At 46.3% G+C, this 57100-nt stretch carries 55 protein-coding genes (1 of these 55 running past the window's edge); 18 read left to right on the top strand and 37 right to left on the bottom strand.

The features are described 5' to 3' along the window. Together AB3R30_RS14155 and AB3R30_RS14160 are read right to left on the bottom strand one after the other, a co-directional pair. Positions 1-859 (bottom strand): hypothetical protein (locus AB3R30_RS14155; RefSeq protein WP_458649842.1); only part of this gene is annotated, 859 nt, incomplete at its 3' end. Positions 860-1010: 151 nt separating this feature from the next. Beyond that, positions 1011-1859 (bottom strand): PEP-CTERM sorting domain-containing protein, encoded by an 849-nt coding sequence (locus AB3R30_RS14160; protein WP_458649843.1) that lies wholly within the window; start codon positions 1857-1859, stop codon positions 1011-1013. 520 nt (positions 1860-2379) lie between these two features. Here AB3R30_RS14160 and AB3R30_RS14165 point away from each other — a divergent pair. The 5 genes from AB3R30_RS14165 to AB3R30_RS14185 all read left to right on the top strand — a co-directional run bounded on the left by AB3R30_RS14165 (position 2380) and on the right by AB3R30_RS14185 (position 5108). Beyond that, entirely contained in the window at positions 2380-2676 is a 297-nt protein-coding gene (locus AB3R30_RS14165) for an RNA recognition motif domain-containing protein (protein WP_458649844.1), read from the top strand. A 150-nt stretch (positions 2677-2826) separates the two neighbouring features. Continuing rightward, the gene (gene rpsU / locus AB3R30_RS14170) at positions 2827-3012 is read left to right on the top strand and encodes a 30S ribosomal protein S21 (RefSeq protein WP_458649845.1); all 186 of its coding nucleotides are present in this window, start codon (positions 2827-2829) and stop codon (positions 3010-3012) included. Between the two features lie 41 nt (positions 3013-3053). Beyond that, entirely contained in the window at positions 3054-3749 is a 696-nt protein-coding gene (locus tag AB3R30_RS14175; RefSeq protein WP_458649846.1) for a GNAT family N-acetyltransferase, read from the top strand. A gap of 120 nt (positions 3750-3869) precedes the next feature. Next, positions 3870-4409 carry an acetolactate synthase small subunit gene (ilvN, locus tag AB3R30_RS14180; protein ID WP_458649847.1) on the top strand — a complete coding sequence of 180 codons (540 nt, stop codon included), beginning with the start codon at positions 3870-3872 and terminating at the stop codon, positions 4407-4409. A gap of 93 nt (positions 4410-4502) precedes the next feature. Next, entirely contained in the window at positions 4503-5108 is a 606-nt protein-coding gene (locus AB3R30_RS14185; RefSeq protein WP_458649848.1) for a hypothetical protein, read from the top strand. 251 nt (positions 5109-5359) lie between these two features. Here the strand turns inward: AB3R30_RS14185 and AB3R30_RS14190 are convergent, their stop codons facing one another. From AB3R30_RS14190 to AB3R30_RS14200, 3 genes are all read right to left on the bottom strand, one after another. Continuing rightward, positions 5360-5653: a hypothetical protein gene (locus AB3R30_RS14190; RefSeq protein WP_458649849.1), complete on the bottom strand. Its 294-nt coding sequence runs from the start codon at positions 5651-5653 to the stop codon at positions 5360-5362. A 170-nt stretch (positions 5654-5823) separates the two neighbouring features. Beyond that, a complete protein-coding gene (locus AB3R30_RS14195) occupies positions 5824-6609 on the bottom strand; it encodes a PspA/IM30 family protein (RefSeq protein WP_458649850.1) in 786 nt (261 codons plus the stop codon). A gap of 141 nt (positions 6610-6750) precedes the next feature. Continuing rightward, positions 6751-7587, bottom strand: a complete 837-nt coding sequence (locus AB3R30_RS14200) for a thiazole synthase (RefSeq protein WP_458649851.1) — start codon at positions 7585-7587, stop codon at positions 6751-6753. 85 nt (positions 7588-7672) lie between these two features. On the opposite strand from AB3R30_RS14200, the gene thiS reads away from it, so the two are divergent. Further along, complete coding sequence (thiS, locus tag AB3R30_RS14205) at positions 7673-7885, top strand: sulfur carrier protein ThiS (RefSeq protein ID WP_458649852.1); 213 nt, start codon at positions 7673-7675, stop codon at positions 7883-7885. 36 nt (positions 7886-7921) lie between these two features. On the opposite strand, the gene AB3R30_RS14210 is transcribed toward thiS, so the two are convergent. Continuing rightward, positions 7922-9649 (bottom strand): ABC1 kinase family protein, encoded by a 1728-nt coding sequence (locus AB3R30_RS14210; protein WP_458649853.1) that lies wholly within the window; start codon positions 9647-9649, stop codon positions 7922-7924. Positions 9650-9971: 322 nt separating this feature from the next. Next, the gene (locus tag AB3R30_RS14215; protein WP_458649854.1) at positions 9972-10379 is read right to left on the bottom strand and encodes a hypothetical protein; all 408 of its coding nucleotides are present in this window, start codon (positions 10377-10379) and stop codon (positions 9972-9974) included. A gap of 247 nt (positions 10380-10626) precedes the next feature. Between AB3R30_RS14215 and AB3R30_RS14220 the strand changes: the two genes are divergently transcribed. Continuing rightward, on the top strand, positions 10627-11148 hold the full coding sequence (locus tag AB3R30_RS14220; protein ID WP_458649855.1) for a DUF4330 domain-containing protein: 522 nt from the start codon (positions 10627-10629) through the stop codon (positions 11146-11148). 44 nt (positions 11149-11192) lie between these two features. Here the strand turns inward: AB3R30_RS14220 and AB3R30_RS14225 are convergent, their stop codons facing one another. From AB3R30_RS14225 to AB3R30_RS14240, 4 genes are all read right to left on the bottom strand, one after another. After that, positions 11193-12089, bottom strand: coding sequence for an alpha/beta fold hydrolase (locus tag AB3R30_RS14225; RefSeq protein ID WP_458649856.1), 897 nt, complete (start codon positions 12087-12089; stop codon positions 11193-11195). 13 nt (positions 12090-12102) lie between these two features. Then, positions 12103-12426 (bottom strand): phasin family protein, encoded by a 324-nt coding sequence (locus tag AB3R30_RS14230; protein ID WP_171573727.1) that lies wholly within the window; start codon positions 12424-12426, stop codon positions 12103-12105. Between the two features lie 268 nt (positions 12427-12694). After that, positions 12695-12874 carry a hypothetical protein gene (locus AB3R30_RS14235; RefSeq protein WP_458649857.1) on the bottom strand — a complete coding sequence of 60 codons (180 nt, stop codon included), beginning with the start codon at positions 12872-12874 and terminating at the stop codon, positions 12695-12697. Positions 12875-12893: 19 nt separating this feature from the next. Further along, the gene (locus AB3R30_RS14240; protein ID WP_458649858.1) at positions 12894-13280 is read right to left on the bottom strand and encodes a hypothetical protein; all 387 of its coding nucleotides are present in this window, start codon (positions 13278-13280) and stop codon (positions 12894-12896) included. Positions 13281-13767: 487 nt separating this feature from the next. On the opposite strand from AB3R30_RS14240, the gene AB3R30_RS14245 reads away from it, so the two are divergent. The 3 genes from AB3R30_RS14245 to AB3R30_RS14255 all read left to right on the top strand — a co-directional run bounded on the left by AB3R30_RS14245 (position 13768) and on the right by AB3R30_RS14255 (position 16629). Beyond that, on the top strand, positions 13768-14286 hold the full coding sequence (locus tag AB3R30_RS14245) for a type IV pilin-like G/H family protein (protein ID WP_458649859.1): 519 nt from the start codon (positions 13768-13770) through the stop codon (positions 14284-14286). 152 nt (positions 14287-14438) lie between these two features. Next, a complete protein-coding gene (locus tag AB3R30_RS14250; RefSeq protein WP_458649860.1) occupies positions 14439-15092 on the top strand; it encodes a hypothetical protein in 654 nt (217 codons plus the stop codon). Positions 15093-15183: 91 nt separating this feature from the next. Further along, entirely contained in the window at positions 15184-16629 is a 1446-nt protein-coding gene (locus tag AB3R30_RS14255) for a hemolysin family protein (RefSeq protein ID WP_458649861.1), read from the top strand. A 55-nt stretch (positions 16630-16684) separates the two neighbouring features. On the opposite strand, the gene AB3R30_RS14260 is transcribed toward AB3R30_RS14255, so the two are convergent. Continuing rightward, on the bottom strand, positions 16685-16948 hold the full coding sequence (locus AB3R30_RS14260) for a TIGR02450 family Trp-rich protein (protein WP_458649862.1): 264 nt from the start codon (positions 16946-16948) through the stop codon (positions 16685-16687). 119 nt (positions 16949-17067) lie between these two features. Here AB3R30_RS14260 and AB3R30_RS14265 point away from each other — a divergent pair, with 119 nt between their 5' ends. Then, the gene (locus AB3R30_RS14265) at positions 17068-17916 is read left to right on the top strand and encodes a pentapeptide repeat-containing protein (protein WP_458649863.1); all 849 of its coding nucleotides are present in this window, start codon (positions 17068-17070) and stop codon (positions 17914-17916) included. Here AB3R30_RS14265 and AB3R30_RS14270 read toward each other — a convergent pair. The 3 genes from AB3R30_RS14270 to AB3R30_RS14280 form a co-directional block, all read right to left on the bottom strand. After that, positions 17870-18973 (bottom strand): hypothetical protein, encoded by a 1104-nt coding sequence (locus AB3R30_RS14270; RefSeq protein WP_458649864.1) that lies wholly within the window; start codon positions 18971-18973, stop codon positions 17870-17872. The genes AB3R30_RS14265 and AB3R30_RS14270 overlap by 47 nt on opposite strands. Positions 18974-19116: 143 nt before the next feature. Next, on the bottom strand, positions 19117-19413 hold the full coding sequence (locus AB3R30_RS14275; RefSeq protein WP_458649865.1) for a hypothetical protein: 297 nt from the start codon (positions 19411-19413) through the stop codon (positions 19117-19119). Between the two features lie 196 nt (positions 19414-19609). Beyond that, positions 19610-20212: a TIGR02466 family protein gene (locus tag AB3R30_RS14280; RefSeq protein ID WP_458649866.1), complete on the bottom strand. Its 603-nt coding sequence runs from the start codon at positions 20210-20212 to the stop codon at positions 19610-19612. 189 nt (positions 20213-20401) lie between these two features. Here AB3R30_RS14280 and AB3R30_RS14285 point away from each other — a divergent pair, with 189 nt between their 5' ends. Beyond that, the gene (locus AB3R30_RS14285; protein ID WP_458649867.1) at positions 20402-22861 is read left to right on the top strand and encodes an FG-GAP-like repeat-containing protein; all 2460 of its coding nucleotides are present in this window, start codon (positions 20402-20404) and stop codon (positions 22859-22861) included. Between the two features lie 91 nt (positions 22862-22952). On the opposite strand, the gene AB3R30_RS14290 is transcribed toward AB3R30_RS14285, so the two are convergent. The 5 genes from AB3R30_RS14290 to AB3R30_RS14310 all read right to left on the bottom strand — a co-directional run bounded on the left by AB3R30_RS14290 (position 22953) and on the right by AB3R30_RS14310 (position 29260). Continuing rightward, positions 22953-24251 carry a CO2 hydration protein gene (locus tag AB3R30_RS14290; RefSeq protein WP_458649868.1) on the bottom strand — a complete coding sequence of 433 codons (1299 nt, stop codon included), beginning with the start codon at positions 24249-24251 and terminating at the stop codon, positions 22953-22955. A gap of 40 nt (positions 24252-24291) precedes the next feature. Then, positions 24292-24882: a cytochrome b gene (locus AB3R30_RS14295; protein ID WP_458649869.1), complete on the bottom strand. Its 591-nt coding sequence runs from the start codon at positions 24880-24882 to the stop codon at positions 24292-24294. 76 nt (positions 24883-24958) lie between these two features. Continuing rightward, positions 24959-26530 carry an NADH-quinone oxidoreductase subunit M gene (locus AB3R30_RS14300; RefSeq protein ID WP_458649870.1) on the bottom strand — a complete coding sequence of 524 codons (1572 nt, stop codon included), beginning with the start codon at positions 26528-26530 and terminating at the stop codon, positions 24959-24961. A gap of 38 nt (positions 26531-26568) precedes the next feature. Beyond that, the gene (locus AB3R30_RS14305) at positions 26569-28455 is read right to left on the bottom strand and encodes an NAD(P)H-quinone oxidoreductase subunit F (protein WP_458649871.1); all 1887 of its coding nucleotides are present in this window, start codon (positions 28453-28455) and stop codon (positions 26569-26571) included. A gap of 475 nt (positions 28456-28930) precedes the next feature. Next, on the bottom strand, positions 28931-29260 hold the full coding sequence (locus AB3R30_RS14310; protein ID WP_458649872.1) for a hypothetical protein: 330 nt from the start codon (positions 29258-29260) through the stop codon (positions 28931-28933). A gap of 107 nt (positions 29261-29367) precedes the next feature. Here AB3R30_RS14310 and psbP point away from each other — a divergent pair, with 107 nt between their 5' ends. Both psbP and AB3R30_RS14320 read left to right on the top strand, forming a co-directional pair. Next, on the top strand, positions 29368-29907 hold the full coding sequence (gene psbP / locus AB3R30_RS14315; RefSeq protein ID WP_458649873.1) for a photosystem II reaction center PsbP: 540 nt from the start codon (positions 29368-29370) through the stop codon (positions 29905-29907). Between the two features lie 181 nt (positions 29908-30088). After that, entirely contained in the window at positions 30089-30721 is a 633-nt protein-coding gene (locus AB3R30_RS14320; RefSeq protein ID WP_458649874.1) for a Maf family protein, read from the top strand. Here the strand turns inward: AB3R30_RS14320 and AB3R30_RS14325 are convergent. After that, a complete protein-coding gene (locus AB3R30_RS14325) occupies positions 30705-33734 on the bottom strand; it encodes an O-linked N-acetylglucosamine transferase family protein (protein WP_458649875.1) in 3030 nt (1009 codons plus the stop codon). The genes AB3R30_RS14320 and AB3R30_RS14325 overlap by 17 nt on opposite strands. Positions 33735-33788: 54 nt before the next feature. Continuing rightward, a complete protein-coding gene (locus AB3R30_RS14330; protein ID WP_458649876.1) occupies positions 33789-34736 on the bottom strand; it encodes a LysM peptidoglycan-binding domain-containing M23 family metallopeptidase in 948 nt (315 codons plus the stop codon). A gap of 162 nt (positions 34737-34898) precedes the next feature. Between AB3R30_RS14330 and AB3R30_RS14335 the strand changes: the two genes are divergently transcribed. Then, positions 34899-36107: an HhoA/HhoB/HtrA family serine endopeptidase gene (locus tag AB3R30_RS14335; protein ID WP_458649877.1), complete on the top strand. Its 1209-nt coding sequence runs from the start codon at positions 34899-34901 to the stop codon at positions 36105-36107. A gap of 45 nt (positions 36108-36152) precedes the next feature. On the opposite strand, the gene AB3R30_RS14340 is transcribed toward AB3R30_RS14335, so the two are convergent. Together AB3R30_RS14340 and scpB are read right to left on the bottom strand one after the other, a co-directional pair. Continuing rightward, on the bottom strand, positions 36153-36431 hold the full coding sequence (locus AB3R30_RS14340; protein ID WP_458649878.1) for a DUF760 domain-containing protein: 279 nt from the start codon (positions 36429-36431) through the stop codon (positions 36153-36155). A gap of 103 nt (positions 36432-36534) precedes the next feature. Next, a complete protein-coding gene (gene scpB, locus AB3R30_RS14345; protein WP_458649879.1) occupies positions 36535-37068 on the bottom strand; it encodes an SMC-Scp complex subunit ScpB in 534 nt (177 codons plus the stop codon). Between the two features lie 422 nt (positions 37069-37490). Between scpB and AB3R30_RS14350 the strand changes: the two genes are divergently transcribed. The 3 genes from AB3R30_RS14350 (at position 37491) to AB3R30_RS14360 (ending at position 40526) form a co-directional block, all read left to right on the top strand. Next, positions 37491-38741 (top strand): hypothetical protein, encoded by a 1251-nt coding sequence (locus tag AB3R30_RS14350; protein ID WP_458649880.1) that lies wholly within the window; start codon positions 37491-37493, stop codon positions 38739-38741. Between the two features lie 59 nt (positions 38742-38800). Beyond that, a complete protein-coding gene (locus tag AB3R30_RS14355; RefSeq protein WP_458649881.1) occupies positions 38801-39292 on the top strand; it encodes a peptidoglycan-binding domain-containing protein in 492 nt (163 codons plus the stop codon). A gap of 412 nt (positions 39293-39704) precedes the next feature. Continuing rightward, the gene (locus AB3R30_RS14360; protein ID WP_458649882.1) at positions 39705-40526 is read left to right on the top strand and encodes a hypothetical protein; all 822 of its coding nucleotides are present in this window, start codon (positions 39705-39707) and stop codon (positions 40524-40526) included. An 86-nt stretch (positions 40527-40612) separates the two neighbouring features. Here the strand turns inward: AB3R30_RS14360 and AB3R30_RS14365 are convergent, their stop codons facing one another. The 13 genes from AB3R30_RS14365 to AB3R30_RS14425 all read right to left on the bottom strand — a co-directional run. After that, positions 40613-40978: a DUF1232 domain-containing protein gene (locus tag AB3R30_RS14365; protein ID WP_458649883.1), complete on the bottom strand. Its 366-nt coding sequence runs from the start codon at positions 40976-40978 to the stop codon at positions 40613-40615. A gap of 68 nt (positions 40979-41046) precedes the next feature. Next, on the bottom strand, positions 41047-41856 hold the full coding sequence (locus AB3R30_RS14370; RefSeq protein WP_458649884.1) for a pathogenesis-related family 1 protein: 810 nt from the start codon (positions 41854-41856) through the stop codon (positions 41047-41049). Positions 41857-41914: 58 nt separating this feature from the next. Further along, positions 41915-42745, bottom strand: a complete 831-nt coding sequence (locus AB3R30_RS14375) for a DUF3598 family protein (RefSeq protein WP_458649885.1) — start codon at positions 42743-42745, stop codon at positions 41915-41917. Positions 42746-42747: 2 nt separating this feature from the next. Beyond that, on the bottom strand, positions 42748-43650 hold the full coding sequence (locus tag AB3R30_RS14380) for a cell division protein FtsX (RefSeq protein ID WP_458649886.1): 903 nt from the start codon (positions 43648-43650) through the stop codon (positions 42748-42750). 134 nt (positions 43651-43784) lie between these two features. Beyond that, positions 43785-44555 (bottom strand): hypothetical protein, encoded by a 771-nt coding sequence (locus AB3R30_RS14385; protein WP_458649887.1) that lies wholly within the window; start codon positions 44553-44555, stop codon positions 43785-43787. A 26-nt stretch (positions 44556-44581) separates the two neighbouring features. Then, positions 44582-45907, bottom strand: a complete 1326-nt coding sequence (locus AB3R30_RS14390; RefSeq protein ID WP_458649888.1) for a DNA methyltransferase — start codon at positions 45905-45907, stop codon at positions 44582-44584. Positions 45908-46097: 190 nt separating this feature from the next. Next, a complete protein-coding gene (gene asnS / locus AB3R30_RS14395; RefSeq protein ID WP_458649889.1) occupies positions 46098-47486 on the bottom strand; it encodes an asparagine--tRNA ligase in 1389 nt (462 codons plus the stop codon). 110 nt (positions 47487-47596) lie between these two features. After that, the gene (locus tag AB3R30_RS14400) at positions 47597-47986 is read right to left on the bottom strand and encodes a (2Fe-2S) ferredoxin domain-containing protein (protein WP_458649890.1); all 390 of its coding nucleotides are present in this window, start codon (positions 47984-47986) and stop codon (positions 47597-47599) included. Between the two features lie 242 nt (positions 47987-48228). Continuing rightward, a complete protein-coding gene (locus AB3R30_RS14405) occupies positions 48229-49758 on the bottom strand; it encodes a trehalase family glycosidase (RefSeq protein ID WP_458649891.1) in 1530 nt (509 codons plus the stop codon). Between the two features lie 11 nt (positions 49759-49769). Continuing rightward, the gene (gene treY, locus AB3R30_RS14410; RefSeq protein ID WP_458649892.1) at positions 49770-52565 is read right to left on the bottom strand and encodes a malto-oligosyltrehalose synthase; all 2796 of its coding nucleotides are present in this window, start codon (positions 52563-52565) and stop codon (positions 49770-49772) included. Positions 52566-52587: 22 nt separating this feature from the next. Continuing rightward, on the bottom strand, positions 52588-54432 hold the full coding sequence (gene treZ / locus AB3R30_RS14415) for a malto-oligosyltrehalose trehalohydrolase (RefSeq protein WP_458649893.1): 1845 nt from the start codon (positions 54430-54432) through the stop codon (positions 52588-52590). Positions 54433-54623: 191 nt separating this feature from the next. Then, a complete protein-coding gene (locus AB3R30_RS14420; RefSeq protein WP_458649894.1) occupies positions 54624-55277 on the bottom strand; it encodes a hypothetical protein in 654 nt (217 codons plus the stop codon). 201 nt (positions 55278-55478) lie between these two features. Continuing rightward, positions 55479-57100, bottom strand: the 3' portion of a protein-coding gene (locus AB3R30_RS14425) for a CHASE2 domain-containing protein (RefSeq protein WP_458649895.1). Its footprint extends 598 nt past the window's final position; the window shows 1622 of its 2220 coding nt (coding positions 599-2220); its start codon lies off the right edge, out of view — the gene reads right to left on this strand; it ends in the stop codon at positions 55479-55481.

A 57100-nucleotide genomic window follows, 5' to 3' on the forward strand; every position in this document is an offset into this window, starting at 1 on the left:
CGTCTGCTGGCGGTGGAGAAACTTCGGGCACCGTTTCCGCTGGGGAATCCACATTTTGTGATGGTGCCCCAGGGCTGATAGTTGCTTCTGCTGGCGGTGGAGAAACTTCGGGCACCGTTTCCGCTGGGGAATCCACATTTTGTGATGGTGCCCCAGGGCTGATGGTTAGGGCAAAATTATCAAGTCCAAAAATGTTTATTGCTGTGCTACCAAGTGTGCGATTACCAAACAGGAAGCCAAAGTCAATGGGGGCTGCGCCAGCACCAAAATTGGGAGAATTACCGTTTGGTAACTGCATAGCCATCCCAGCCCAAGGATTCGTATCAAAATCGTTGGCGGTCAAATTTGCGATGCTTACGCTTTGCCAATCTCCAGAACCAGCAGAGATAGTCCTAAAAGGAAACGAGAAATAGCGCTGACCTGCTTGCTCTACAACCACTTGCCAAGCTGAGACACCACCACTTTTCACAGTAGCAGTAGCAGACAAACTTAGAATCTCGCCATCGATGATGGGATTGTAAGTTGCGTCAGTTTTAATTCCCCCAACCCAGGATGTATCCTCGAACACAAAGATATGTGAAAGTTGTAGAAATGCTCCAGGACTTCCACCCGTTTCAAGGCGCTGCCCCACACCAGTAGAAAGGTTAGAAGGTGAGCCAAATGCATACGGATTATCAGTTATGAGATGAAATACGTCCCAATTGGCAAAGTCACCGTCCACGATCGACACATTTGCTGGGGTAAGCGATGCCGCTGATGCTGGTAGCTGATCAGCAACCATAAACCCAAGGGACGTAATCACAGCAACACTTGACAACGTTTTCGAGAGGCATGATTGATATTGAAACTGTTTGAACATTAGAAATCTCCTGCAATGAATGGTCGAGCCTTTGGAGACAATCAGGATTTAATCCACGGTACGGTCTAATGACTGCTTAAAACGCTTGTCAGTAAATAACCAGGTAGGGTAAGTATGCTCGCCCTATCTGGTTAAATGACTATGTTGAGGACTACACGGAGGCTTTACGGCGCTTGAAATAGGCTAGACCGCTTCCAGCGAGAGCAATTCCCAGCATCGTGGTTGGTTCAGGTACGGCTTCTGCTGGCGGTGGAGAAACTTCGGGTACAGTTTCCGTTGGGGGATCTATGGGTGGCACTGGCGTGATCACACCAACATCACCAGCAGTATCAGACGCTGCAATACGGAAGTTGTCTAGTGCGGCGTATCCACCACTTAGCAGATCAATTCGTAGAGTTACGTTGCCATTAGTACTGCCACTGGCATTTAATGGCAGCAAAACCTCTGTCCAATCAAACACAGTGCGTGGCGATGCAGTGCCTGATGCTTGCAACACATCCAAAATTGTTCCGTTGCCTAGTCCCGTGGTTCCGCTAGGATTGTCATATAGCGTGAACTCAAAGGTCGGCACCGATCCAGGTCGAACAAATGGACCCTGAAATTCACTGAGATCAATACTTGAAATATCCAGGCGAGCGTTTAAAAACTGGTTGCTCCCAACATTAAAGGACAAGCCGAGTAAATCACCGCCTGTGAGCATACCAAGTGCATAGTTTCCTCCTTTGCTTGAAGGATCAGAATAGCCAGTTCCAAAGGCTTTATTACCGGTGATAAGAAGGGTTTCAACGGTATTAGCCTGGGCAAAAGTAAATCCAGGCGGTTGATTTCCATAAAGGGTGTTGACAGATTTGTAAATATTCACGTCACTACCGTCGTTAACGAACCCTGATGGGTTCTCAAAATCCTGACTATATAAAACCAAAGTTGCTGCCGATGCTGGCATTGAGATTGCTGCGATCGCGGTTGTGAGAGCGATCGCTCCAAAGAATTTAATGTTCATACGTGAATGAGTGCCTGAGAAATGAATTAAGATGTGCGATCGTGCTGCACCCAGAGACAACACTCGAAAGCCTGTAACAGCGTCCTATGTGCTTCTACTGATCTAATCAGCCCTACGAAGACTTTTATTCAAAAAGCATTAATGCTTCTGGAATCCTTCACATAAATCTGATGGAATGTCTCATACCAAACAGGCTTCAAAATGACCTAGAAGCCCTGCCGGAAGGAGGTTTACAGGATTATTTCGGTACTCGCTTGATGGCTTGTCGTCCCTTGATCGCTTCACAGAAACTTTATATATGACTGAAGTATCTGTAATTTCCCCATGCCTTATGCTGAGTGAAAATAAGTGGCTAGAGTGCTGTCATTTGCGGGTGCTGTGGTCTAAAGATATGCCTCGCTTGGATCTTATGGTATGCTCATCCGAGCAATGATTTATTTTTGGGGTAGTTTACTCTGCTTTCATAGCCGGGTGATTCCTCAAATTCAACTCTTTTTTCCTCGCTAACCGGAGACTCGTTATGTCTGTTTACGTTGGTAATTTGTCCTTTCAAGTCACCGAAGAGAATGTTAGAGAAACCTTCTCGGAATATGGAAAGGTTGTGAGTGTGCAGTTACCTAAAGATCGGGAAACGGGTCGTATGCGCGGGTTTGCGTTTGTAGAAATGTCTTCTGAAGCTGAGGAAACGGCAATTATTGAAGCTTTGGATGGGGCAGAGTGGATGGGGCGTGCGTTGAAGGTGAATAAGGCAAAACCGCGAGAAGATCGTCCTCCTGCTCGTGGAAGGGATAGCTTTGGTGGCGATCGCCGATACTAACTGAGTCATGATCGCTCAAAACTTCTTTACTAAAATTAAATGCTCTGCCGTTGGGCAGATGAAAACGCTGAAATGACGGTAGTTCATTGGTGTTAACGATGCATTTCAGTTCATTTGCCTAGTCTGATTTCATATTCAAGAGGGAGTAGCATGACTCAAGTAGTTGTGGGGGAAAACGAAGGGCTTGAGTCGGCACTCCGTCGATTTAAACGCCAAGTGGCAAAAGCAGGCATTTTTCAAGATATGCGAAAGAACCGCCATTTTGAAACGCCGATCGAGAAGGAAAAACGTAAGGCGATCGCCCGTCGGAGAAAGCGGTTTCGCCGTTTTAGCTAATTTTTTGGGTGAGTCTGTCGTTGCGCTCAAGCGAGTCGCTGATGTCTCAGAGGTTTTTACCTTTATCGACTCATTGCTTAGTGAGACCTGCCCGTAAGGGCGATCGCTGGATGCTTCAACACTTCGTTTTAGAGCTAATCCAATCTGAAGCGCTTGGTTTTGATTTCCGGCTTATTGCGTATCGTCTGCTTGAAGTTGGCGGTTTAGTGCTTTTGGCAGCGCTCCAGCAGTGGGTTTTGATGCACACGCGATCGCTGCCGTTGCAATCCGTTCTGATGCTGTTGTTGTTTTGTACCCTACTTTGGGCGATCGGGCAGGCTGGCATTCTCCTTTTTTACGTGCTGCTGATTCCCACTGAGCCGTTGTTTAACTGGTCTTTGTACCAAGTTGTGGAATGCGAAGGAACCCTCGTTGGCTGTGCTGCCCTTGCTGGTTACGATAACTTTTATGTTCTCTACCACTTATACATCAGCCCACCTTGGCGACGACAATCGCTGGGATCGCGGCTAGTGCAGCAGATGATTCATCAGGCACAGCCGACCTATCTCGTTTGTAAGCCTCAAAGGTGTCAGTTCTACGCCCGTTTGGGGTTTGTAGGTGTATCTTGGGATCAACTGGCTCACCCTTTAAAAGCTCACTTTAAAGACTTTGAGCGCGATCGCCGATTAAACGGCATTGCCTGGAAAATCATGAGCCACTCACAAACTAGCGTATGCATAGCCAACACTCCACGATAAAATAGAAAGCTGGCTGTAAATATCGCTCTAAACTTCAATTTAGGTGGCATGAATCACACCAGCTTTTTTCTAGACCTTTTGAATCTCACCCTCTTTTGTTGAGATGGGCAGCATATCGGCATGAAACACACATTATCCGTTTTAGTTGAAGACGAAGCAGGCGTTTTAACCCGAATCGCGGGTCTATTTGCGCGGCGTGGGTTTAATATCGAAAGCTTGGCAGTTGGACCTGCCGAGCAACTGGGGATCTCTCGAATCACGATGGTGGTTCCAGGAGACGACCAAATTATTGAACAATTGACTAAGCAACTCTACAAGCTGATCAATGTGCTTAAAGTGCAGGATATTACGGAAGTGCCCTGTGTCGAGCGAGAACTCATGTTAATGAAGGTGAACGCCAGCAGTGCGAACCGCTCTGAGGTGCTGGAACTGGCGCAAATTTTTCGGGCACGAGTGGTGGATGTTGCCGAAGATTCCTTAACGCTAGAAGTGGTGGGAGATCCGGGTAAAATGGTCGCGATCGTGCAGGTGCTAAACAAGTTTGGGCTGCGAGAAATTGCCCGGACTGGCAAAGTGGCTCTGACGCGAGAATCGGGCGTGAACACTGAGTTTTTGAAGTTGCTAGAGTCTAAGGTTGAAGGACTAGGCACGAGGGGATAGCTTTGTTAGGGAACTCCTAAATTTCAACTGCGATCGCAAAAATTCCTATATCCTAAAGGGCATGTTGAGGTTGTTCAGTGTCCGCAGATTTTTATGTTGTCCCATATTGTTCGCCCGATGGTTCAAACCCAAGTTCGACTGCTGGCAAATAGCCGTGCCACTCGTTCTGTGCTGATTTCAACCGTTGCTCAATGGCTCAGCTTTTTGGGCGTTCATGCTCAAGTTGAACACCTTAGAGCCACGAATGGCAAAATTCATCTGTGTCTGACGGTCGATAAACCAGAAGCCTGCGATACCTGTGATTGGCAAAAAATTGTCGGCAATTTGGGTAGCTGCACAGCGGATTATAGTCCATTCCCAGACTTGGCTCAATTCACAACCTACCAGCAAAGCACTCTCCAGCGATTGCTTGCTTACTTAATTCAAGTGGGGAGTCCCGACCAACCGATACTCTGGGATACGTTGCAGCCTCAGTTAAAAGCTATTGGCTTCGATGAACCCACGTTGTTAGGCGTGAGATCAGCGTTGAAAGTGCCCCAATCGTTGGATGATTTGGTGGATGGATTGGATGCAGATGTTGCCGCGATCGCCCTGCCAAAAGCGGTCAGTCTTGCGATGATGGATCGGCAGGTAAATCAGTCCGAAGATCAAGCATTGGCAGCATTACTGAAAGCCATGAAACACGAAAGCACCTGTTAAATTAGTTGAAGTAAAAGGTGTCTCAATCTATGAAAGGATTGGCGTAGTTTTGGCACGATCGCTTGAGGCTGGCATAGGTGTGGTGTGGCTTAATGTCTTAGTTGAGATCGTGACTGAGTCAAGCTTCTACAACTCAAACCTTATTCCCAGGCTACCACCCGCTTCTTTTACAACTCAAAACTCAAAACTCAAAACTCAAAACTCAAAACTCAAAACTCAAAACTCAAAACTCAAAACTCAAAACTCAAAACTTATTCCCAGGTTGCTACCAACTTCAATATGGGCGGAATCTCTTGATCAACCGCAAATTCTAGCTGGGTTTCGCGCAGTCCCAAATAGCCTGATTCTGCAAAAGAGAGCAGCAATCGTTGGAGCGCTAGCCACACTTCTGGGTCATATTCCCAGTCACCGTTTCGCTTCGTGTGAGCCGCGATCGCCTTTAGCGCCCAAAAGTAGCTATTTCGCACCACAGACCCGCCCTTCTTAAACTGCGGCACATCTTCATGGTGAATAAACAAAATTTGCTGCTGAATGCTGGCTCTCATGAACTCAATAAACTGGTACTTATAAACTATTTTATCGTGCTATTTCCTAATTTCCCTCACCCTAAATCCCTCTCCCAGAGCGGGAGAGGGACTTTGAGAAACTCTTGATCCCTATTTGCAGACTGGCTTTAGCTGCACAGATAGGTGAAAAATCGGCAATCAGGAGCAGCCTAAAGTTGATCGAGCTTTGTTTTCAATGCTTCCAGTTCAGCATCAACTTCAGGATTACTCGTCTGCTGAGCGGTTGCTTGATCAGCCGGAGCGCCAGAAGGAAGCTGAGCTTTATCCTGAGCAGCACCGCCTAATAGCTGAGCTTTCATGGCTGCTAGTTCATCATCCACATCGCCACCTGATTCTAGTAGGGCAAACTGGCTTTCCAAATCGGCTCCCGCCAGTTCCGCTGCGGCTTGAGATTTTGCCTCCATTTGCAGCACTTTTTCTTCCATGCGCTCAAAGGCTCCCATGGCGCTGCCTGTGCCCATGCGACCCACCACGTTTTGCAGTTGCTCGTTGGCTTTTGCCGCCGATGCCCTGGCTTTGAGCATGTCCTTTTTAGTTTTGGCTTCCGAAATCTTGCCTTCTAGCGCAATTAGATTCCGCTTCAGCGTATCGACCATGGTGCTTTGCTGGTCGAGTTGAGTTTTGAGTGAGGCAGCGGTTTCAGAATTGGTCTTTTTACGAACCAAGGCTTCCCGCGCTAACCCTTCATCACCCTTTTGAATCGCTAGCTGCGCCCGTTGCTGCCAGTTATTTGCTTCAGTCTGAGCCTGGTTATGTTGTTGCTGACTTCGCTTTTGGCTTGCGATCGCGCTTGCCACCGCCTGACGCATTTGCACCAGGTCTTCCTGCATATCAATAATGGTTTGCTCTAAGATCTTTTCGGGATCTTCAGCTTTACTGACGACATCGTTCAGATTTGCACGTACCACCCGGCTAACACGGTCAAACAATCCCATGACTGCCAATCCTTAATTTCATAAGAAGCATAATCTCCAGTGTAGGACTTCAAGCCGCGATCGCCCATTTACAGAGAACTTTTTTAGGCAAACAGTTGTACAAAAGAGCGAGCGCCTGAAATATTACGGCATGAGGTAGGATTACTGCGCTGCGCTGGCGATCGTTCCTATAGTCGGTGAACTAGCGCTAGCAGTAGGCTTTATCGGAATCCGTCCTGCTTGGTATGCCAGCCGACCCGCTTCTGCTGCTAGGCTCATTGCCCGTGCCATTGCTGGAGAGTTTTGAGCTTGGGCGATCGCGGTGTTAATCAAAAGCGCATCCGCCCCCATTTCCATTGCCTGAGCCGCTTCACTCGGCACCCCAATACCCGCATCTACCACTACCGGAACTTTTATCGTTTCAATAATGATTTGAATGTTAGCAGCATTATTAATCCCCTGCCCGGAGCCAATTGGAGAACCCAGCGGCATCACAGTCACACAGCCGACTTCTTCTAATCGTTTTGCCAACAGCGGATCGGCATTAATGTAGGGCAGCACGGCAAATCCTTCTTTAACCAATTGCTCTGCGGCTTCCAGGGTGCCAATGGGGTCAGGCAATAAATATTTGGCATCGGGAATCACTTCCAGCTTGACAAAGTTGTTGTCTTCTTGACCAAGCAGCTTAGCCATTTCACGACCCAAACGCGCCACCCGAATGGCATCTTCAGCGGTTTGGCATCCGGCAGTGTTGGGCAACATCCAGATTTTGCTCCAGTCTAAAGCGTCTGCCAAACCTTCGTGTCCGGGAGCATTGGTTTGAACCCGTCGGACGGCAACGGTGACAATTTGGCACCCGCTCGCCGCAACACTTTGCCGCATCTCGTCAAAATTGCGATATTTTCCCGTTCCCGTCATCAGGCGTGAGTGAAAGGTGCGTCCGGCAATAATCAGAGGATCGTGGAGCGATCGCTCAGTGGGTTTGTCTAGGGTATACATGGTTCAATCAGGGAATAAGTGGCAAGAGAAAGGGTCAAAGGACTTTCTATTCTAAATCGTCAATCGCCGCTTTAGAATTGAGCCTATGGATAATCTAATTACGCTTCAAGTCAACGGTGAATCGCACCACTGCCCCAAGAACACCTTTTTACCAATGTTCTTAGAACAATTAGGCTTAAATCCCCGGCTAATTGCGGTGGAATACAATGGCGAGATTTTACACCGTCAGTTTTGGGACACGACAGAAATACAACCCGGCGATCGCCTAGAAATTGTCACCATTGTGGGCGGTGGGTGATCACGAAGTCCGGAAGTACGGGGTGCAGCAGGCTGATCAATTCCGCGAGTTGGCAAGCAGGGCAGCCGTTCCAGCCGTCGAGAATTCAGCGATCGCCCCCATGGCTGCGCTCAACAATCGTCCCGGCTGAAAGTCGTCTTTAATCAAGTGCCAAAGTCGCTGTACTTCTTCAGTATGAAGGCGATCGTCTTCAGTCAGGGCAATAATTAGCTGCTCTCTTAAAAACTTCCCTTCCTCTGACAGCAAAAACTGAATGCCCATTTGAGCCGAAGGCAGGAGATCAAAGTTGCCATTGGTACGAGCGATCGCAATCAAATTTTCCAACCGCGACCACTGAAATTTGCCATCCTTAAATAACATTTCTAACAAGCGGCGACGCAGTTGAGGCGATTCTCCAGTCAGTAAGCGCTTTGCCACATAAGGATAAGCAACTTCGATAATTTTGAAATTAGGATTAATCGTTAACGCTAAGCCTTCTTGAGTGACCAACGAGCGAATAATCAGAGCAAACTTGGCAGGCACCCGAAACGGATACTCATACATCAGTTCCGAAAAACTATCGGTGATGGTTCTAAAGTTGAAATCCCGCACACTTTCGCCAAACGCTTGAGAAAAAACCGCTTCTAAAGCAGGCACAATGGGTTGAATATCCACATCTGGCGTTAAGAACCCTAAGTTCACAAAATCTTTCGCCAGGTCTTCATAATCTCGGTTGATTAAATGAACCACTGCATCGACTAATGTCTCCTTAGTCGATTCGTTTAGCTGATCCATCATGCCGAAATCAATATATGCCATCCGAGCTTCCGGCAAATCAACGGATTGGATGCCATCGATGGCACATTGGGGAGCCATGGCAAATAGATTGCCGGGATGGGGATCAGCATGAAAAAAGCCATGCTCCAAAAGCTGTTGTAAGCCGCTAGTCACGCCAATTTCAATCAGATCATCACTAGCCAAGCCTGCTTCTCGGATGCGATCAGTATCCGTCAGCTTATAGCCATGAATCCATTCCAGCGTTAGCACCCGCCGACTACTATACCGCCAATAAATCGCCGGAACTTTGACCCTTGGCTCATTGCGGAAGTTGGTTGCAAACTTTTCGGCATTCCGCCCTTCATTCAAATAATCCACTTCTTCAAATAACTTGATGCCAAACTCATCCACGATTAGCGTCAAATCATGCCCTAGATTTAGCGGGAGCCAAGGCGCAATCCAACTAGCTGCCCATCGCATCAGATACAAATCTAAAGTCAAAGTGGGTAACAAGTTAGGACGCTGCACCTTAACGGCAACTTCTTCACCGCTGTAAAGAAATGCTTGATAAACCTGACCTAGACTTGCGGCTGCAACAGGCTGGGGAGAGATTTCACTATAAATTTCTTTGACCGATCGCCCTAACTCTTGCTCAATGATGCGAAAGGCTAGCTCAGTTGAAAAGGGCGGCAATTGGTCTTGAAGCTTAGTTAGTTCTTCGAGAAAATCTTTACGAATTAAGTCAGGACGAGTAGAAAGTGCCTGCCCAACTTTAATAAAGGTTGGACCTAAACGAATTAAGGTGTGGCGCAATTGCTCAGCCCGCTTCAGGCGATGTATCTCTGTTCGATTTTGCCATGAGTCTATTTTTAGCCCAAGGAAAAAACTTAAAAATGACACTGCGATACTTAAAGTGCGCCAAAGAGTTAGCCAAGGGCGGAACCGATAATATCGAGCGATCGCGATCGCGTCGTAACGTTTCAGTAAAGCAAGGGGATTTTGACCCACCGTCTCATGAACCTCTTAAGTTAAAACAGAACCAATAAACAAGGTTCGAGGAGCAACTCAACACTTCACGGTTGTGAGATAACGATGCAGAATCGCTCAACCAAGCCTCTAACGTAAACTGAAAAACCATCGTTAAATAATATAGACGGTTATTTCATTTCATTAACTATAGTATAGAAAACTACAAATATTATTGCTGCCGAATGACTCATTCGGCAGCTAAAAAACACCTGAAGTCCTCGTGAGCAATAGTTTTAACGAGATCAGCAATAAATTATTAGCTTCAAACTCTGCAAACTGAACAACAGTTCTTCAAATTATTTTACGATCGCACTGCACCGTTGTAGTCAACTTTCACTTGCCAAGTGCTGCGGTCTACCGTGACTACGGTTTCAATAGTTGGCGTTACAAAGCCCGGTGCGCCGCCTTTGATGGTAAAAGTCCAACTGCCGTTGCCGTTATCCACACAAGCCGCATCCGATAGTCTGCCATGCATCGAAGCATCGGTACGATATTCGGCTAATCCACCGTTAGCAGCCTCTGCTGTTTGCCGAGCTAAATTTCGGGCGCGCCCCAAATCATTGATCTTAGCCACCGCCTCGTCTCTACTGGCGATCGCTTTGCTAGCACAGTCAGAAAAAGTGGTTTGAGCCGGAGTCGGTTGCTGAATCAATGCAAGACTGATCAATGCAAGACTTGCAGAGGCAATTAACCGAAAAGTGCTGTTCATTTTTAGCCAATCCTTATGAAATCAGGTGAAATTAATCGTCAATACCCATGCTCGTTGTCCAAGCTTGTCCCTTGATCAAAGGGTTAAGTCGATTGCCAGAGAATAATGATTGCGACCCTAAGTCATGCTACCCTGTCACAGGGTTGCTGAGGATCTTATGACATCAAAATGCTAGGTTAGTTCCTACATTTTTGGTAGCTAAAAGGTGGTCCAAAGCGTCCACTTCATCCGCTTAAGGAACCGTTTTATGGCTATCGTAGATTCTAAAGGTCGGCTATTCGGCAAGGTTAGCATTCTGGACTTGGGAGCCGCGCTGATTATTCTATTCGTGCTATTCGGCATCTTTGTGTTTCCAGGCGCATCGGGTTCAGTGGCTCAGGTAAACATTCCAACAAAACCCGTTGAAATTGAGGTCGTGGTGCGTGTTGCGGGACAAAATACCACCAGTCTATTCAAGCCTGGTGATAAGACTAGCATTATCATCCGCAATCAACCCTATGGTGAAATCACCGTGAAAGATGCGAAAGAGTTGCCAGATAATGTGTTTGTTCCCCAGCCTGACGGTAAATTTCAAGTAATCTCTGACCCTAGACCCGAATCGAAGCTGAGTCGAAATCTTCTGCTCACGCTTCAAGGCAATGCTCAAATTACTAAGAATGGTCCGGTATTAGGGAATAACAAGATTAAGATTGGTTCCCCGATTGAGTTAGAGGGATTTAACTATAATTTTACGAATTTGAATGTGCGGGATATTCGGATTCAAGGATAGGGGATAAGAGGTATGGAGTACGGGGTAAGAAGGTAGTAGTTTAGCTATGAGTTTAGGGTTGCCAAAAAGCGGCGAATGAGAGCGATCGCGATCGCGGGTAATTCTAAGTGGGGTGTTAATCCACAATCGTTTAGCAGTTGAAACTGTTTGACAGCTTCTGGGTTCAGCGATGTCAGGCGTTGTCCAACTTCTGCTTCCGTGAATTGAGATTCTTTTCCCCAGACAATGGCGGTTGGCACCTGAAGTTGGGGTATATAAAGCGCCAAATCGAAGCTCAAGTCTCCCCGTACAAAAGAGAGGGCGGCATATTCTGCATTAGGTTGCTGAGCAGAAGCAAGATAGGCTTCGACGATTTCAGGGTAGACGCGCTCTGGACGGGCAAATTGTCGCTCCTCTAAAAAATTGCGAATGCCGCCAGAAGTGGCGATTCCGGCACTATAGAGCAGGCGATCAAGAATAGGCGTTTTAACGAGTTGAATAAAAAAGTTATTGGTATAGTCTTTACCAAAATCAGACAATCCTGTGGGAGTCGTCAGAATTAGAGATTTAAATAAATCGGGACGGGCGATCGCGGCTCGAATCGTTAAAGCCGCCGTTAACGACGATGCCACAACAGGCACTGGCTCGGTACAGGTTTTTTCTAAGAATTCAGTAATCGTAGAAATATAGTCTTCTGCTAGATAATTTCGCTCTGGATGCTCAGATCTGCCCCAGCCCAGCAAATCGGGAGCCAAAACGCGATAATCCAATGCAAATGCTGGATAGACTTTCGACCATTCATAAGCAGAAGAACCACCGCCAAAGCCATGTAAAAATACTAAAGTTGATAACGTTTTTTCTGGGAGAACCGATCCTGGAAAATTAGCATCAGCCGTGTAATAAGCCATTCTGCCAAGCTTTGTTGAAACAGAACGTTGACAAAAACCAGGTGGAATGATCATAGATATGCACTCCTTAACGCCACAAGCGGTTTTCTAAATCGCGAATTTGGCGCTCAAGCCGATCAATTCGACCGCGTAGTTCATCCATTTCCGACTGACGAGGAACTCCAATATCTTGCAAAACATTGCGAAGCTGCCGTTGCATTTGGGTTTCAAGGTTGCCTTGCTCACTTTTAAGCGTCTGCAACAAATCGTCCATGACTTCTTTAGCTTGATCAGGGTTCAGTTTGCCATCTTTGACGAGATCATCGCTAACTTCGCGGATTTTGTCTGCTACTAAAGAGGTTGTTCCTACTCCTAGCATCAGAATTTGAGTGAGCCAATTGTTATTGTCCATGCTACTTTCCTGAAATCGGGATGAATGAAAAAGAGAGCGATCGCCCAACCTACATTGCACGACCTGTCCAAAGTGAACTAGCCGATACTGCCTCTTTTCGTGAATCTTCCTTTATTCTGTCAGATTCCCAATCATTCTGAAGGCTAGAGTTTAGACTGATCGGCTAGACTCTGCCCGATTTGGGCAATTGTTGTGTTGCGTGTCTAAATTGCTCGTCTAACTTTTAGTCGTTCTTCATAGCCTAAACCTCACGCTCCCCTGTTTTGCGTTAAGGCTGAGTAGGTGGCGCTTCTTGAGGCGGCTTAACCTGAGTTGGAGGGGCTGAAGACTCTTGTGGCGATGGGCTAGGAGATGCAGGAGTAGCGCGGGGTGGATTGGCACTAGGGGCACAGGAGATCGCGCCCAGCCCAATCGTCCCACAAACAAATAGGAGTAAAACTTGATTCATGACTCAACGATGCTTTCAATTACGCTAAAGTCTCTGGACAATAGCCTAAACCCCGAACAAACTGAGTGCGAAACTCTTCAATTTCTTCGCGATCGGGGGTGCCATGAGAAACCACTGCCACTTGATAACGCTGCATCACCGCAACAGGCGATTGACCCGTTTCTAAGCCCCACATTGCCATTTGAATCCGAATGTTGGGTTCATGAGGGATGCCCAGTTCATTCATAAACGCTTGGAAATTTCCATGCTGTTGTGGATCTAAATGTTCGCTCAATTTGACTCGAATTAGCCAGCCATCAATTTGATGAATCACGCTCATAAAGCGCACTGGCAAATAACCCTTATGCAAAAACTCAACAACTCTCAAGGTTAAGCTAGTGTTGGCTAAAAAGTAAACGTAGTCCATGGGTGTAACCAGCAATGCGAATAGTTTAATAGTCGCGTTTGAGGAGATATTACGGTTAGGGGAAAAGCCCCCGTATTAGAGAGGGTTTCCCCCCAATTTTGTTGGGTAGGGTTGAGGCGAGAGAATACTTTAAGGGTAAGGGTTCCAATCCCTGAAAGGGTTTGATAAAAGTTGTGGCTCCGAGATACCTTTTGTTAAGTTTCTTGTTAAGCACTTTCATAGATTTTTCACACTCGCTTCATCAAGTCTTGCGAAAAACACATAAGTCATTATGTAAGAGTGAGTAGAAAGGGATCTGAAGAGTGGTACTTTCAATCCCTTCTTTTCCCGACCAACTTTGCACAATCAAAATTTTCTTGAGTTAAGTAAACTCCAAGTCAATATCTAAGTTTGGTTGGATATGGTGTTGATACGTTAAAGTACAAATACTCATCGCAGGTGCATCGATTCAGTTTTAACGCTAAGAACAGGTTTTTTAATACTAGCGATGACTTCATACAAAACTCAATTTGCCCTACTTGTTGCGATCGCCGCATTATCACTTGCAGGATGCTCCACAGTAATATCTGCCAAAGGCTCTGGTTCAACAGTAGACAGTTCATCAGTAGAACGCCAAGCCAAAAGCTCAGTTAGCTCGGCTCTCTTCAGCCAGCAAACTTACTTTTTAGAAAAAAAAGCTTTTGCCAGTTCATTTGGCGCGTTGGAAGCAGAAGATGCAATCAACACTAAAAACTATAGCTATCGGATTATCTTAAAACCCAATAAATTTAAAGGCGTTGCGATTATGGCAACCTCTAAAAACCCCAAACTTCGTAGCTATACCGGGGTTGTCTATGCTGTTAATTTGAGGCAATCGGGAACGGTTACATTATCTCAGCTTTGTGAAACGCAAGAACCCTCCAATGTTGCACCCATTGTTCCTGAAAATCCTAGGCGTGCTTCCGACACGATTCGCTGCCCAGTAGGGTCTCGGTCGTCTTTTGAATTGTTGGCTCTGAATGATTAGCTGAGTCAATAATAGATTTCTTTTAGAAATTAGCGATCTATGGCATGATTGCGGCAATCTCTCAATTTCATTTTTTGATATGTGAAATTATGAGAGCTTTTGATTGAATTATTTGATCAGCTTTTCCGCGATCGCTGATATTCTATATACCCATGAAATGGAACTCAACCATCGGACTCACTCTCATATTGCTGGCATCCATGCTGATCGGCGGAGTTTTTAGCGGCATCGCTGGCACAAATCTTGGGCGTGAAGCTCTCAAAGGCATTACCCAGCCAGACACTCGACCCAACAACCTGGCAAACCGCAAAGGCGATCTGCCTCGCAAAGATGAGGTGTTGATTTTGCCAGAAGATAAAATTATTGCCAACGTCAAAACTCGGATTGGCGGAGGTAAAGCAGCGGCTGTGACAGCAAAACAGGTTTCTGGAGCCTCTACAAGCGCGGCAGTGGATCAAGCCAAGTTTCCGTTTACCGCAGAAAGTGAAGACGTAACTCTAGAAATTCGCTCTATTCAGCAACAGGGTGATTCTTTCATCATCTCGGTTGGATTGCGAAATGCAAATCAAACCCCCGTTAAATTTTTATATAGTTTTTTGGAAGTCAAAGACAATCAGGGTAGAACCCTCAGCGCCAACACGGAAGGGCTACCCTCTGAGTTGCCTGCCGATAATCAAGTATATTCAGGCATTATTCGGTTGCCCGTTGCATCAGTTGATAAGGCAGAAAAATTGTCGTTGGCTCTGTCAGATTATCCTGATCAGAAGGTTCAGCTAGAAGCGACTAATATTCCGGTGATGCGATAAAAGGCTGATATGCTGTCTGCTGGGGACATTTTATTAAGTTATGTTAGTTGTAAATGTCTTAACACTGATGATTTGTGGAGGCATTTAAGCAATGATTGCACCTGCCTCTGAAAGTCTGGCATGGTCAGAGGTTGCTGTGCGCCTGCTGTCTGTTTTCCTTTTGATCACCATTAATGCCTTTTTTGTCACAGCAGAGTTTTCAATTGTTTCGGTGCGGCGATCGCGGATCAATCAACTCGTTGCCGCAGGAGATATGCCTGCAAAAACGGTACAAAATTTGCAGCGTAGCATCGAGCGCTTGCTTTCCACGACCCAGCTAGGAATTACTCTGGCGAGTTTGGCACTGGGCTGGATTGGAGAAACTGCCATGGTGGGCTTAGTCGCAAATGGGCTAAGACAACTGCCAATGCCCTTAGCGTTACAAGCGCCTGTTGCCCACTCCTTAGCGCTACCGCTGACTTTTCTAAGCATTGCCTATTTGCAAATCGTGTTGGGTGAACTTTGCCCCAAATCAGTAGCACTCCTCTATCCCGAAGAAATATCGCGGGTGTTAGGACCACCGAGTTTAGCGATCGCCCGCATTTTCAACCCCTTTATTTGGATTTTGAACCAGTCTACTAAGCTCCTGCTGAGGCTTGTAGGGATTCAATATGCGGCGGGACAAGGTTGGTATAACCAAGTGACTCCAGAAGAATTGCAGTTAATTATCACCACTTCTAGCGAATCTACCGGGCTGGAAGCAGAAGAACGAGAGTTATTGCGAAACGTGTTTGAGTTTGGCGAAGTGACGACCGCAGAAGTCATGGTGCCTCGAACTAGCATCGCCGCAATTTCTCATACTGCCACGCTGAAAACCTTGTTAGAAGAAGTGGCGGAGTCAGGGTACTCCCGCTATCCAGTCATTGGCGAATCTTTAGACGACATTCGCGGCATTATCAACTTTAAGGAACTTGCAGAACCGCTGTCGCAAAATCCCCATTCTTTAAATCAATCGATCAACCCGTGGGTTCGTCCGGCGCGGTTTATCCCCGAATATATGCTGCTGAGTGAGTTGTTGCCATTAATGCAGCGATCGCGCCAACCCATGGTGATGGCAGTGGATGAATTTGGTGGCACTGCCGGGTTAGCCACGATCGCCGATGTCATCGGCGCAATTTTGGGAGATATCGCTCAAACTGATAGCGCTGAAGAACCCACGATTCAAATTTTGGATGATCAAACTTTTTTAGTGCAGGCGCAGATGAACTTGGAGGAAGTCAACAACCTGCTCAGCTTAGAACTACCGCTCATAGATGATTACCAAACTCTAGCAGGATTTGTTCTGTATAATTTACAGCGCATTCCAGCACCGGGCGAATCCCTTCATTTTGAAGGCTATGAATTTACCGTTGTCACGGCTGAAGGTCCCCGTTTGCATCAAATTCGCATTCATCGGCTAGAAAACTCAGCAGTTGAATCGAATAAGCTAGACCTAAACTCCACCGATCAAGAGCAATTAGAGCAATCCAGCGAAGATCCCCTTCCTCCCGATCTCTAACTCCTACCTTCTCAATTTTGCGATTTTGCTCTGCTGGGTCAGGTGTTCTGAGCGATTAACTTTTACCTGCAAGTTGGGGTGCTACGTCTGATTGTTCTTGGAGCGATCGCCATCCAGCCTGCCACAGCCTTTCATCTTTTAACAGCTTGGCATTCAGCCAAAATCGCACGGTGGGATCACAGGAAGCCACCAGTTCTGCAAATACCCAAACGCCCTGATTTTTGCGATTGGTCACTTGAAAATGTCGCCAGCCGTCCACTTGGATATGGGCTGTCCATTTGGAACCGACAAGATAGGGAAATTTTTGTTTGCGTTGCATGGTTAAACAGGGACATCTTGATTACTTGACCTGATCATCTGTCACGATCGCCCCAAAGTGCTTTCGTTGAGTGAGCCGTTCACTTCTTACTGTAAAGGTTAAGCATAAGGTGTTGCAAAATGGGTAACTTGCGCTTAAATAGCTTCAAGCTTACTAATCGGCGATCGCCCATGAAATCCTCCACCTTGATAACTACGGCACTAGTGACCGTGCTTGGCGTCTCTTTACCGGCTCAGGCAGAAAACTTAGAACATAGCCGTCAGCTTTTAGCAACCAAGCAGTGCCCTCGGTGTGATTTGAGCCGATCCGGATTTGTCTTTGCCGATTTATCTGGCGCAAATTTAACTCAAGCCAATCTAGTAGGGGCAAATTTGAGTCAGTCCAATTTGCAGGGAGCCGATCTACGGGGCGCAAATTTGGCTGGCGCGTCGCTCAATGGGGCAAATTTAACTGGGGCAAGATTGGATGGCGCAAATTTGGCTGGAGCCGATCTGCGGAAATCGTATTTGACTGGAGCATCGGTGGTGGGAACGATTACCGAAGGAGCCTATTTGCAAGGAGCGATGGGGCTTGCCGCCTCGGTTGGAACGGTAGAAGATTTTTATCGCTGGGCATTGGAAGATGAACAGCGGCAAAACTACATCAGTGCGATTCAAAATTATACCCAGGTGATTGCTCGTCAAACTGAATTTGCCCCAGCTTATTTGGGTCGAGGGGCGGCGCGAATGCGGACGGGAGATCGCAAACGGGCGATTGCGGATGCTCGTGAAGCCGAGCGCCTATTCAAAGCCCAGGGTGACCCTGTAAACGCTGAGGCTGCCACCAAAGTTGCCATACTTTTTGAAACTCCCATCCCTGAAGACAAAATAGATAAAGGCAAACCTAACTTTGGTCAAGCGCTAATCGGCATTTTGGGCGGTGCTATGCAGCTATTTTTGTCTCGTTTTTCTCTACCGTCGTTGTTTTAGCGGTGATCAGCATTGGGCGCAATTCGGGCTGACTGCTAAATTTCCAAATAATGCCATCGACGTAATAATGGTAAATAACGATCATAGTAAAAGGCATGAACAGCCATAGCCACACGTCTTGATCAAGCAGCCCTTTTAGCTCAATAAATCCAACGATAACGCCATAGAGAAGCGCGATCGCAAACCCTTTAAGAGCAATGTGCTTCACTGTGGGAAACTGTCGGGTTTGATACTGCATCATCCAACCATGATACTGAACATCGTGATAGGCAGTTTCTAACGCTTCCGCCACTAAAAACGGAGTAGCAGTCATAAAAAAGATGAAATAGTGAGTAGCCAGCACTGCTAGCATTAACAAAAGCTTCGGGAGATTGAGCGGCTCTTTACGCCACCAGCGCACCAGTTGCCGCAGCAAAAACAGGGTGAGAAAACCGAGGAAGATTGCCCAGATTATCTCGACAAAAACATCGGGAATGTTAGGAAAGTTGCATTGGAAATCTTTATAAATCACAATGGGTGATTCAATACCAGAGTAATCATTAAAAAAACACGCAAACATCCCACTATAAAAAGTGCCAAAATCTAGCCAATCATCCAGACGATTTCTATCATGGTTAAGGTTTTTGTAAGCCTTTAAAAAACCGTAGTGTTGGCGCATGATGTGATAACTGCCAAACAAAGCCGCAAACACAATGAGTTCAGCTTCTAACTTGAAACTGGCAAGCAGTAAGCCTACTGCAAGCAGGCATCCCAGCCCTAGAGTATGAATAGTTTTATGTCGCTGAAACTCAATGCGATCGCCATGAGTACGCGAAAAAGTTTGAAAAATATGGGGATGATCTAACAAGGCAGAAAATAGAAAGTAAGTAATTAAAATGGAGTCGCCTTGAAGGAAGAAATGAAACTGATCGGCAACTTGATAAAGCCCCCAGAAAAATAAAGTAAAAACACAGCTTCCAATGAAGAAAAACAGATCGTAGCGTTGGCTAACCATCCAGCGATCGCTCACTAAAGGAAGCCATTGTTTGAACGCCTGAGTTTTGGTTATTGGAACCATTGAACTGTTAAATAAAGAACTTTTCTGTCGCGATCGCTGATTCAATTTAGCCCATGACAAAACTGCTGGCAACTCTTGTCACTAGCAGTTTATCAAGGAGTCCGTTCCTATATCCAGCACAGACCCACAGGTGAGGAAAAACCCTACGAGTGATATCGTCCCCACTTTAAAACAGTGGTGAGTGCATAAATCACCACTGCGCTCCCCAAAACTGAGGGAATAATCGGAACATTGACCACATTCCAACTTAAAAAAGGAGCCGCAACACCGTATTGAGTTTTCAATAAATGATAAATCCAGGCACCAAGCCAAACCCCAACAAACCCAACCACCACTAAACCTAGAAATTTTCCTGGAACTTGTCGAGGAATCAGGAAATTTCCAAGTAAACCGCAAACAGAAGCAATAACCAATTGCACCGCCAAATAGGAGAGATCCATAGAGCCTCCTCAATTTTTGAGGAAATAGGGTTGATCGTGGCTGCACCCCAATGAAAATAGACGATATCTATTGATACTTTAACGTCCGAATTTAAGTCTTATCCGGATAATTAAGCATACCCATTCTGTTAATAACTCCACTCAATTTGTGAAGTGCGGGAGCTTTCAACTTAATGAATTAACATAATCTTTTTAATTAGCCAAAAATGTAATTAAAGCTAACGCTAATCCGCTCTTCGTCGTTCATATTGGGTTCTACACCATGCTTGAGCCAGCTTGGAAAGATCAGCAGTAGTCCTGCTTCCGCAACATGAGCGATCGCGTCCGCTGTAAATGCGGTATAACTTTGCACCATTGGTTTATAAAACGTGCGCGCTGATCGAGGATCATAAAACATTAAATTGCCAGACTCTTTCGGTGCTTTCACATAGTAAACACCACTAAACAAACAATTGGCATGGTCGTGAATTTTATTGCTGGCATGCTTCGGGTTCACGTTTGCCCAACAGTTAGCGGCTTTTATCCGCACATGCTCATAGCCCATCGCCATGGCAGATTCAGCGATCGCCGAATCCACTAATTCCCGAAATGGTTTCACCTCATCTAAGGCAAACAAATTACCTTGGCTATGCCAGCCTAATACATTAGAAACTGCTTGCCCATTGCCATCTAGCGATCTCTGCTGTGAAATAACCTGCAACAGCGCATGGTCAAGTCCTTCGTGTTCATACAACTTAAAAACAAACAGCGGGGTGGAAAATAACTGATGACAGTTTGTTGTCCATTTTTCTTTCGTCATCACTGAAACCTACTATTACTTAAAAGGTAATGTATTCAAAAATCTTCCGCGTAGAAATACTAGCCAAGTGTCAGTCCGGACAGTTAATACAAACTTTATATAAAGTTCTGCCGAAAGTGCAGGGTCATTCTTCATAAGTGGGAAGGATAGTCTAGCGATTATAAAGGGCTATTAAAAAGAGGACTACCTATGGCTGACACTATTTTTGATAATAATGCGGCGGCGATCGCGGGTGTGGAGGCTCGCTGGATCAAGGCTAACTCAGGAAAAATAACCCTTTCCAGCACCCAAGATCCTAGCTATTCTCTTGATGCAACCGACACCGCTGACTACTTCAAGTTAACCGTTAGCCGCAGTAGCAATGTCATTATTAGTCTTGCATCTCAGGGTGGAAACGCAAATATTTCTCTGCTTGACTTTGATGGCACCACTCAAAGTAGTAGCGTCGGATCAAGCAACAACAATTCTACTGGGCTGACAGATGTCATCATCAGCGATTCTTCAGTTCCCCTTCAAGCAGGTCAAGACTATTACATTCGGGTGGATGCCTCTAACCCAACCACCACAATTAATTACACCTTAACCGTTGATACCCTGCCAACCTCGCGCAGTGATTTGTTATGGCGTGACTATGCTCCTAATACAGGAGTCAACTACCTTTGGAATATTAACAACAGCGCATACACAGGAGGAAGAATTCTTCAAACTCTTGCACCCAATTATCAGTTGTCAGCGGTTGAAGATTTTAACAATGACGGGACGCTGGATTATTTTTGGCGAGATCCATCCACGGGCTTTAACGGTCTTTGGTTCATGGATTCCACAGGGGTAAACCCCATTGGCTACAAGCTTCTTCCTTCTTTCCAAGACATAAACCACCGAATGATAGGTGCCGCAGACTTCAACGGGGACGGTAATACAGACATCTTATGGGAGGATCTTCGTACTAATCTTTGTGGTGTTTGGTTATTGAATAGCCAACACGATGTAACGGGGTCGCTAAAGATTGATAGCCCAAATAAAGCAGGCTGGTATGTTCAAACGGTAGGTGATTTCAATGGCGACAGCAAACCTGATATTCTATATCGCAACTATGGGACTGGTGAAAATACTATTTGGACACTAGATAACGGCAAATTCACTTCAGCTATTGGGATTAATTCTGAAAAAGGTGCAGGCTGGTTTGTAGCTGGTTCGGGAGATTTCAATGGGGACAACAAGTGGGACTTATTCTGGCGTAATGCGGCGACTGGAGCAAACAGAATCTGGTATATGGATCAGTCAACGCTTTTATCAAGCGCATCTTTTCAATCATTGCCAACCAATTTTGGTCTTGCTAAGGTCATTTCCACCCCCTTGCCTGTAGATTTAGCAGGGAATGCAGTTGCTTCCGCATTTAGTGTAGGTAAGGTAGATGGCACTGCGACATACAATGACAAGATTGGCGGCAATGATAAGCTTGATTTTTACTCCTTTAGGCTCGATGTCGCATCTAAAATAGATGTCACCGCGATCGGTTCAGCATTAGCTGCAACAACAAACTTCCAAATCACAACAGCGAATGGCACACCTGTCTCATCTATTTCTACTGCAAACGGTGTCAACCAACAGAAGCTAACCGAGGTCGACCTCAACCCAGGCACCTACTTTGTTCGGTTGCAGTCCACATCAACCAGCGCTATCGATTATTCCATCAGTATTGGAGCCGTAACAGAAAAACTACCCGTCAACCTTTTTCCAGTTGCACCACTTGCTCTGAAAAATACAGATGGTACACCTATCATTGCTACTCAGGCTGTTAGTGTAAAAACTCCATTCCTGTTTGATTTAGACTACATCGTTAAATATACAGGTAGCCCAACTAACTCGTTTAAGGTTGGATTCTTCTTATCTCCCGATGATGCTATTACCACTAGCGATTATCGGTTGGATATCAACAACGATGGACTGAGAAACACTAACGATGTTGCCACGATCGCAGGTTTAGCCCCTGATACCAATGGCAACCGTACCCAGCGCTTGACCCTGCCCAGCAAAGATGATGCATTCTGGGATCTAAAAGGAGATTCAACTTACTACATCGGTGTCATTGTCGATCCAGAGAATGAGATTGCAGAACTAGATGCTCAAGGAAACCCTAAGGAAAATGATAATGCTTTAGGAACCTCCATCCTGGTCAAAGATTCTCGTCTACCGGATCTGACTGGGAATGGATTTAATGTCGTTCAGCCTGGGGCAACTCGTGGTGGAGCTATCACGGTATCGGGTAGTGTTCTGAATATCGGTAAGGGTGCTTCTGATGCACAAAACCCGATTGGCAGTGAGTTTGAGGTAGGCTTCTACTTGTCGAGAAACATTACTTTCAGTTCTGATGATATTGAGTTGACCTTTGCAACGTTTGCTGCGATCGCAGCTAATGGTCAAGCTTCTTTCAACAGCAGCACCGATCCTAATCTTATTACCAATCCCAATCCTACGCAGTTTCCTTACTTCAATGAACCTGTTGTGTTACCTCTAAACTGGGCAGGTTACCAAGGGAGTGGAACTTATTATGTGCTGATGGTTGTTGATCCAGGAACAACGCTGAAGGAAGTTGAAGGCGGCACCCTCAACAACGTTACGGCTGATGCCATTACCATTACTGTATAGTTAATCAACAGTTCAATGATCAGTGAATTCAACCAAGGAGCATAGTGATTGCGCTCCTTGGTTGAATCATCAGGTTTGTACAGACTTTGCCTTAGCGATAGTCTGAAGTTTGAATATCGTTTAGGCGCGCCTCTGGGCGAACAAATCGATCCATTTGTGCTTCAAAAAACTTGCGGTTTGCCATCAAGTGCTTGGGATTGGGATCGTCTAGTGGATAAAGTAGGGCTGTTCGCAAGGCTTGAATGACGGCGGATGTGACGCAATACATCGATCGCTGAAAGGTAATTCCCAACTGAACCAGCATGTCATCTTCACCCCGGCAATGCTTTTGGTAATACTCCACTAGGTAGGGCGGCAAAAAGTGGAGCATATCTTGGGCTAAGAGCGTGGGGGGAATGCCTGCTGTACCCACTGGAAATTTATCGGCATAGAGTACGCCATAGTGGAAATCTTTTTGATCATCGGGAACTTGACGGGCTTGAGCATTGTAAGATTTGGTGCCTCGAAAGGGAGCCGTCCGATAGAACACTGCTTCCACATAGGGGAGTGCTGCTTCATAGAGCCAGGTGAATCCTTTGGACTTGGGAATAATTTCGTAGCACTCGCCTTTAATATAAACATGGTGATAGATGGGGCGACCGGCGATCGCAAAAATCCCGTTCACTAAAAAATTCATCGCATCCGGCACACTAGCAATTTTGCCCTCATCGTACAGATCGGACATTTCAAAGAAAACGGGAGCCATCACTTCCCAGAACAAACCCAAATTGGCATAGTAGGAAGCTTGACGGCACTGCTCTAAAAACATATCTGGGAAGAGTTTATATAAACCCAACATTGCCGGATTTCCCTTGAAGTAAGCCCGAATTGCGCAATCAGCGTTGGCTTTATATTCGTCGCTATCTAAATAGGGGTCAAATTGATTGACCGGTGAATACATATTTCGGTGCCACAGCATCGCTTGCATACAGGCTTCGGCAAATTCCATGTTGATGCGATCGTGCCAAAGATGATGCAACAACCGGGGCATATTTTTCGTTTCACCCTTCCGCATAAATTCCTCTAGTTCTGGGTGAACCGTTGCCCGCCCTCGCCAAAATCGCAGGTCAGCATCGTCGCCTGCATAGTGGTTGTGCCGTTGCAGGTATTCATCCGAAATAAAGTACTTAAAAAATGGCAACGGATTCAGAAAAACCTGTTCGCCAATATATAAAAGGTCGCGCCAGTAAAAATCCATCGGCACCGCATAGGCTTTATAAATGCCGATGATTTGCATCAAGTTTTCTGGAGTGTCTGGCAGCATGGCTCCTCCAGCTTCTAGCCGATAAATAATATCAGCGTGAGGATGGTTAGAAGGCGGAATTTTGGGAGTTGGGGCAGACATATTCATAAGGCTTGAGCCAATAGAGGATAGGGTTTTGAAAAACTTTTTAGGGATCAATGAACCTTTTTTGGAAGGCTTGCCGCGATCGCCGCAACGTTGCCCGTAAAAATTTTCGTTGGTCTAGAGTGTGTAAAACGATAAACGCCAGGAAAGAGTAGGACAGCCAAAAGTGGAGGTTTTTGCCCACTTCGGCAAGTGCTTTATTAGGTGGAAATAATCGCGGCAAGGTTAGCCCAAACAAAGCAACATCTTTATCAAACGAGTTAGAAAAGAACCAACCGCTGACAGGCACGATCAACATAAAAAAGTAAAGCAGGGTATGCAGGGCGATCGCTTGAATCTTTTCCCAATTTGGTAAAGGACGTTTGGCTGTTTTTTTCTTTCTCAACTTCAGCAGCAGATAAAATATGCGAGCCGTGAGTAACCCCATCGTCAACACGCCTAGAGATTTATGCAATCCATACAGGGTGCCTCGATAAGTGACCTCTTTGGGTAGGTCAGCCATAAAACTACCGCCCACAAACAGCAGTAAATAAACCGCTGCCATCCACCAATGAATTGACCAAAGTCGTTGGGCAGCCGTTTTCTGGCGGGGCTGTTTTTCGCGTTGGCTATCGGGTTGAGTTAGATTTTCCATGAGTGTTCTCCAAAAGTAGCGATGGGCAAGGAACCAATTCTTACACTCACTCAGACGCTCATTGGGGTTTATCGGTTCACAGTGGATTGGGGTTAACTGAAGTTTGGGAGATCGCCCTGAAGTCTTCACTTTGCGAAATCGTGGGTAAATTCAATCCAACTTGGTGATGGATTGGAGCCGCTGCCACTAATGCCGCTGTTGTGGTTTCACTCCAACGGACTAACCAGGTGGGCTGAATGCCTAAGAAAACGATTAACCCAGTCAAAATTAAAGCAGGAGTCTGCTCTCGCCAAGTGACACGAGGATAGTAAGCCGTTTTAGTATCGAGCCGACCGAAACAAGTGCGATTGAGCAAAATGACAAAATAAACGGCGGTTAGTCCGGTTCCAGCGACACACAACAGAGTAGGCAATGGAAACGTGGTATAGCTGCCTTGAAACACGAGAAACTCTGCAATAAAACCAACCATTCCTGGAATTCCTGCACTTGCCATGCCTGCCAACACCAACAGAGAACTGGTGAGCGGCAATCCTCGAATGGGGTTAAGCAAGCCATTCAATACATCTAGATCGCGGGTGCCCACTTTCACTTCAATTACACCCACAATGTAAAACAGTAGCGCCAAGATCAAGCCATGACTGACCATTTGCGAGACGGCACCTACCATACTCAACGGAGTCAGAGCCGCCATGCCTAGCATGACGTAGCCCATGTGCCCAATGGAGCTATAAGCAACCATGCGTTTAATATCTTTTTGGGCGATCGCTGCCATTGCCCCATAAATCACACAAATTGCCGCCAGCCAAGATAACGCCGGTGTAACTAACGACCAAGTTTCAGGAAATAAGCTAATGCCAAACCTGACTAAGCCATAGGTTCCCAGTTTCGCCAGCACCCCGCCTAGCAAAATCGCGGTAGGAGTTGAAGCCTCTACATAGGCATCGGGTAACCAGGTATGCAGCGGAATCAGGGGAATTTTAATGCCAAAACCAATCAGCAATAACGTTAGCAAAATTAACTGGGTGCGCTGCGGTAAATCCACTGTGGAAATGGCATTGTAATCAAAACTCCCCGAACCAGAGAGCCAGACTGTCGCTAAGAATGCCGCCAAAATTAGGATGCCGGAGGTTGCTGTATAAATCAGAAACTTCATTCCGGCATACTCGCGCTTGGCTCCACCCCAAATCACGATCAACAAGTAAAACGGAATTAACTCTAACTCATAGAATAAAAAGAACATCAGCAGGTTTTGTGCCATTAAAGCTCCTGCCATGCCTGCATTAATCAAAAAGACCAAGGAATAGAACAGGCGAGGACGCTGCATCACTTGACCTTTGGCAACTAAAGACTCGGCACTGTAAATTACACCCAGGGTAAGCAAGTTACTCAACATCACCAATGGCAGCGATAAGCCATCAACAGCTAAGGAATAGTTGATGCCCAACGTGGGAATCCAAGGGAGATATTCCTGCATCTGCATGGTGGCAGTGGAGATATCAAACTGGGTGAATAGAGCCGCTGTCCAGACTAGAAGAAGACTGGCGATCGCGATCGCACCCCAGCGAAATCGACTCGCCGCGATCGTTCCCGGCAAGAAACCCATCACAGCAGCACCGAGCAGAGGTAACCAAATTAAGGTACTAAGCATAGATTTAAGCAACCGTAAAAAGTAACAGTGGAGAGGTGCTAGCCAATAGCTTGGGGCATGAAATTCGCCGCAAATCCAACTGCCATATTGGATAAGAAGGGAAAGCAGAGGAAAAATCCAAGCAATACAACGCCGAATAAAATCGTGAGCGCATAAAACTGAGATTGTCCCGATGTGCTGTACTTCAGATTTTGCCCTCCTAAAAGAGTGACAAAACCAAATAGATTCACTACGCCATCCACTAAGTATTTATCAATCCAATCAGTCAGCCGAGAAATCAAATCGACTCCAAACACAAAGCTAGAGCGATATAGCGTCGGTGTATAAAAGTCGTATGCCACAAGATTTTGCAGAGATTGCAGCGGAAATTGAACGGGTTTGGGAACAGCGTTGCCTAGATAAACCACTGCGCTGAGGCTGCCGCCCAAAATACTAGACCCAATCAACAGCAGCGCCATGCTTATATTCATGTCTACCCAGTTTGGCAATAGATCGCAGGCTTGCAACACCAAAGGCACATGCAGTGTAAAACCGAGTAGAACCATCATGGGCAACATCATGGGCCAATGAACTTCGGGCGATCGCTGTGCCATCGGTTTTGCTTTCCCCCTAAACAACAAGCAAAACACCCGTGTTAGCCCAAAAGCAGTCAACACGTTGACCAGCAGCAGCACACCCACCAACCAAGGGTGAGTATCGCGCAATCCGTCGATTAACTCCAATAGCGCCCAAAAGCTGCCAAATGGTGGAAAAGCAGTCAGCCCCAAAGTTCCAACAATAAACGCCAACCCCGACATAGGGCGGCGAGACCACAACCCACCCAACTGAGTCACGTTTTGCGTAATGCTGTTCCAGATAATGCCCCCGATACTCATAATCAACAGCGACATCGAAATTGCATGAGTGAATACAAGCATCAAAGCAGCTTGAGTTTCTCCCGTTCCCACTGCAATAAACACAATTCCCATATAGGCACTGACGAGATAAGACAGAGTTCGCTTCACATCAATTTGTGCCAATGCAATTAAAGAACCTCCGACTGCCGTAACAGCACCAATGAAAATTGTTGTGGAAAGGACAAAGGGCGACAGCGCCAAAATCGGCTCTAGCTTCACCAAGACCCAAGCGCCTGTAGCCACCACCACCGAGTTTCGCAGGATTGTTGAAGGAATGGGACCTTCCATCGCTTCATCGAGCCACAGATGCAGAGGAAACTGAGCGCATTTGCCCATGGGTCCCGCAATCAATCCCAATCCAATCAAGGCAATCAGCGTTGGATCGACCGCCACAGTCGTCGCCCATACCGCCATTTCAGAAAAATTCCAGGTGCCTGTTAGAGGATAGATTGCAATCACTGCCATCAGCAGAAACAAGTCACCGATCCGTTTCGTTAGGAAGGCATCACGCGCGCCGGTGACAACGAGCGATTGGTTAAACCAAAAACCTAGCAAAAGATAAGTACCTAAAGTGAGTACTTCTAGGATGATGTAGCTGAAAAACAGGGAGTTGCACAAAACCAGCGCTGTCATCCCGGCTTCAAACAGCGCCAACAAGGAATAGAACCGTGCCCAGCCCCAATCCATTTCCATGTAGCCGATCGCAAATACCTGTGCGAACAAATTTAGCCCTGAAACGAGGGCGATCGCGCCAACCGTGAGCGACGACACCTGCACCGGAATCGTTAAATCTAGCCCAGCCACATTCAGCCATTGAAAAGACACTTCATAAGCAGGCTGATTCCAAGTTGAAGGCAACGCCAAAAGCGCATGAACCAATGAAAGCAAAGTCATTATCGCATTGATATACCCGGCGGGGCGAGGACCAGTGCGGCGAGTAATTGAAGGAAACCAAATTACTGACAGGGATGCGCCAATCAGCGAATAAAAAGGTACAAGCCAGATAGTTTGAACGAGCGGAGGAGCCATTCAATCACCTTATAGAATCAAAAAATTTTAAGTATGAAAAACTTGCGGATCTGAAAAATGGGCATTGCTCAATCCAGAAATGAAATTTGTAGTAGAAATCCCTTATGGTCGCCTTGGTTCAGCAAGAGTAGGCATAAGATACTATTCCTACAATCAGAAATCATACTTACATTCAGCAGTGCTAAAAAAACGAATAAACTAGATAGACGAAGTATTTAGTTTATTCAATCTTTAACCTAATTACTATTTAGCATAGTCAATGTACAAAAGTGAATATGCTCTCTTGATATAGAGTAGAACAAAAAGCCTCTACCTACCGCCAAATCGGTTATTCAATCATCTATCACAATTCATAATGAATAGTATGAAGTTCATCTATCGGCGTTGCTGAATCGAGATATGAAATTCGTAGGGACAATCCCTTATGGTTGCCCCTACGAATTTTCACCTGAGTTTTGCAATTGTTTCATTGACTTTACCGGAAACGAGCTTCTAGCTTAGACATCCGTGATTCTAAGGCGTTGAGCCGATCTTTAGCTTCGATCGCCAGTGTTGCAAGGCGATCAATAATTTGGCGATCGCTCAGGGTTGAAGGGCGCGTTGAGCGAGAAATCGATGGGGGTAGATTAGATGGGATAGCATTGCCCCGACGCAGTTGATTGACTTCTGATCGCAACTGCTGCATCTGCGATCGCAACTGGTTAATATCATTTTGCAAGTTAAATGTGGCTTGAGCAGAGATGCCGTTTTGCCAGAGAAGCAGAACGGCAAAGGTCGTTGTGAATAAGAGGGCAATTCTCAGCATCGTGTCACCTTTCGTTACAAAGAGATGGGAGAATAGAAGAACTGACAAGGGCAGTGGGGTAACTTACCCTGACATATTATTAATTGGCTAGCAGCGGAGTTGGAGAGATGCTCAAGCGGACAGTGGTAATGCTGATGGTAGTCATCAGTTTGAGTTTACAAGGATGTGTATCTGGCGCGACTGGGTTCAAAAGCTTTGTAGACAGCTTTGATGGTTACCAATTCTTGTATCCTAACGGTTGGCTGCAAGTCCAAGTGTCGGATGGACCCGATGTGGTGTTCCATGACATTATTGAGCAAACCGAGAATGTTAGTGTTGTTATCAATCCGGTGACGACTGGCAAATCTCTAAAAGATTTGGGTGATCCCGGTCAAGTTGGCTACAAGCTCTCTAAGAGCGCGATCGCTCCTCCTAACTCCGGCAGAGAAGCGGAACTAGTCAATGCTGAGATGCGAGAAATCGGCGATAAAACTTACTACCTATTGGAATATGCAGTTAAGGTTGGTGATCAAGCCCGTCACAGTTTGGCTAGCGTCGCTGTTAATCGCGGCAAACTTTACACCATTAACGCTTCCACGACTGAAGGTCGCTGGGAAAAAATGAAAGATATGTTAGAAAAAACAGTGCGATCGTTTTCAGTCTATTAATTAGGTGTCAGGTTTAAGGGGCTAGGGTTAGGGAACAGGACAATGAAGACACAAGCCAAGATTAGAACTTTCTTAAAGTTCCCAACTCAAAACTCGTTCGGCTGAGCGCTCAAGTTGAAAGATCTCAAGGAAGGCAAAACTCTTTAAACTCAAACCTTAAAACTCTTTCCTTTACAGTCCCATGGGAATTCCACAGTTCGTTCTAGCTTCGGCTTCTCCAGCCCGACGACGGTTGCTGCAAATTGCAGGAATTGACCCGATCGTGCAGCCGAGTGATTTTGATGAATCTCAGATCACTAGTGCTGATGCTGATTTGCTGGTGAGAACCTTAGCTTTGAGAAAAGCGGATACAGTGGCGACACAATTAGCTAAGGCTGGGATATCAACGCCAACGCTGATTTTGGGTTGTGATTCGGTTTTGGCGATTCATGGGGAGATTTATGGAAAGCCGGACAGTGCAGCGGAGGCGATCGCCCGTTGGCAAGCAATGCGCGGTCACATCGGCGGACTTTATACGGGGCATACTCTGATTGAACTGCTGCCTAGAACCCAATCTTCTGAAACGCCCCTGAAAACATTAGTTCGCTGTCAGGTGACGCAGGTGCATTTTGCGAACATCAGCGATCGCCAGATTGAAGCCTACGTAGCCACAGGGGAACCGATGCACTGTGCCGGGTGCTTTGCGCTGGAAGGGAAAGGCGGCTTTTTTGTCGAAAAGCTAGAAGGCTGTCATAGCAATGTGATTGGGCTAAGTATGCCACTGCTGCGTCAGATGATGGCAGAGTTTGGCTACAATGTCACCGATTTTTGGTAGATCTATCAAGCCTTTCCTGAACGACTTGGCAATAAAATTCTTCTAAGGCAGTGACGCAGGTTAGGTCATCAAATACCTGTGAGCATTGGGCTTGCATTACTGTTAAAATTTCGCTCCTCCAATCTGGCTCCTGCGCCAACCTGACAGCAATTTTAATATAGTCGGCTTCATTCGTCGCTATCGTGTCGGTCATACCCAATGTTTGCAAGATGCCAGTGGAAAGCCGACCCCGCATGAATTCCCCAGGACAGGTGACGATCGGTAGCCCACAGGCGATCGCGTCCAGTGTAGTATTGCCGCCTGTGAAACCTAGCGTATCCAAATAAACATCAGAAAGCAGATTCAACATTAAGTAGTCGTTGCGCTCTAGCGAGGGTAAAAAGACACAGTAATCGTCGCGATTAAGCTTGGCAGCGGCAAACGCTCGATGGAGACGAGGCTGCAAAATGTCGGATCGGATAAATACAAATTGGGCATGAGGCACTTGACGCGCAATCTCGACTAACAAAGCATCGTGCTGTGGCAAATATTTGAACGGAGCCTGACAGCACAGATAGGCGATCGCATCTTCTCGCAGTTGAAAGTCAGCCCGTGTTTTCGTTAGCAGCGGCACCTGTGGCGGAGGGTAAGCAATCCCTAATTTTGGCAAACAGACTAGGGTTTCCGAGTAATGGGCTTGAGCGTTAGCTGGCTCCATTGCTTCGCTGGAAATGTAATAGTCAATCGTGGATAGACCCGATGTAACCGGATGTCCCCAAGCGGTGCATTGAATCGGTGCTAGTCGCAGTGCCGCCATTTGCACAGTCAACGGGTCCATACCAATTTCAGGAAACACTAGAACATGCAGTTGGTCAGACAAAATTTGTTGGCAAACCGCTTCTAAATTGTTGGGAATATGATGAAAGCGATCGCTCCAGGATTGAAATTGTTCAGTAATTAAATCGGGTGAATCTCCTGTGTAATAGCAAAAAATTTCAAAGTTTTGATGATTACAATACTTCAACCATCCAGTTAGCCATAGTGTTCCACTGTAGGCATGAAAATAATGAGATGCATACCCAATCCGAATTTTGGTTTCAATCGCTGGCATTGATAAATGCTGCACCCATTCGGGATAATTAGCTGTCATAATTTTCCGAATCAAATGCCCATACTGCTGTTGGAGTTCGAGCATACTTTGGGCTTGATAGGTCAACTGAAAGCTCGTAAAGCATCGGCTTCCTACTAGCGCATCTTCCTGTTGATTCGCTGTTTCTAATACCGTTTCTTCAATTAAATTTTGTAGGGCGACCGTGAAGCGATCGCGATAAAACTCAATTTCTTCGGGTGAGTCATACGCCAAAGGAAGCAGTAGAGCATTAAGCAGTTTAAATAGGTAGCTTTCTGACAGCTTTTTTATTGCAATTTCTGCTGATGCAATTGCTGCTTGGTACTGATTTGATCGCATTAGCTTAATTATCAATTCATAGTGTAGCTGCTCTGAATTTTCATGCAAAAGAATACCCTGTTTTAACACTTCAATGGCTTCAGAATTTCGATTGAGCTTCCACAATAATTCAGCTAATTCAGAGTAATAATGAGGCTGGCTAGATGGCAGCACCATTAAGGCTTGATAGTGATTGATCGCTGTGACAGTACGCCCTAGTTGAGCAAACCGTTCTGCTGCTTGCTGATGAAACTGAGTTGGATTATTTTGAGCTTGCAGGGCAATATTTAGATTATGCTGTACATCTAAATGATTGGGTTGAAGCTGAAGGGCTTTTTGATAGGTTGTTATAGCGTCCGAAAGCTGCCCTTGATCGAGATACAAATTGCCTAAATTAAGATAGGTGCCAAAAAAGTTAGGATAGAGTGCGATCGCCTGCTGGTAAAGTGTCTCTGCTTGATCGAGTTTATCTTGCAGAGCAAACAAATTTCCTAAGTTGTTATAAGCATCAACAAGATTGGGGTTAAGCGAAAGTGCTTGTTGGTAAGCCGCGATCGCTTGATTGGGTCGCTCTAAGCGTTCTAATACACATCCAATAAAATAGTAAGAAACCTCATTCGCTGAATCGAGCACGATCGCTTTTTGAAGCGCATTAAAACAATCTAAATACGCTTCATGTTCATAATAAAGGATTCCTAAAGTTCTCCAAGCTTCGGCATCCTCATCTCGCCACAGCAAATATTCTTGATACTTTTTTTCGGCGCTACTAAACTGTTTATTTTGATGATAAGCTTTTGCCTCTTGATAGACCGTTTCTAACGATTGCTGTTTTTGTTCAAGCAATTGCAAGTTATAAATGGATTGAATTACCAATGGGTGGCGTTTTTGATTAAAGTCATCAGCAGAATAGGTATGAACTTTATGGCAATCCCAACTAAGGATTTGAATCCCATTCCAAAAGGTAGAATGCCGAGCAACGGGAGTGAATAATTCCATTGCTACAGTTGCCTCTGGCGTAGTAGCTAAAAAATCCCAGCACGCTTGCTGCACAGTGCCCCAATTTGCATCGTCTAAAATGATCAAGGCATGATCCGCCAGAAACGGTTTAACCAGTAGCAATCCCAATAGCGTAGAGCGATAATCATGCGCCCCATCATAAAAATAGACTCCGATTTTGTCTTCACTACCAAGCTCTTGTAGCTCCAGTAAAAAATTCTGAAAGTCTTGATTGCAAAAGTAAACCTGTTCTTCTAATCCAAAATGATTCAGGTTGTTGAACAGCGCTTCTAAGCAGACTCCATCCGTATCAAACTCAGAAAAATTATCTACTGCATACGCCATGCGATCGCGCTGGTTCAGCAACGCTCCAATTAAAGTTGAGCCGCGATAGGTGCCAATTTCACAATATACTTCACCCTCATCCATGCATTCCACTGCAAAATTGAGCAGTTGCATTACGTTGGCAGTGGTCATCCCTGTAATCAAGTTCAACGAGTCCTGGAACTGATCTGACTTTGGATGAACGGTTTCCTTGCCCCATTGATGAAACTGTTCAGGAAGTTGATTAATAAATCGTTGATAATCCATAAGACGCAGAGTAAATGTCTAATTGGGAAAGTGGATATCTGATCAAGCCTCAACCTAGCGATTATCAGCACGTCGAGCATTTTTCAGCAAAATCACCTGGGGATCTTCCGCCACCCAACCCAAGCTAGAGCGCGATCGCACTTCAAAGTGAAGATGGGGCTGCTGAGAACTAGGACGACCCGAAAAACCTACTGTGCCAATTGGTTGCCCCTTGTTGACTCGCTGACCCACCTTTACGGCAATTTGTCCTAGCTGGGCATAGCGAGTTTGCAATCCTTCCGCATGGTTAATTACCACTAAGTTACCCAAAGCGCCTTGAACTCCGGCAAAGGCAATTGTTCCGGCTCCGACAGATAGCACGGCAGTATTTTGCGTTGCTGCCAAATCTACGCCGCTATGAAAGCCCACTGTCCCTGTTTCCGGCTGTACGCCATAGCCATAATTGAGCAACACTGCCGATTCCGACGGGGCGGCAGGTAAGGGATAGCCAGACAAAATGGCTCTCGATTGGCGCGGCAGAGTTTGGGCAGCGGTGCCAACGGGCGACCAGTTAACCCCTGGAATGAAAACGACTTTGGGCGATCGCTGACAGCCATTCACCTCAAACAGCACATCCGGGCGGACTTTGTATGCCTTCGCTACCTCACGCCAAGTTTTCCCCGCTCCCAACTCAACCCGAATGCCGTTAAAGGGCGGCACTAGAATTGAAGCCCCAACCGGAGCTTTCCCACCCCGCAAAACCGAATTGAAGCCAAGCAGGGTTGCAGGAATCAGGCTATATTTTTGGGCGATCGCCTCTATGGTTTCCCCTGGCGCAACCGTATGACGCTTTAAGCGAGAGAGTGCGGGAGTTGGGCAAGAGCTAGGCGTAGTTTCTCCTCTGGGGAATTGCTCGGTCGTTTGGCTAACCCCCTCTGCGGCAAAGCTAAATTCCCAGCCGAGGGCAATCAGCAAAAAAACTGACCAGACCGAATGGCAAAATCGTGATGAGCAGGATGGCATAAAAAACAGCAGTTAAGTCAATAAAGCAATTCGTAGCTATTTCCAGGTTAATCGACCCATCGCGAGATCGGCTTGCTTCATTCTTCTTTCGCAAAGGTGCTGCCCATTTCAGTTGAAGTAAAGTAGGGTAGGATTACCGCTATTGATCACCCCCACTGACCTATGAAGCTATCGTTTAAACAACTGGCAACTTATGTATCATTACTTGCAGTGGGCAGTGGTGCAGGGATTGTGGGCAGTCACTATTTGATTAATCAAGTACAGGAGAAGCCAAACGCTGCGGAGCCTTCTGTGTTAGTCCAGCCCATGGTGAATGCGAATAAGCTACTGGCAAAATCCGCATTTACTAATTCAAATTTTATTGCGGTGGCGGTGGAACGGGTGGGACCGGCTGTGGTGCGGATTGATTCATCTCGCACCCTAACGAATGATTTGCCCGATGCATTGCGATCGCCCTTTTTCCGCCGCTTTTTTGGGGGCAACTCCCCCGCCGAACCCAAAGAGCGGGTGGAACGGGGCACGGGTTCCGGGTTCGTTTTATCTCAAAATGGGCAAATCATCACCAATGCCCATGTAGTATCCGGCTCACAAACTGTGGAAGTGACCCTAAAGGATGGGCGCACTTTTGAAGGGCGAGTCATGGGTGTAGATTCTGTGACGGATGTGGCGGTCGTGAAAATCAACGCGAAGGATCTGCCTGTCGTGAAGTTGGGCAAATCAGCAGGGCTAGTTCCGGGGCAGTGGGCGATCGCGATCGGCAACCCGTTAGGACTCGATAACACCGTCACGGCGGGGATCATTAGCGCAATCGGGCGATCGAGTTCCCAAGTGGGCGTACCCGATAAGCGTGTTAGCTTCATTCAAACCGATGCCGCAATTAATCCAGGGAATTCTGGTGGTCCCCTATTAAACGATGAGGGCGAAGTGATTGGGGTAAATACCGCCATCCGTGCCGATGCTCAAGGCTTGGGGTTTGCCATTCCGATCGAAACGGCTCAACGAGTTGCCGAACAACTGATTAGCAAAGGCAAGGTCGAGCATCCCTTTCTCGGTGTGCAAATGGTCGATCTCACGCCTACCCTGCGAAAAAAAATTAATGAAACCGATAACTTAAAGCTCAAAATCAGCCGCGATCAAGGGGTGTTGATTGTGCGAGTGATGGATAATTCTCCAGCGGCTAAAGCCGGCATTCAGCAAGGCGATGTGATTCAAAAAGTGGATGGTCAACCGATAAAATCTGCAACAGAAGTGCAAGCAAAGGTAGAAGCCAGCAAAATTGGCGGGAATTTATCGCTAGAAATCGTTCGCAACGGTCAGGCTCGACAAGTGCAGATTCAGCCAAAAGCTTTTCCTAAAGAGCAGCAAAATTAGGGAAGAGGGAAGAGGGAAAGAACCTTACTGAGACCCGAAATTTGATTACTCATTTTTAAGTGGCAGCGAATTTCCTAAAAGAGATTCCATATCCATCCGCTGCTCCATTTGGCGTAGGAAATAGCCCGTCATCATCGCAGAAACCAGTAGTCCAGCCATATTTTCGCGATCGGTGGTGATTTTGATATTGAAGCCTTCCGGGGGCAGCATTCCCAATAAGCCTTGCACATTGTGAGTAATGATTTGCTTAACTTCTGGGCTAACCGACTTTGCCACCTGAGCCAATACTTCCGGCGGCTGATGCTGAAGATATTGCAGAAGCATGTTAACTTCTTGGACTTCGGAATCAGAATTCAAAAAGTTTGCGCTGTCAGAATTGAAAATCATGGAAGACTGAGTAGGATTCATTGTCACTATTCTGCCATTATCAACTCAGAGTTTCATCTGTATCGGGTGAAGAAGTTTCATTCTTGCTTAAGTATTGGGTTAGCTCTAAAGTTTGGTCAGAATTTAGTTGAAAATACTGATGAAATTTTTCGGTGACCTGAAGCCAAAACGATCGCCCATCGGATTGTTTTCGTTTGCGGACAAACCCTAATTCAACCAATTCTTGGACGTGCTGATAAACATTTGAACCCCGGATTTCAACTAGGTCAGTTTGAGAGATTTTGCCTTTAAGCGCGATCGCGGCTAAGGTTCGCAAGGCACCCAAACCTACATCGGCTGGCAGCAAAGTTTGAATTAAACTATGAAAGGTATCCCGCAGTTGCAAACTATAACCACTGGGGGTTTCCGTCACTTCTAAAGCGCTATCTCGATGAGCATAGTCTTCCATTAGTTCTAGGAGTGCTTCTTTAACCGCAGCGCGATCGCACCCAGCATAGTCAGCAATTTCTGCCACGGTTAGCGGTTGTGCTTTGAGATAAAGAATCGCTTCAATGGTGCTAGGAAGATGGGGCATGGAGGTGCGGAGTACAGAGTTGAGAGCTAAAAATTTTGCTTAGATCTAGAACAGAGTTGAGAGCTAAAAATTTTGCTTAGATCTAGAAATGAGGCATTGCTGAATCTGGGGATGAAATTTGTAGGGGCAATCCCTTGTGGTTGCCCTCCACCTACGCCAGGGTAAACATAAGACCTCCGCCTACAGTCAGAAATCATACTTGCATTCAGCAGCGCCGAAATGCAACGGGATAAGAAATCGGTATTGTGAGGATGGTTCTAAATTGCAGTAAGGCTGAGCCTTTTTAGCTTAGCGGATTCCTCGTGACGCTCTATTGTTTTTGAGTCGCTAAAACTTTCCTGATGGAGCGAGATCGCGGGTGGAAAAAATAGCATCAGTGCTGTCGTGTGTCTCTGTTTTATTCGACATTCAAGGTTATTGCTATGAAATCTACCAATCTTGCCGCTGTTTTGGATCATCGCCTATCTCTCAAATCTATTGTGCCGCTAACTCTGGCTGTGACGAACCTGATGATGTGTTCGGCTGCCAATACTCCCGCGATCGCGGCTGAGTTGCCCAATCCCAACCCGGTTCCACTCGCTCAAACTGCTGCTACTCGTGACGTTCCCATGCCTGGAGCCTTGATTAGCGCCGTGTTGCAAGATGCCTACAAGCGCACCAATCTTCCACCCGCCACCCTCAGAGTCAGTCAGGCGAAAGCATCGACCTTTAGCAATCCCTGCGTCTTCAATTTTGGCGAGATTTGCACCAAAGAGTACAACCCTGTGACAGGCTGGGAGGTTTTGGTGCAGGGAAATAACCAAACCTGGAACTATCGCGTAGATAAAACGGGTTCCAAGATTGTGATCAATCCCAAAAATGTTGCTGCCCTTGCTCTACCAGTTCCCCTGCAAAATCAGATTTTGACGGCTGCTGCAAGTCGGGCGGGTCTGCCTCCTACTAATATCAAGATTACTCAAGCTACCGCTAAAACCTTTGGCAATGCCTGTGCATTCAACTTTGGCGAAGTTTGTACGTCTGAGTATCGCCCGATCGAAGGCTGGGAAGTGTTAGTCACCGTTCGTGGGCAAACTTGGACGTATCACATCGACAAAACCGGATCTCAGATTGCGCTTGATCCAAAAGTGAACGGCACCAGCGCTCAATTGCCTGCCGCAGTGCAAATGGCAGTGATGCAAGATGCGACGAAATGGGCGCGATCGCAAGCCGTAAAAATTGCCGCAGCAAAACCGCAAACTTGGGGCAATAGCTGTTCCTTTGGCTTCGGCAGCATTTGCCCAATGATGTATCAACCGATTGAAGGGTGGGAGGTGAAGGTTAGCACTGGCACCCTGAACTGGTCTTATCGCACCAATCAAACAGGAACCCAGCTTGTGATGGATCGTCGCCCCATTTTACCTAGCCAAGTTGCCGACGCGATCGCCCAAGATATCCTCAAACGCAATGGGCGCAATGCTCGTCCTGAAGCCCTCCGCTTTTTGGATGTGACACAGCAGTCTAATCGATCCTGTGTGCTATTGGGGGGATGCCGCGACGAAACGAACTGGTTGGCGATCGTGTCCAATGGTCAGCAGCAATGGGGCTATCAATCGAATGAACGCGGGTCGCGAGTGATTCCTATAGCTGTAAGCCAGGTGCTTCAGGCAAATGATAAAGCCGTGAGTAATCGTTAACTCGACTTGCTTTGGAGAGCGGTGTATGGTGTGGGGAGTAAGCAACTTTGCACCGCTTTATGGCAATTCATCATTTAATTAACAGTCGCCTCAACCCAATTTATGCGACCCTTGATACCGCTACAACGGGTACAATTTTACGCCCGTGGGATGTGGGCGATGAGGTGATTGAACTACAAGAACTACTAAAAGCGTTTGGGTTTAAGCTGGCGGTTACGGGTGAATATGACAGTCGCACTGAAGATTGTGTGATGATTTTTCAGCGTCGCCATGGGTTTCGGGTAGATGCGGTGATTGGTCCCAAAACTTGGGCAGCCCTCAAGCTTGGCGTGAAACCGGGTAGCCGAATTCTGCGTCAAGGGCTTTCGGGTTTGGATGTCTATGAACTGCAAGGATTGTTGAACATTAACGGTTATGCGATCGCGCGGGATGGTTTTTTTGAAGATCAAACCTACGAAGCCGTGATGGAATTTCAGCAACAGCACAAACTTAGGGAAACGGGGATGTGCGATCGCGTCATGTGGGTAATGCTGCAAAACCGCGCTCGGTAGTTCTTTTACATCTACACCCTACATGAATGGTTGATCTCTATTCTCCTTGAAGAGGTAGAGAAGAGATAGACGAATTTTCGTGAATTAAAGCTGAACTGTTTTACGACGTGATGTTTTACGACGTGATACAGAGCAATAACCCAATCCGAAATTTAGCTCTGTCGAACGCTCATCTTGAACATCATAGAAGACATAATTTGTATTCTTGAGTAAAAATATACACAGCTTAAAAACTCAAATTTTTTAGAAGAAGACAATATAGACTTTAGTCAAGACGGGAAAGTGGTGGCTTTGTTTAATTGACTGAGGCGTGCCCTTCACAAATATTCGACTAAACTTAAATCAAGCGATCGCCATCTTTTGTGACGATAGGGGTGAAGACCGGGGGCTTTTCTGCAACAGCAGAGATTTTATGATAGATCTGCCACATAATTCTATTGATGCTGCCACTCAAGCGGCGGTCAGTCATGCCGCTAATTTGCTGCATCATTACAGCTTTGAGTTAGACGTAACCGTTGAGCAACAAATGGCTGCCTGGTTAAAAACATATCCAGCGCAATGGATCTTGTTGTCCGTCGTCGAAGCTCTATATCAAGGGCGATACAAAGCCGTTTCGGTGGAGCAAATTTTACACATTTGGCAGCGGCGTGGGCAACCGCTTTGCCATTTCACTCATGAGTTTGAGCGATTAGTGCGAAGTGAAATTCCTGCGGCGATCGCGCCCCCATCTAACCCAGAAATCCAACCTGAACCGTTGCCCCAACCAACCCTTTCGTATCGCACTATGCTGCTTCAGCTTCCCAGTGTCAAAGCTGCTTCTAGGCTAAAGCGCCTTACCGAAATTCCTTCGCTCACGTTTCCCTTAAATGGCGAAACAGACCTATCCGGGCAAAGCCAAGCGCAAAATTTGGTACGCCGAACAACCATCACTTCAAGCCACTCAGTAGACCTACCCGCAGTTGCAGAATTAATCAGTCAGCCAGTCAGTGGAGGTGAGGCGATCGCATCTACATCTCATCTATTTGAATCTAATGCGTTGGAATCCTCATCTAACAAACCAAGATTGCCAGGAGAGAGCGATCGCGACTTTCAGCAGTTTAAGGAAGGGGTAATTTTTGCGCTCAGTTCAGGCTTGTCAAACCCAACGTTGCATCCAGTCATTCGGCTGCACCTGATTCAATATTATCGGCTTGACTGGCACTACTTTATAGACAGTCAAGCCCCTTGTGTGTAAGCGTTTGTGTGTAAGCGTTTGTGTGTAAGCGTTTGTCAGAATAATACAGCTAGATAGGACAGACTGCATTCCAGTATGTGCTTAAACTACGCAAGCAAATTTTCATGCTTGTTCTGTTTTTGCTCTTTACGCGCTTTCTTCCCATCTAGCAAAACCTGTGACATTTCCGCTGCCAAAATGGTGACCACCACAGCATCATCGATTTGACCCACTACCGGAAACACATCAGGCACCACGTCAAAAGGATTCAGCACATAAAGCAATGTGCCGCCCACGATCCACCAGCGGAGTTTGGGCTGACGGAGCGTGTTGCGATACCAGGAGTAAACAAATTTGAGGGGAGACATGGCTAATTTCCATTTGACTACACAGTAAGGATTCAAAGCTTTCGGCGATCGCTTCGGTAATCGATAGAGTCGGATAGCCGTCAAAAATTGGCTAGGAATCGACACTAGAGTTTATTGGATATAAAAGTATCTCGCTAATACGGCTTTTGTTTATTGGATGTAAAAGTATCTCGCTAATACGGCTTTTGTCCTCTAAAATTTCCCGGTGGATCGTAGTTACAAACCCACACTTCCCGACCGTTGCCGCGTGCCATGCCACACCCAACTTGTTTTGTGCTGCGCCAGACAATTTGCGTATAGTGTCCGCACATTTTGCCCGGTTTACAGGTATTCGTCTTGTAGTTGTAATCGCTGACTTCTTCACCCCACATTTTCACCACCCGTTCTGGACTCAACTGCTGTCCAGATGCAGCGGCTAGATTTTCTCCATAGCGTGAGTTTGGACGATGCTCAAATCGATTTTCCTTCAAAAGTTTGGTTGCCCATTGCTGAGCAACAGTTGCCAACTGGGGCGACCAGGTGACAGCAGAAACTCCCGTTCGCTTACGCCAGTCGTTGTGAGCATTCAGCATCTGCTGAGTTCCTGCTTGACTGGATACGTCATACACCGTGGTAGCAATCCCGGCATTTTGAGCGCTGTTTAAGGACTTAATCCGGTCAACCCCAACGCCTTTTTCGGTGGTGCCACTCTGGACATATTTCACGTCATAGCGCACACCCGATTGACTATTCCAGGCATAGCCCGTTAATAAAGCTTCTCGCCATTGATTTCCTTGGCGCACATAGACTGGTTTGCCATCCAGCGGAAACGGCAGGGCTGGTTTTTGAGCGATTTCCGTAAGAGATCTGCTTGGCGAAATCGCGTTCGGGAGAGATTGAATCCCCGCTAAAATTCCATTGGCTGGCAGCGTCGGATTGATGTAAGCCGTTAACAAACCGACTGCGATCGCTGTAGCGAGTGAACCATATCGTAGTGGAATCATCTTTTTGCCTACCCCAAACATCTCGTTGTCTTGAGTATGCCCCAGTGGTTAAAGTTCCCTACTTAACCGAAACTTTTTGTTCAGTCACTAGGGTTAAACTGAGCCATTCGCCCTTGTCGCTATAGCTCCGGATCATTCGTTGGCGCAGATTGGGCTGAATCAGCCAGCCAACCTCTAAGAAAAAAGCGTCTCCTTTTTTGATTTGCACGGGGCAGTTTGAGGATGCTCCATTGGGCAATAACATCACCTGAATAGGTTGAACGCTTTGGGTAAACAGCAGCCGATTGTCCTCAATTTCTGCAACTGAGGCGATCGCTTGGCTGGATGTGCCCGACCCAAAAGATAATTCTTGCAACAAGCGATCGCCCTCTCGCTGAATTTTTAGGGTGCTAGAAACCGTGGTAGGTTCTCGCCAGTCGGGATAGAGCGTTGTGGCTTCTCCCTGCCAAGTGCCGATCAGGTCTTCCACAGCCAACGGAGGACATTCTAAAACTGCCGTTCCTGCCCGATGTTCTCGGATCAAGGTAACGCGATCGCACTGGCTGTCTCGATTAAACAACTGCACGAATCGCAAGCGGCGATCGCCATAGATAAAGCCGAACTCAGCGCCAAATTCTGAAAACGGTGCAAACTGAAGCGCTCCTTGAGAAAACGCGCCCGCTTCAAAAAAGAGGATTCCCCGCCCCAAAGTGCTGTATTCCAAAAACAGTTCACTGGGTGCAGGCGTGAAGCGGCGGACAATTTGGCGAATAGTTTTGTTGCCATTTAGCCCTTCCAAGGAAACCACGGTTGGCGTATCTTCCAGTTCGTTTCCCTGTATCGAAAAGCGGGTGAATGACCCGTGCCATTCGCCTAAATTTTGGAGTAAACAGTCCCATTGGGATTTCATAGTCACCTCATGGCAATTTTGCGAACGGCGAACAAGCTGCCCATGATCCCAACGGAACTTCCTAAACTCAGTAAGATAATCGCGAGGAATAGGCTTTGGATGGGGCTGATCTGCAAGCCATGGGTTAGGAATTGAATAAATTCTGGCTGTTGAGCTAGGAGCCGATTGAGAAATTGTTGGAAGGCAGTCAGTAGGCTCCAGGCGATCGCGGCTCCGACTACGCCAAAGGTGACCCCCTGCAAAATAAACGGCAGATAGATCCAGCTTGTGGTGGCACCCACCAGTTGCATCACTTCAATTTCGCGCCGACGGGACATGACAATCAGGCGAATGGTGGTAGTAATGACGGCGATCGCGGTGAGGCTTAATAACGTAATTACCACTCCACTCAGCCAACTCAGACCTTGATTAAGCTGAGCCACTCGTTTCACGGCTTCATCTACAAAGATTACTTCATCCACTCCTGCCAGTTGCGAGAGCTTTGCTGCCAAAATCGGTACGCCAGCAGGAGATTTCGCTTTCACCTTAAGTTCGTCAACCAGGGGATTTCCTTCTAGCTGTTGGGTTGCGCCGTTGATTTCTGAAATGCCCAATTCCTTAATTAAAGCGGTCCAGGCTGCTTCTTTAGAAACCGCTTCCACGGCTGCAACTTCTGGCATTGCCACAATGCTTGGCTTCAAATCAGTCGCCTGTACGCCCGTATCGAGGTAGGCAGACACTTCTAGTTGGCTGCCAAATTGATTAAGCAAGCCTTCAAACTGCCAGGATGCTTGCACACTAATGCCAAACAAAAATAGCAGGACTGCGATCGTGCTGATGGCTGCCCAATTCATCCAGCCGCCGCGCCGCAGCCCTAGAAAGGTTTCACGCAGAAGATAGTCGGTTTTTGTGAAAATTTGCAGCATTGTCACTTTATCCTGTGGTCAGCGATCGACTTCAAAAGAGTCGTGGTATACGCTAGACGAAGATGGGGCGATCGTCAATAGCTTAAACAAAGCAGATTGGTAAATAGAAGCGTCACAAAGGGCGATTCGCTAATTTAATCAAAAGAACGCTGTTGATAAGTAGCTAAATCCAATTCATCTAAAGAATTTAGGGCTATCAGTCTGTAATGCTTTTCTCCCGAAATTTGGACGGTAGCATTGGTGATTTCAAATTCAAAAAGCGCGATCAGGTTTTGATCCATAAATTGGGCAGCGATCGGACGACAAATTAGTCTTGGAAATTTTGCCGCGCATAAAGCCGCATCCTGTTCAATCTGGACAATACTTAAACGGTCTTTGCCACCTTTTGCCTGCACTGGAAAAACATAATGGGCACCCCGACAATCAACCCCCACATAAAGTTCATCAGTCTCAACTTGACCTAGCTCAGGCACACTTGTCCGTAAGTGATTTTGAAGGGAGTAGCATGTTACCCCTGTAAAAATATCAATGAGACGGTTGTATCGAAGTTTAGCCAAAAGTGCTTGCTCGTCACTTAAAGCATACATTGCAACAATTCCAGGCGTTGCATCTGGAACTTTTGTTTCTGCCAACATTGCTGATGGAATTAGTACCTGTTCCTTGACAGCCACAAAACAATAACGAGATCGTCCCGCAGGGCGAATAATCCAGATCCTCCCTGATGGAGCAAGAGCATTAATGGACTCTGGCAAATCGACACGATAGCGAAAGCTGTAAATGACATCACCAAGATTTTTAGGTAGTTTGATACCCAATTCTTGGGCAACTGCAATAAGATCCTCACGCTCAAATGCAACTTCAAGCGCTCCTATTTGATAACGCGATAGGAAAACGCGCTCAATCATCTGTCCGTAGCGATTCAAACTCACAATTACAGCGGTATATCGCTGAATGGATACGCGATCGCAGGCATCTTTCCCGACCAGCGCAGCACCACCACTTCTTCACGAATTTGTTCTTTTAAAGCGGTTGCTAAGCGGGTACGAAATAGATCAATCCGAACGACCTCATAGCCTAAGCCTTCAGCAATCTCCGCTAATAGATTGCCGGTGTAAATCATCACCTGAAGATAAGACTTTTGATCGCCAACAACGTAAGCAAGTTGGGCATTAGGGCGGAGTGATTGCCGCAAATCTGCTAGGTGCTTTGCCATACCGCCAAAGTAGTGTTTTGCCGCACGATGATAGAGCTTTTCAAAGCCACTGGTTTTACCCAGTTCAATTCGGCGATCTTCAATGGCTTGAGCAATCTGCTGAATGCCAGCGTGTTTAGAAACCCACTGATCATCGAGATCCGCTTTATAGACATTGCGGGTGTTCGATCGCAGCATTGATCCTTGTTTCAACGCTCGTAGCTCTGCCTTATTATTCAAAAAGCCCAACAGCACGGACTCTAGCCGGGTCGTGCGGGTGTAATCTTTCTCGTTGGGATAGGGCGGCGAGGTGATCACCGCATCGATCGAGTTGGGTTCTAGTACCTGCAACAACTGACGCGAATCGGCATGGTGAATCGTGGCGGATGCATCGGGCAAGGTTTGCAAATAGCGCAAGTCGGCTGCCATTGCCATGACTCGTGCGAGCCATGCTTCAACTACGGGCGCATCGGGCTTGAGCTTGCGGCTCACACCAACTTCTGGACCAAAACGCAGATTGCTAATATCGGTGACGATCGCCCGTGCGAATGCCAGCAGCAAATGGCGTTGATAACCCGACGGCTCCGCTAAAATCTGCTCCTTCAAAATTAGGGCTTTGTGCAACGGTAAGGGACTAATCGAGTTTTTGAGAATAATTTTGACGCTCTCTTCTGGCAGCGATCGCCATTCTTTCTCTCGCTCAATCTCTTTGAGCGATCGTTCTGCAATTCGTTCCGCCTGCTGCATCAACTCATCGGGGTTCGGACTCCAATCGAGCTTCACCGATCCGGCAAAGTGCGCCATTGGGTTCGCTTCCACCCCCACACTGGCAATCCCCAGCATTTTGGCATCCACCACAGTAGTTCCGGTGCCACAAAACGGGTCTAGCACACGCTGTTCCGCCGTGATGCCAAACCGCTCCAAATAATCCTGCACCAAGTGAGGCGGAAAGGACAGCACAAATCGATACCAGTCATGAGCCGCGCGATCGCAGTCCTTCAGTTGGTTAAGCTGAAGACAACTAAAATCTGGTATCTGCTCCGGGGAATCAACAAGATTGGGCAAGGCTCTTTCCATGTCAACAGGGATAATTCAGATCTTGTGCCTCTTGCACACATGAGTCAAGAATTACAATTCTGAGCTTATAGTTCCAGTCCATTTATCAGGACGGGCTTAGGATACCATTCAAAACTCAAAACTCAACATTCAAAACTTATAACAATGATTATCAAACTTGTGCGAGATACAGATAAACCTAAAACTCGACTTCTTGGGGGGCGCGGGGGAAGGGAATCACATCGCGGATGTTGCCCATACCCGTCATGAACTGTACCAGCCGCTCAAAACCTAGCCCAAAGCCTGCGTGGGGCACAGTGCCATAGCGACGTAAATCCAAATACCACCAGTAATCAGCGAGGTCGAGACCTTGGGCGGTAATCCGTTGTTCCAAGACATCTAATCGTTCTTCGCGCTGGGAACCGCCGATAATTTCGCCGATTTTGGGAGCCACAATATCCATCGCGCGGACGGTGTTGCCATCGTCATTCATTCGCATGTAAAAGGCTTTGATCTTGGCGGGATAATCGGTGATGATGGTGGGCTTTTTGAAGTGGTCTTCTGCCAAGTAGCGCTCATGTTCGGATTGCAGATCCAAGCCCCATTCCACTGGATATTCAAACGGTTTACTGGATTTTTCGAGGAGGGCGATCGCGTCCGTATAAGTCACCCGCGCAAACTCATTGTTAATGATGTTATCTGCCGTCGCCAAAATCGAATCATCAATCCGCTGATTGAAAAACTCCATATCTTCTGGGCAAGTTTCCATCACAAACTGGAACACATATTTGAGAAACGCCTCCGCCAGTTCCATATCGCCATCCAAATCGCAGAACGCCATTTCCGGTTCCACCATCCAAAATTCTGCTAGGTGACGCGACGTGTTGGAGTTTTCCGCCCGAAACGTGGGACCAAACGTGTAGACATTGCTAAACGCCATCGCCATAATTTCGGCTTCAAGTTGTCCGCTGACGGTGAGATAAGCATGTTTGCCAAAAAAATCACGGCTAAAATCCACTTGTTTATCATCGGTTAACGGCACCTTGCTCAAATCAAAACCCGTGACGGTGAACATTTCCCCCGCCCCTTCGCAATCACTGGCGCTGATGATCGGCGTATGCACCCAGAGAAAGCCGCGCTCTTGAAAAAACTGATGAATTGCTGTTGCCACCGCATTCCGTACCCGAAACACTGCGCCTAACGTATTGGTACGACCGCGCAGATGTCCAATATCTCGCAAAAACTCAAAGGAGTGCCGTTTTTTTTGCAGGGGATAGGTTTCTGCGTCGGCTTCACCATACACCGTGACAGTATCGGCTTTCAACTCGATCCGCTGTCCTTTCGCCGGAGATTCTACCAATGTACCGGAGACTTCCACGGATGCTCCGGTGCTGAGCCGTTTGATCGTGGCAGCATAGTCTGGCATATCCTGATTGATCACCGTTTGTAGCCCTGCCATAGAAGAGCCGTCATTCACTTCCACAAAGCTAAATTCTTTCTGTTCGCGCTTGGTGCGAACCCAGCCTTTAATAGTGACGGTTTCGGTGGGCTGCCCGTGGCGGAGGAGGTCGGCGATGCGGCGAGTCATAGGGGAAAATGGCGATAGAGATAAGGGGAAGATGGGCAGATTGGCAGGTTTATGGACTGAGTTTGAGTGTAGCAAAAGATAGGGTTTAGTCCGTTTGATGGGATCAACTTTTAGTTAGGGGTGGAAATCTGGCATCGTTTTAGCGGCTGTCCTTTGATGAAATGACTATCCACGATCGCAGGAATATCTGCACCCGTCAGATGACCATAATAATGGCGATTGGGAAATAGTAACCGTCGTAGTTTCATCCTTAGTTTGGTGGGCAACCAGGAGAACTCATTGCCGTTGGGTTGAAAAACTAAGGCGACGGCTCCCGCTTCACAGTGATCCAGACAGCCTGATTTGCAAACTTTAACGCGATCGCTCAACTGCTGCTGTTGAATTTCAGCTTGAAATGCTTCATAGACATCCAGCCCTCCCATCCGACAGCAACAGCCTTCTGGATCATCAGCAGAGCGCTGTTTGGTGCAGACAAAAACACGATATTGCGGAAGATTCATAGCGCTTCATCAAATGTGAGTGATTACTCGTAGTTGTTTCAGGGCAGCATCGTATTCACTCCAGTTGCGGACTCGATAGGGTGGCTTGGGTTTCATTTTCATTGCAATGCTCACAGCAATAGAAGGGCTTAATCTCGTTATTTTATTCCCTATCTCACATCTTTTATGCAACAGCGTCGTTTTCGTTGAGAAATGCCTGAGAGTTCCATCAAGTTCAGGGCACTCATAAAAGGTGATCCTATTTACTTACCTAACAAATGTAAGAACTCTAATACCGTGGCATTTGTCCAGCCAAAGCCGATTTCATTGGAACTGTAACCAAACAGAATTTCATTAGAAACATTGGCGGAACATCGACAAACATCATATTTTTCAACGATTGTTCCAGTTTTTTCAAACTCCTTAGAAACCATTGCTACAAACTTTTTAGCAATTCGTTCTGCATCTTGTTTGTAGCCATATCTCAACAACCCTTGCACCGCAATCAAATTCAACGGTGCCCAGCCGAAAGGTGCATCCCATTGATTGCCGCTGGCATAAGTGCTAGCGAGCAAACCGCCCGCAACTTCAAACCTGTCGAGCGATCGCGCTACAGCAGCAGCCTGTGATTCAGATGCAATGCCTGCCCACAGGGGATAAAATGTGGTGGCAAACTCATAGCGACATTGAGTATTGGTTTGAAAGTTATAGTCGTAATACAGCCCGTCTGCTTCATGCCAGAGAAATTGATCGATCCGCTGATGGCGATCGCTAGCGCGCTGCTGCCATTGTTGAGACATATCATCATGGTTTAGGAGCGTATAGATCTGAGCAATATCTTGTTCCATTTTGTAGAGCAAGACATTTAGACAAACAGGCGCATAGTGAATGATATCAACACTAAATGGACCAAATCGATTGGAAATATCAAAGCCAGATTCGCGCATGGAGCGATCGCCTTTATAAAACAAATCGGTCAATGTATCCTGTTCGTGATCGTAGTAGAGATCGACATTGTAGGCATTGACTGTACAGTGACGATAGTATTCCTGGACGCGATCGTAGTGGGTTTTTCCCTGTTCATCTATTTCCGATGCGACTACTTCTGGCGCGGGACCGTCTCCCAAGGCAAAGTAGCGCGATAACCCAGTTGCTTGATTGAGATGGGGTGGCACTATCCAGTAGTAGTAATAACGCTCAACAAGTGGTAGCACTCGTTGCAACCATTCATGATCCTGAGTGTGCTGAAACAAGGCGAGAATCATCGGTGTAAGTATTGGCGGCTGCGATCGCGATAACATATAAGTACGATTAGCATTCAAAATGATGCCGTAATGCTCAATTTCATAGAGCAATTGCTCAACCATACATTTTGCCAGATCAACTTCTCCATCACGCAGCAACCCAAGCTGAATAAAGTAACTATCCCAGCCATACATTTCGTTAAAACGTCCGCCAGGAACCACGTATGGATGTGGCAAATAGAGTAAACCATGTTCTTGAATTTGGTCTACTTCCGATGGCAAAACCCGTAGTTCAATTTGGTGCCATTCACTTTTGGGAACTGCTTTTTGCAAGGCTTGCTCAATCTCAACCTGATTTTCTTGAGGCGATATATAGACAATCCAGGGTGTGCCGGGTTCATGATTAAGCTTATCATCGTGGGCAGCTTCTAGAATATGTTTATGCGATCGATAAAGCGTTTTCCAGGTTTGTTTAATGTAGATTCTTAGGCGTTGAATTTGCGCTTCTGATGGAAACTCTAACGAGGTTCCAATAAGTTGATTGACCATCGTTAGTTCTCCTAATTTTGGCTAATGAGTAAGGCACCCGGAAACTGTTTTAATGCGTCTCCTAATTTGATCGCAGTCTTTGCTGAAAGTGATTGAGTAGTAATTATGTTTGTCCAATTTTCTGACATGGCAGACGGTAAATTAATTTGAGTATCTTGCCAAATTGAGTGATCTAAAGGAAGCTGATCGGGCTGAATAACAGGGGTGAGGAAGCGGGGAGCGATCGTGATCGCCACTTGACCTTCAAAAGTTCTTGCAAAGGCAACGATGTGATCCGCAAATCTGCCTGAAACCTCCAAGGGTTGATAGTCACCCTGTTGAAAAAGCATCGGATAGTTTTGTCTTGCCTGCAATACTTGATACGTCAAAAATAGCTTAATCCGACCCTCTTCCTTCGTTGCTAGTAGATCCTTTATTAAGCTCAAAAAATCTGACTCTATGCCCGCTTGAATCTCTTGTAAATAAGTTTGTCGTCGGGCATAATCCACCGGACGACGATTATCTGGATCGACTAAGCTCAGATCCCACAACTCACAGCCCTGATAGAGATCAGGAACTCCTGGAGCCGTATTTTTTAACAACACTTGAGAGAGGGAATTGAAAATGCCGTAGGCTGCAATTTGCTTTTGAAAGGGACGAAAAACATGTAGAAACTCATTCTTGGCTTCAAAATCGAGAAGTTTATCAATGAAACCTAAATAGCTATCTTCATAGGTGCTATCGGGTTGCAGCCATGCTGTATGCACTTTAGCTTCTCGAATCGCTTTGATGATGTAATCTTTGATGCGATCGCGAAACGCTATAGTGTCAGCTTCAGCAAAGGGAAAAGCTCCCACTAAAGTTTGATATAAGAAATACTCATCGTTGCGATCGGGAATTGATTTTCCTTTAATTTGCTGCTTCTTGGCTTGATTGATCTCAGCCCAGCGCTGCACCTGTTCTTCCCACTCTGATGGTATTTCAGACAACACATTTAACCGGGCGCGCACATCTTCCCCTCGCTTAGTGTCGTGGGTAGCGGAGGCGTTCATAGAATGCAACCAGCGATTGCATTTTTTACGATTAAAGTCATGAAACTGCGCTAATGTGATGCCAAAATGACTAGGATTGCCGCCTACTTCATTCAACGACAACAAACGGTTGTAAATGTAGAGTGTAGTATCCTCTACTCCCTTTGCCATCAATGGTCCTGTCAACTGTTGAAACTTCATCACAAAGTGTAATCGCTCTTCTTTTTGCACCTCTGTTAACAGATCTTCATCTTGCCTCAATAGAATTTTTTCGATGTAGTTAAGTTCATTGATCAGCCGTGGAATTCTTTCTTTTGCTGAAGCGATCGCCGATTGAATATATCCTTGATCGACTTCACTCAATTGATTTGAAGCCACATAGGTACGATAAACTGGGAATAATGCCAATACTTCGCTGAGCGATCGCTTCAACCCATAGGCAGTGAAATCAACTCCCTGACGGGTTTGACCCGATAGCGATTTTAGTCGTTGCGCTAAATTATCGACATCACCCCCCAAATTCTTATCAATAATCAAATGCTTGTTGTCAGCCACCAATTGCTCATAAGAAGCTCGTGCCCCCGTAAAGCGAGTATAAACCGTTTGAAAATCTGACTCATGTTGAGACTGACAAAAAACTCCATTTAGATAGTTGAGAAACTCATAGCCGCTGGTGCCCTCGGTTTGCCAGTCATCAGGCATTTGCTCCTGTAGTTCTAGAATCTTTTCAACCGTAATGTAAACATCGCCAACTTTTTCTCGCAATCGTTCTAGATATTCAGCCGGATGATACAGTCCATCAATATGATCGACTCTCAAACCTGTGATTTTGCCATCTTTAATCCATTGCTCGATCAATGCATGAGTTTTGTGAAAAACTTTGCTTGTTTCCACCTTGACTGAAATCAATTCATTTACCGTAAAAAATCGCCTGTAGTTGATTTCCTCTGCACCTACCTTCCAAGAAGAAAGCCGATAAAACTGTTCAGATAACAAACTATCTAGTAAGTTAAAACTTTCTGGGTCGTTCACTATTCCATTAAAAGAAATCACATTTGCATCAAATAAATTCTTGATTTCAGTGTTTTGACTATATAACTCCCACAGCAATCCTTTCACAAATGCAATCTGGTCAGATCGCTCTCTGCCTTTGGTTTCTGCTGGAATGCTTTTAATTAAGTATAAGCTGCCTAACAGCTTGATAAAATCAGGATGCTTTCTGCCTAATGCTTTCGTGAGTTGCCCAAGATGAGTGGTAATAAAACGCACATAAGACTCGATTCGCACTGGCAACTTGAGGCTATGGTAGTTAACGTGCAAACCTGCTTCGTCGTAGGTCAGTTGAATTTCGCCATTCTCTAAACAGTTTCCATATAAATCGCCCAATAGTGGTGCAAGAACTCGACCTTTAAAGCTGTCATAGGCATGATTCCATTCGATATCAAAGAACTCGATCGCCTCAGAATCGGGTCCATTCTCCAACACATCCATCAAATATTGATTGGTGCTATCGTATGCCATGTGATTGGGTACGATATCTTGTAGCCAGCCTATTTGATGGTGCTGAAGCGTGTTCACTAAGCTATCAAACTGCTTTGGGGTGCCAACTTCTGGATTAATCTGAGTCGGATCAACGACATCATATCCATGAGTGCTACCTGCTCTCGCTTTGAAAATGGGAGAAGCATAGAGATCAGAGATTCCTAATGCTGCTAGATAATGGGCGATCGCGTAGGCTGCTTCAAAGTTAAATCCAGAATGAAACTGAATTCGATAAGTAGAAATAGGAATTTTCATAGGATGTGGAGTTAACTAAAAGTTAGGATTGATAAAGGGTAAAGCTTTTTGCTGAAGCAGCTAGCGGTTGATCGGAGGTCAGTTCTTCTGGCAATGTTGCACCTGATCCACGCCACTTTTCTTCAGCGGTGTCAAGTATTTTCTGCCAACTGCCATCGGGAATGGTATTGATATTGACTTCGCGATCGCTAAAATTTACTATCGCCAACACCTGCTCTTGGTCGCTCCAGCGACGCATAATTAGAATGCGATCCGCTTCATTCACCGTTACTTCTAAACTTTGCTTATCTAGCTTTTTCAGCGCTGGATGCGATCGCCGAAGTTGAATTAGATGTTGATAAAATTGCCACAAGACTTGATGTTTTTCCTCATGTTGCAAGTCCCAGTTAAGTTTGCACTGCTCAAATACCTCAAGTGAGGCTGGATCATAAGAGTCGCCGTCATAGCCAATCTGCTTGAACTCTTCATCTTTTGATTTTTGAATCGCAGCGACTAATTCGAGATCGGAATGGCTGATGAAATACGAGAATGGAGCAGATTCACCATACTCCTCACCCATAAATAGCAATGGCACAAAGGGCGACAGCAATACCACAGCAGCAGTCAGTTTTAGCCCTTCAAAACTGGTCAATTGGGTTAATCGTTCACCCAAAATCCGATTTCCAGTTTGGTCGTGATTTTGAGAACAAATAATGAATTGCTCAGCGGGTTCAGCGATCGATGAATTGCCATGACAACGATGGCGATCAAGGGAATATTGTCCTGAGTAGATAAACCCTTCTCGCAGTGATTTTGCTAGATCCTCAACTCGCCCAAAATCTTGATAGTAACCGTGCTGCTCTCCTGTAACCAAGGTATGCAACGCATGATGAAAATCATCGCACCACTGAGCATCGATATCGTATCCACCTACTGCTTGAGGACGAATCACGCGAACATCGTTCAAATCACTTTCTGCTGTCAGGTAAAGCTTTCTACCTAGTTGTTGAGAAAGATCGGCGACTTTCTCGGCAAGTTCTTCTAAAAAATGTTTTGCACTCAGATCATAAATGCCCTGAATGGCATCCAATCGCAACCCATCAATGTGAAAGGTTTCAAACCAATACAGAGCATTTCCCAAAAAATAATTGCGAACTCCATCACAGTAGGCATCGTCAAAATTAAGTGCTTCACCCCAAATGGGTCGAAACTTAGAAGTGAAGTAGGGCGCAAAATTTCCTAGGTAATTGCCTTCTGGACCTAAATGGTTATACACCACATCTAAAACGACGGCAATTCCCTGTTGATGACACGCATTCACCAATTGCTTTAAACCTTGAACTCCGCCATAGGAATTCTGCACAGCATAGGGATATACGCCATCGTAGCCCCAGTTCCGATAAGCCTCTTCAGTCTCCCCCTGCTTTTGACCGGGAACTTGAGCTACGGGCATAATCTCAATAGCGGTGATTCCTAGTTCTTTGAGGCGAGGCAGGCGAGGAATAATTGCTTCAAACGTGCCTTGAGGTGTAAACGTGCCCACATGAACTTCGTAGAGAATCATGTCTTGTAGTGCAATTCCAGTCCAGTCCTTATCTGACCAGTGAAACGCTTGATCAATAACCTGAGAAGCACCATGTACGCCTTGAGGTTGCGATCGCGATGCTGGATCAGGGCGCTCACTCTCACCATTTAGCTGATAAAAGTAACAGTCTCCCGGTTCCACAGGTTCAGCAATAACACACCAGTAGCCCTGTTCATCCTGCTGCATCGGCGCAACTTGCGGCTCAGAACTAATGATATTGACTCTAACTTGCTTAAGCAACGGTGCCCAGACAACAAACTGACATCGACTATTACCCAGGTAAAAAGCGCCAACCTCAATCATACGTTTTGAGTAATGTCTACGCCCTCAAAATACTGTTTACAAAGGAAACCAGAAACCTATCATAAGGATGATTCTTGTTTGCTTAGCGATAAATAAGCAAAAGGGAAAAGCAACTATAGTTACCTTTCCCTTTTATTCAGCTACTCAAATTATTGAGTTAGGATTGTAATTATTTAGTCAGTGCGATGTTGTTAGTCAGTGCGATCGCGTTGCATTCTCGGAGTTTGATTATCTACTACAGAACCAGATGAATCGACGATAGGGGTAGTAGTAGTAATGTGATCGCGTTGCATTCTCGGAGTTTGATTATCCACTGTTACCTCATTGAGATACTGGCGATCGCCATCGGGAATCGCATTCTCAACTCGATGCCAAGCGTCTTTCGCAGCATACTTAGCTTTATCCCATGCTAAACCCGCACCACCTCTATCTTTTTCATAGTCGCTTCTCAGATCTGGCTCTGCATCATCGTAGGTTTTACCTGCGGTTCCATAGCGCCCATAGCCTTCATATCCAGCCCGATAAGCAGGTTGATAATCGTTGTAGTCATGATCTTTGTCATAGTAAGGCTGAGACGCATGATTGTTCCGCCAATATTCATCTTCCATCGTTGGGTTGATGTGTTCTGCCGCGTTTTTGCCAGCTAAACCGCCTACAACAGATCCGACCACTGCACCGACCGCAGCGCCAACAGGTCCACCCACCGCAGCACCTATCGCTGTGCCAACTGCACCAGCACCCGCAGCACCTACGCCAGTCCCAACAGGATGGGCACCCGGTTCACCCGTAATTGGATCTAGATTGGCATCATTTCTATCATCAAAATTCTTTTTATCGTTACTCATGAAGGTATCCCCTTTGTGATTAACTCACTTGCTAACATCGCTCTATCATAGTTTTAGTCCACCGCTTAATGCCTCTCCTAAAAGAGTGAAAATTCGAGTTATAAATCCATTCATGGTTATGTTTCTTGGATAACATTCCCTATGTCTTTAGATAGACTTTACAGCCAAGAATATCACTTTTGAATCATTGCAAAGTACTTTTTAAACTTGGCGCAGCGATGCTAAAACGGTGGCGATTTCTGGCGGCACAGAGGTAAAGCGAATCAGGAAACGATTATCTTGATTTGCTGCTTTTTTCAGAACTTTGGCATATAAATCACCCGTTACTGGAGCGCGATCGCGTCCAGTTTTCAGATGTAGTTTTAGGTTGCTAAGTAAATCGAGTGCATGGTCTGTTTGCAACTCAGCACTGAAATCAGACAATTGCGTCAGAACGCCTTGAAACAGAGTACCAACGGCATGTTTTCCTTCTAGAACCGTATACTCCAAAAATACTGTTGGCTCAAGAGGTAACAAAACATCTGTTTCCACCGGCAGCTTAAGATTGTAGGGAATACCAATGCCGCCCACTTCATACAAGGTGATTGGAACGCGAATTCCTTTAGGTTCCACTTGAAGTTGCCCATCGATCAATACATCACAATTTGCATCTTTGAGAGTGTCCTCAGAAATCAAAACTTGCCCACCCACGGTATAGGATTCAATCCGAGCGGCTAGGTTGACATGGCTGCCAATGACCGTATATTTAGCACGTTTTTGGGAGCCAACATTGCCGACCACAACCTCCCCCGTATTAATGCCAATCCCCATTTCGATCGCGGGTAGCCCAAGCTGTTGATTTTGTTCGTTCACAGCACTCATAGCACACTGCATTGCAACCGCACAGGCGATCGCCCGTTGAGCATCATCCGCACGACGCACAGGCGCACCAAACATAATAAAAATGCCATCGCCAATAAACTCATTGATCGTGCCTTTGTATCCGTCCACAACCTCTGCCATCACCCCCAAATAAAGGTTTAGTAGCGTCACAACTTTCTCAGGCGGCAGCCATTCCGAGACAGCAGAAAATCCTCGCAGATCAGACATCAATATAGTAACCTTGCGCCGCTCACCGCCTAACTGCAAACCAGAAGGAGTTTCAAGCAAGTTAGAAACCACTTCATCGGTAAGATAGCGCCCAAACGTTTTTCGCATTTCTCCAGCACTATGAGCCAGGTAACCCGTAACAGAAACCGCCGCTCCTGCCAGTCCCATCAGAGCCGGCACCAAGGGAATCCACCAGCCCAGCAAAAAAGCACCATAGCCACTGACTAGCAGCACGCCCCCAGCCACCACTAGCCGAAAACGCTTCAACAGCAAGAGTTGGGTATTACCGCTCGTCAAACGCTGCTGCCAACAAAGCACCCCTCCGATCGCCGTCCATCCAAAAATCCATAAATATTCTGCCCAATCTGGCAACGATTGAATGAGGCGACGCTGATCCAACGCCGCTCCTAAAATGTGACTAATCAGATTGGCATGGATTGCAACTCCGGGGGTGCGTTCAGGAGTGCCCAGCCGACCGCTAAAAGGGGTATAAAACAAATCTTTGTAGCTTTCAGCAATATTGCCAATTAGCACAATGCGATCGCGGACTAACTCTGGCGCAACCCGGTTCTCTAGCACCTCCATGATGCCAACTCGCTGAAAGCGATCGATGCCGCCACGATAGTTAATCAAAACTTGATAACTACCCGCCCCTGCGCGAATATAGCCACCATCGTTTTCTTCAAAGGGTGGGAATATGGCTGATCCCGCATAAATCTGACCATCGGTAGTCA

The organism is Sivoneniella epilithica UHCC 1019, from assembly GCF_040830845.1.
Lineage (GTDB): Bacteria > Cyanobacteriota > Cyanobacteriia > Leptolyngbyales > Leptolyngbyaceae > ULC077BIN1.

What these genes read in the sequence shown, in the direction of transcription:
- AB3R30_RS14160 (WP_458649843.1), bottom strand. Translation starts at nt 1,859, where the DNA reads ATGAACATTAAATTCTTTGGAGCGATCGCTCTCACAACCGCGATCGCA.
- AB3R30_RS14165 (WP_458649844.1), top strand. Translation starts at nt 2,380, where the DNA reads ATGTCTGTTTACGTTGGTAATTTGTCCTTTCAAGTCACCGAAGAGAAT.
- rpsU (WP_458649845.1), top strand. Translation starts at nt 2,827, where the DNA reads ATGACTCAAGTAGTTGTGGGGGAAAACGAAGGGCTTGAGTCGGCACTC.
- AB3R30_RS14175 (WP_458649846.1), top strand. Translation starts at nt 3,054, where the DNA reads ATGTCTCAGAGGTTTTTACCTTTATCGACTCATTGCTTAGTGAGACCT.
- ilvN (WP_458649847.1), top strand. Translation starts at nt 3,870, where the DNA reads ATGAAACACACATTATCCGTTTTAGTTGAAGACGAAGCAGGCGTTTTA.
- AB3R30_RS14185 (WP_458649848.1), top strand. Translation starts at nt 4,503, where the DNA reads ATGTTGTCCCATATTGTTCGCCCGATGGTTCAAACCCAAGTTCGACTG.
- AB3R30_RS14190 (WP_458649849.1), bottom strand. Translation starts at nt 5,653, where the DNA reads ATGAGAGCCAGCATTCAGCAGCAAATTTTGTTTATTCACCATGAAGAT.
- AB3R30_RS14195 (WP_458649850.1), bottom strand. Translation starts at nt 6,609, where the DNA reads ATGGGATTGTTTGACCGTGTTAGCCGGGTGGTACGTGCAAATCTGAAC.
- AB3R30_RS14200 (WP_458649851.1), bottom strand. Translation starts at nt 7,587, where the DNA reads ATGTATACCCTAGACAAACCCACTGAGCGATCGCTCCACGATCCTCTG.
- thiS (WP_458649852.1), top strand. Translation starts at nt 7,673, where the DNA reads ATGGATAATCTAATTACGCTTCAAGTCAACGGTGAATCGCACCACTGC.
- AB3R30_RS14215 (WP_458649854.1), bottom strand. Translation starts at nt 10,379, where the DNA reads ATGAACAGCACTTTTCGGTTAATTGCCTCTGCAAGTCTTGCATTGATC.
- AB3R30_RS14220 (WP_458649855.1), top strand. Translation starts at nt 10,627, where the DNA reads ATGGCTATCGTAGATTCTAAAGGTCGGCTATTCGGCAAGGTTAGCATT.
- AB3R30_RS14225 (WP_458649856.1), bottom strand. Translation starts at nt 12,089, where the DNA reads ATGATCATTCCACCTGGTTTTTGTCAACGTTCTGTTTCAACAAAGCTT.
- AB3R30_RS14230 (WP_171573727.1), bottom strand. Translation starts at nt 12,426, where the DNA reads ATGGACAATAACAATTGGCTCACTCAAATTCTGATGCTAGGAGTAGGA.
- AB3R30_RS14235 (WP_458649857.1), bottom strand. Translation starts at nt 12,874, where the DNA reads ATGAATCAAGTTTTACTCCTATTTGTTTGTGGGACGATTGGGCTGGGC.
- AB3R30_RS14240 (WP_458649858.1), bottom strand. Translation starts at nt 13,280, where the DNA reads ATGGACTACGTTTACTTTTTAGCCAACACTAGCTTAACCTTGAGAGTT.
- AB3R30_RS14245 (WP_458649859.1), top strand. Translation starts at nt 13,768, where the DNA reads ATGACTTCATACAAAACTCAATTTGCCCTACTTGTTGCGATCGCCGCA.
- AB3R30_RS14250 (WP_458649860.1), top strand. Translation starts at nt 14,439, where the DNA reads ATGAAATGGAACTCAACCATCGGACTCACTCTCATATTGCTGGCATCC.
- AB3R30_RS14255 (WP_458649861.1), top strand. Translation starts at nt 15,184, where the DNA reads ATGATTGCACCTGCCTCTGAAAGTCTGGCATGGTCAGAGGTTGCTGTG.
- AB3R30_RS14260 (WP_458649862.1), bottom strand. Translation starts at nt 16,948, where the DNA reads ATGCAACGCAAACAAAAATTTCCCTATCTTGTCGGTTCCAAATGGACA.
- AB3R30_RS14265 (WP_458649863.1), top strand. Translation starts at nt 17,068, where the DNA reads ATGGGTAACTTGCGCTTAAATAGCTTCAAGCTTACTAATCGGCGATCG.
- AB3R30_RS14270 (WP_458649864.1), bottom strand. Translation starts at nt 18,973, where the DNA reads ATGGTTCCAATAACCAAAACTCAGGCGTTCAAACAATGGCTTCCTTTA.
- AB3R30_RS14275 (WP_458649865.1), bottom strand. Translation starts at nt 19,413, where the DNA reads ATGGATCTCTCCTATTTGGCGGTGCAATTGGTTATTGCTTCTGTTTGC.
- AB3R30_RS14280 (WP_458649866.1), bottom strand. Translation starts at nt 20,212, where the DNA reads ATGACGAAAGAAAAATGGACAACAAACTGTCATCAGTTATTTTCCACC.
- AB3R30_RS14285 (WP_458649867.1), top strand. Translation starts at nt 20,402, where the DNA reads ATGGCTGACACTATTTTTGATAATAATGCGGCGGCGATCGCGGGTGTG.
- AB3R30_RS14290 (WP_458649868.1), bottom strand. Translation starts at nt 24,251, where the DNA reads ATGAATATGTCTGCCCCAACTCCCAAAATTCCGCCTTCTAACCATCCT.
- AB3R30_RS14295 (WP_458649869.1), bottom strand. Translation starts at nt 24,882, where the DNA reads ATGGAAAATCTAACTCAACCCGATAGCCAACGCGAAAAACAGCCCCGC.
- AB3R30_RS14300 (WP_458649870.1), bottom strand. Translation starts at nt 26,530, where the DNA reads ATGCTTAGTACCTTAATTTGGTTACCTCTGCTCGGTGCTGCTGTGATG.
- AB3R30_RS14305 (WP_458649871.1), bottom strand. Translation starts at nt 28,455, where the DNA reads ATGGCTCCTCCGCTCGTTCAAACTATCTGGCTTGTACCTTTTTATTCG.
- AB3R30_RS14310 (WP_458649872.1), bottom strand. Translation starts at nt 29,260, where the DNA reads ATGCTGAGAATTGCCCTCTTATTCACAACGACCTTTGCCGTTCTGCTT.
- psbP (WP_458649873.1), top strand. Translation starts at nt 29,368, where the DNA reads ATGCTCAAGCGGACAGTGGTAATGCTGATGGTAGTCATCAGTTTGAGT.
- AB3R30_RS14320 (WP_458649874.1), top strand. Translation starts at nt 30,089, where the DNA reads ATGGGAATTCCACAGTTCGTTCTAGCTTCGGCTTCTCCAGCCCGACGA.
- AB3R30_RS14325 (WP_458649875.1), bottom strand. Translation starts at nt 33,734, where the DNA reads ATGGATTATCAACGATTTATTAATCAACTTCCTGAACAGTTTCATCAA.
- AB3R30_RS14330 (WP_458649876.1), bottom strand. Translation starts at nt 34,736, where the DNA reads ATGCCATCCTGCTCATCACGATTTTGCCATTCGGTCTGGTCAGTTTTT.
- AB3R30_RS14335 (WP_458649877.1), top strand. Translation starts at nt 34,899, where the DNA reads ATGAAGCTATCGTTTAAACAACTGGCAACTTATGTATCATTACTTGCA.
- AB3R30_RS14340 (WP_458649878.1), bottom strand. Translation starts at nt 36,431, where the DNA reads ATGCTTCTGCAATATCTTCAGCATCAGCCGCCGGAAGTATTGGCTCAG.
- scpB (WP_458649879.1), bottom strand. Translation starts at nt 37,068, where the DNA reads ATGCCCCATCTTCCTAGCACCATTGAAGCGATTCTTTATCTCAAAGCA.
- AB3R30_RS14350 (WP_458649880.1), top strand. Translation starts at nt 37,491, where the DNA reads ATGAAATCTACCAATCTTGCCGCTGTTTTGGATCATCGCCTATCTCTC.
- AB3R30_RS14355 (WP_458649881.1), top strand. Translation starts at nt 38,801, where the DNA reads ATGGCAATTCATCATTTAATTAACAGTCGCCTCAACCCAATTTATGCG.
- AB3R30_RS14360 (WP_458649882.1), top strand. Translation starts at nt 39,705, where the DNA reads ATGATAGATCTGCCACATAATTCTATTGATGCTGCCACTCAAGCGGCG.
- AB3R30_RS14370 (WP_458649884.1), bottom strand. Translation starts at nt 41,856, where the DNA reads ATGATTCCACTACGATATGGTTCACTCGCTACAGCGATCGCAGTCGGT.
- AB3R30_RS14375 (WP_458649885.1), bottom strand. Translation starts at nt 42,745, where the DNA reads ATGAAATCCCAATGGGACTGTTTACTCCAAAATTTAGGCGAATGGCAC.
- AB3R30_RS14380 (WP_458649886.1), bottom strand. Translation starts at nt 43,650, where the DNA reads ATGCTGCAAATTTTCACAAAAACCGACTATCTTCTGCGTGAAACCTTT.
- AB3R30_RS14385 (WP_458649887.1), bottom strand. Translation starts at nt 44,555, where the DNA reads ATGATTGAGCGCGTTTTCCTATCGCGTTATCAAATAGGAGCGCTTGAA.
- asnS (WP_458649889.1), bottom strand. Translation starts at nt 47,486, where the DNA reads ATGACTCGCCGCATCGCCGACCTCCTCCGCCACGGGCAGCCCACCGAA.
- AB3R30_RS14400 (WP_458649890.1), bottom strand. Translation starts at nt 47,986, where the DNA reads ATGAATCTTCCGCAATATCGTGTTTTTGTCTGCACCAAACAGCGCTCT.
- AB3R30_RS14405 (WP_458649891.1), bottom strand. Translation starts at nt 49,758, where the DNA reads ATGGTCAATCAACTTATTGGAACCTCGTTAGAGTTTCCATCAGAAGCG.
- treY (WP_458649892.1), bottom strand. Translation starts at nt 52,565, where the DNA reads ATGAAAATTCCTATTTCTACTTATCGAATTCAGTTTCATTCTGGATTT.
- treZ (WP_458649893.1), bottom strand. Translation starts at nt 54,432, where the DNA reads ATGATTGAGGTTGGCGCTTTTTACCTGGGTAATAGTCGATGTCAGTTT.
- AB3R30_RS14420 (WP_458649894.1), bottom strand. Translation starts at nt 55,277, where the DNA reads ATGAGTAACGATAAAAAGAATTTTGATGATAGAAATGATGCCAATCTA.